Source organism: Bowmanella yangjiangensis, from assembly GCF_017255015.1.
Classification (GTDB): domain Bacteria; phylum Pseudomonadota; class Gammaproteobacteria; order Enterobacterales; family Alteromonadaceae; genus Bowmanella; species Bowmanella yangjiangensis.
In genome coordinates this window covers 374,553-431,869 of the sequence record NZ_JAFKCS010000002.1, presented here as the reverse complement: position 1 = coordinate 431,869, position 57,317 = coordinate 374,553, and the positions used below count along the sequence as shown (strand labels likewise).

Annotated in this window: 54 protein-coding genes and 1 pseudogene (1 of these 55 only partly in view); 27 read left to right on the top strand and 28 right to left on the bottom strand. The window is 50.8% G+C overall.

The window, feature by feature from the left end:
* The 4 genes in view from ruvA to aspS are tightly spaced (at most 42 nt apart) and all read right to left on the bottom strand, a layout consistent with a single transcriptional unit that may run on beyond the window.
* Nucleotides 1-139, bottom strand: partial view of a Holliday junction branch migration protein RuvA gene (ruvA, locus tag J0A65_RS04370; protein WP_206592898.1) — the 5' portion only. 482 nt of this gene lie to the left of the window's left edge; 139 of the gene's 621 nt are visible here — the first part of the coding sequence; its start codon is at nucleotides 137-139; its stop codon lies beyond the left edge, outside the window.
* 42 nt (nucleotides 140-181) lie between these two features.
* Nucleotides 182-706, bottom strand: coding sequence for a crossover junction endodeoxyribonuclease RuvC (ruvC, locus tag J0A65_RS04365; protein ID WP_206592897.1), 525 nt, complete (start codon nucleotides 704-706; stop codon nucleotides 182-184).
* Nucleotides 703-1,152 carry a dihydroneopterin triphosphate diphosphatase gene (nudB, locus tag J0A65_RS04360; RefSeq protein ID WP_206592896.1) on the bottom strand — a complete coding sequence of 150 codons (450 nt, stop codon included), beginning with the start codon at nucleotides 1,150-1,152 and terminating at the stop codon, nucleotides 703-705. Before nudB ends, ruvC begins: the two co-directional genes overlap by 4 nt.
* Entirely contained in the window at nucleotides 1,149-2,909 is a 1,761-nt protein-coding gene (gene aspS, locus J0A65_RS04355; RefSeq protein ID WP_206592895.1) for an aspartate--tRNA ligase, read from the bottom strand. Before aspS ends, nudB begins: the two co-directional genes overlap by 4 nt.
* Before the next feature lie 172 nt (nucleotides 2,910-3,081).
* Here aspS and J0A65_RS04350 point away from each other — a divergent pair, with 172 nt between their 5' ends.
* From J0A65_RS04350 to J0A65_RS04280, 15 genes are all read left to right on the top strand, one after another.
* Nucleotides 3,082-3,942 (top strand): DUF72 domain-containing protein, encoded by an 861-nt coding sequence (locus J0A65_RS04350; protein ID WP_206592894.1) that lies wholly within the window; start codon nucleotides 3,082-3,084, stop codon nucleotides 3,940-3,942.
* 119 nt (nucleotides 3,943-4,061) lie between these two features.
* Nucleotides 4,062-7,337, top strand: coding sequence for a S41 family peptidase (locus J0A65_RS04345; protein WP_206592893.1), 3,276 nt, complete (start codon nucleotides 4,062-4,064; stop codon nucleotides 7,335-7,337).
* A gap of 452 nt (nucleotides 7,338-7,789) precedes the next feature.
* Nucleotides 7,790-8,989 (top strand): tetratricopeptide repeat protein, encoded by a 1,200-nt coding sequence (locus J0A65_RS04340; protein ID WP_206592892.1) that lies wholly within the window; start codon nucleotides 7,790-7,792, stop codon nucleotides 8,987-8,989.
* A 10-nt stretch (nucleotides 8,990-8,999) separates the two neighbouring features.
* Nucleotides 9,000-10,199, top strand: coding sequence for a hypothetical protein (locus J0A65_RS04335; RefSeq protein WP_206592891.1), 1,200 nt, complete (start codon nucleotides 9,000-9,002; stop codon nucleotides 10,197-10,199).
* A gap of 14 nt (nucleotides 10,200-10,213) precedes the next feature.
* Entirely contained in the window at nucleotides 10,214-11,392 is a 1,179-nt protein-coding gene (locus tag J0A65_RS04330; protein ID WP_206592890.1) for a hypothetical protein, read from the top strand.
* Between the two features lie 22 nt (nucleotides 11,393-11,414).
* Entirely contained in the window at nucleotides 11,415-12,902 is a 1,488-nt protein-coding gene (locus J0A65_RS04325; protein WP_206592889.1) for a tetratricopeptide repeat protein, read from the top strand.
* Nucleotides 12,899-14,986, top strand: coding sequence for a PEGA domain-containing protein (locus tag J0A65_RS04320; RefSeq protein ID WP_206592888.1), 2,088 nt, complete (start codon nucleotides 12,899-12,901; stop codon nucleotides 14,984-14,986). Before J0A65_RS04325 ends, J0A65_RS04320 begins: the two co-directional genes overlap by 4 nt.
* The gene (locus J0A65_RS04315) at nucleotides 14,983-15,144 is read left to right on the top strand and encodes a hypothetical protein (RefSeq protein ID WP_206592887.1); all 162 of its coding nucleotides are present in this window, start codon (nucleotides 14,983-14,985) and stop codon (nucleotides 15,142-15,144) included. The genes J0A65_RS04320 and J0A65_RS04315 overlap by 4 nt, the downstream gene beginning before the upstream one ends.
* Before the next feature lie 8 nt (nucleotides 15,145-15,152).
* Nucleotides 15,153-15,953 carry a MotA/TolQ/ExbB proton channel family protein gene (locus J0A65_RS04310; RefSeq protein WP_206592886.1) on the top strand — a complete coding sequence of 267 codons (801 nt, stop codon included), beginning with the start codon at nucleotides 15,153-15,155 and terminating at the stop codon, nucleotides 15,951-15,953.
* 8 nt (nucleotides 15,954-15,961) lie between these two features.
* On the top strand, nucleotides 15,962-17,179 hold the full coding sequence (locus tag J0A65_RS04305; RefSeq protein ID WP_206592885.1) for a hypothetical protein: 1,218 nt from the start codon (nucleotides 15,962-15,964) through the stop codon (nucleotides 17,177-17,179).
* Nucleotides 17,176-18,258: a vWA domain-containing protein gene (locus J0A65_RS04300; protein ID WP_206592884.1), complete on the top strand. Its 1,083-nt coding sequence runs from the start codon at nucleotides 17,176-17,178 to the stop codon at nucleotides 18,256-18,258. Before J0A65_RS04305 ends, J0A65_RS04300 begins: the two co-directional genes overlap by 4 nt.
* Nucleotides 18,255-19,262 (top strand): vWA domain-containing protein, encoded by a 1,008-nt coding sequence (locus J0A65_RS04295; RefSeq protein ID WP_206592883.1) that lies wholly within the window; start codon nucleotides 18,255-18,257, stop codon nucleotides 19,260-19,262. Before J0A65_RS04300 ends, J0A65_RS04295 begins: the two co-directional genes overlap by 4 nt.
* Before the next feature lie 52 nt (nucleotides 19,263-19,314).
* Entirely contained in the window at nucleotides 19,315-19,932 is a 618-nt protein-coding gene (locus J0A65_RS04290; protein ID WP_206592882.1) for a hypothetical protein, read from the top strand.
* The gene (locus tag J0A65_RS04285; protein WP_206592881.1) at nucleotides 19,929-20,591 is read left to right on the top strand and encodes a hypothetical protein; all 663 of its coding nucleotides are present in this window, start codon (nucleotides 19,929-19,931) and stop codon (nucleotides 20,589-20,591) included. Before J0A65_RS04290 ends, J0A65_RS04285 begins: the two co-directional genes overlap by 4 nt.
* Nucleotides 20,575-22,038 (top strand): M48 family metalloprotease, encoded by a 1,464-nt coding sequence (locus J0A65_RS04280; RefSeq protein ID WP_206592880.1) that lies wholly within the window; start codon nucleotides 20,575-20,577, stop codon nucleotides 22,036-22,038. The genes J0A65_RS04285 and J0A65_RS04280 overlap by 17 nt, the downstream gene beginning before the upstream one ends.
* Before the next feature lie 124 nt (nucleotides 22,039-22,162).
* Here the strand turns inward: J0A65_RS04280 and J0A65_RS04275 are convergent, their stop codons facing one another.
* Both J0A65_RS04275 and J0A65_RS04270 read right to left on the bottom strand, forming a co-directional pair.
* A complete protein-coding gene (locus tag J0A65_RS04275; RefSeq protein ID WP_206592879.1) occupies nucleotides 22,163-23,080 on the bottom strand; it encodes a histone deacetylase family protein in 918 nt (305 codons plus the stop codon).
* Nucleotides 23,077-24,918, bottom strand: a complete 1,842-nt coding sequence (locus J0A65_RS04270) for a GNAT family N-acetyltransferase (protein ID WP_206592878.1) — start codon at nucleotides 24,916-24,918, stop codon at nucleotides 23,077-23,079. The genes J0A65_RS04275 and J0A65_RS04270 overlap by 4 nt, the downstream gene beginning before the upstream one ends.
* Nucleotides 24,919-25,120: 202 nt before the next feature.
* Between J0A65_RS04270 and J0A65_RS04265 the strand changes: the two genes are divergently transcribed.
* The gene (locus tag J0A65_RS04265; RefSeq protein ID WP_206592877.1) at nucleotides 25,121-26,923 is read left to right on the top strand and encodes a sensor domain-containing diguanylate cyclase; all 1,803 of its coding nucleotides are present in this window, start codon (nucleotides 25,121-25,123) and stop codon (nucleotides 26,921-26,923) included.
* Complete coding sequence (locus J0A65_RS04260) at nucleotides 26,924-28,183, top strand: MFS transporter (protein WP_206592876.1); 1,260 nt, start codon at nucleotides 26,924-26,926, stop codon at nucleotides 28,181-28,183.
* Between the two features lie 146 nt (nucleotides 28,184-28,329).
* Here the strand turns inward: J0A65_RS04260 and J0A65_RS04255 are convergent, their stop codons facing one another.
* The 8 genes from J0A65_RS04255 to J0A65_RS04220 all read right to left on the bottom strand — a co-directional run bounded on the left by J0A65_RS04255 (nucleotide 28,330) and on the right by J0A65_RS04220 (nucleotide 35,743).
* Nucleotides 28,330-28,770, bottom strand: coding sequence for a tellurite resistance TerB family protein (locus J0A65_RS04255; RefSeq protein ID WP_206592875.1), 441 nt, complete (start codon nucleotides 28,768-28,770; stop codon nucleotides 28,330-28,332).
* Nucleotides 28,760-29,521 (bottom strand): EAL domain-containing protein, encoded by a 762-nt coding sequence (locus J0A65_RS04250; protein ID WP_206592874.1) that lies wholly within the window; start codon nucleotides 29,519-29,521, stop codon nucleotides 28,760-28,762. The genes J0A65_RS04255 and J0A65_RS04250 overlap by 11 nt, the downstream gene beginning before the upstream one ends.
* A 21-nt stretch (nucleotides 29,522-29,542) precedes the next feature.
* Nucleotides 29,543-30,535 (bottom strand): NAD(P)/FAD-dependent oxidoreductase, encoded by a 993-nt coding sequence (locus J0A65_RS04245; protein WP_206592873.1) that lies wholly within the window; start codon nucleotides 30,533-30,535, stop codon nucleotides 29,543-29,545.
* A gap of 60 nt (nucleotides 30,536-30,595) precedes the next feature.
* On the bottom strand, nucleotides 30,596-31,378 hold the full coding sequence (locus J0A65_RS04240; RefSeq protein WP_206592872.1) for a S1/P1 nuclease: 783 nt from the start codon (nucleotides 31,376-31,378) through the stop codon (nucleotides 30,596-30,598).
* Nucleotides 31,375-32,442 carry an ABC transporter ATP-binding protein gene (locus tag J0A65_RS04235; RefSeq protein WP_206592871.1) on the bottom strand — a complete coding sequence of 356 codons (1,068 nt, stop codon included), beginning with the start codon at nucleotides 32,440-32,442 and terminating at the stop codon, nucleotides 31,375-31,377. Before J0A65_RS04235 ends, J0A65_RS04240 begins: the two co-directional genes overlap by 4 nt.
* Entirely contained in the window at nucleotides 32,442-34,034 is a 1,593-nt protein-coding gene (locus tag J0A65_RS04230; RefSeq protein WP_232849719.1) for an ABC transporter permease, read from the bottom strand. The genes J0A65_RS04235 and J0A65_RS04230 overlap by 1 nt, the downstream gene beginning before the upstream one ends.
* A gap of 103 nt (nucleotides 34,035-34,137) precedes the next feature.
* A complete protein-coding gene (locus tag J0A65_RS04225; protein WP_206592870.1) occupies nucleotides 34,138-35,154 on the bottom strand; it encodes a Fe(3+) ABC transporter substrate-binding protein in 1,017 nt (338 codons plus the stop codon).
* A gap of 133 nt (nucleotides 35,155-35,287) precedes the next feature.
* Nucleotides 35,288-35,743, bottom strand: a complete 456-nt coding sequence (locus J0A65_RS04220) for a GNAT family N-acetyltransferase (RefSeq protein ID WP_206592869.1) — start codon at nucleotides 35,741-35,743, stop codon at nucleotides 35,288-35,290.
* Between the two features lie 174 nt (nucleotides 35,744-35,917).
* Here J0A65_RS04220 and yciH point away from each other — a divergent pair, with 174 nt between their 5' ends.
* From yciH to pheA, 4 genes are all read left to right on the top strand, one after another.
* A complete protein-coding gene (yciH, locus tag J0A65_RS04215) occupies nucleotides 35,918-36,238 on the top strand; it encodes a stress response translation initiation inhibitor YciH (RefSeq protein WP_206592868.1) in 321 nt (106 codons plus the stop codon).
* Nucleotides 36,239-36,275: 37 nt separating this feature from the next.
* A complete protein-coding gene (locus J0A65_RS04210) occupies nucleotides 36,276-37,073 on the top strand; it encodes a response regulator (protein WP_206592867.1) in 798 nt (265 codons plus the stop codon).
* A 120-nt stretch (nucleotides 37,074-37,193) separates the two neighbouring features.
* Nucleotides 37,194-39,566, top strand: coding sequence for a penicillin acylase family protein (locus J0A65_RS04205; protein ID WP_206592866.1), 2,373 nt, complete (start codon nucleotides 37,194-37,196; stop codon nucleotides 39,564-39,566).
* Nucleotides 39,567-39,763: 197 nt separating this feature from the next.
* Nucleotides 39,764-40,951 carry a prephenate dehydratase gene (gene pheA / locus J0A65_RS04200; RefSeq protein ID WP_206592865.1) on the top strand — a complete coding sequence of 396 codons (1,188 nt, stop codon included), beginning with the start codon at nucleotides 39,764-39,766 and terminating at the stop codon, nucleotides 40,949-40,951.
* Nucleotides 40,952-41,012: 61 nt separating this feature from the next.
* Here the strand turns inward: pheA and J0A65_RS04195 are convergent, their stop codons facing one another.
* From J0A65_RS04195 to J0A65_RS04185, 3 genes are all read right to left on the bottom strand, one after another.
* Nucleotides 41,013-41,666, bottom strand: coding sequence for a glutathione S-transferase family protein (locus J0A65_RS04195; protein ID WP_206592864.1), 654 nt, complete (start codon nucleotides 41,664-41,666; stop codon nucleotides 41,013-41,015).
* A gap of 262 nt (nucleotides 41,667-41,928) precedes the next feature.
* Nucleotides 41,929-42,306 carry an antibiotic biosynthesis monooxygenase family protein gene (locus J0A65_RS04190; protein ID WP_206592863.1) on the bottom strand — a complete coding sequence of 126 codons (378 nt, stop codon included), beginning with the start codon at nucleotides 42,304-42,306 and terminating at the stop codon, nucleotides 41,929-41,931.
* A gap of 12 nt (nucleotides 42,307-42,318) precedes the next feature.
* Complete coding sequence (locus J0A65_RS04185) at nucleotides 42,319-43,362, bottom strand: MBL fold metallo-hydrolase (RefSeq protein WP_232849718.1); 1,044 nt, start codon at nucleotides 43,360-43,362, stop codon at nucleotides 42,319-42,321.
* Nucleotides 43,363-43,537: 175 nt separating this feature from the next.
* On the opposite strand from J0A65_RS04185, the gene J0A65_RS04180 reads away from it, so the two are divergent.
* Nucleotides 43,538-44,137, top strand: a complete 600-nt coding sequence (locus J0A65_RS04180; RefSeq protein WP_206592861.1) for a TetR/AcrR family transcriptional regulator — start codon at nucleotides 43,538-43,540, stop codon at nucleotides 44,135-44,137.
* 37 nt (nucleotides 44,138-44,174) lie between these two features.
* Here the strand turns inward: J0A65_RS04180 and tyrA are convergent, their stop codons facing one another.
* Both tyrA and J0A65_RS04170 read right to left on the bottom strand, forming a co-directional pair.
* The gene (gene tyrA / locus J0A65_RS04175; protein WP_206592860.1) at nucleotides 44,175-45,302 is read right to left on the bottom strand and encodes a bifunctional chorismate mutase/prephenate dehydrogenase; all 1,128 of its coding nucleotides are present in this window, start codon (nucleotides 45,300-45,302) and stop codon (nucleotides 44,175-44,177) included.
* A 2-nt stretch (nucleotides 45,303-45,304) separates the two neighbouring features.
* Nucleotides 45,305-46,396 carry a 3-deoxy-7-phosphoheptulonate synthase gene (locus J0A65_RS04170; RefSeq protein ID WP_206592859.1) on the bottom strand — a complete coding sequence of 364 codons (1,092 nt, stop codon included), beginning with the start codon at nucleotides 46,394-46,396 and terminating at the stop codon, nucleotides 45,305-45,307.
* Nucleotides 46,397-46,741: 345 nt separating this feature from the next.
* On the opposite strand from J0A65_RS04170, the gene J0A65_RS04165 reads away from it, so the two are divergent.
* Nucleotides 46,742-48,418 carry a methyl-accepting chemotaxis protein gene (locus tag J0A65_RS04165; protein ID WP_206592858.1) on the top strand — a complete coding sequence of 559 codons (1,677 nt, stop codon included), beginning with the start codon at nucleotides 46,742-46,744 and terminating at the stop codon, nucleotides 48,416-48,418.
* On the opposite strand, the gene J0A65_RS04160 is transcribed toward J0A65_RS04165, so the two are convergent.
* Together J0A65_RS04160 and J0A65_RS04155 are read right to left on the bottom strand one after the other, a co-directional pair.
* Entirely contained in the window at nucleotides 48,400-48,975 is a 576-nt protein-coding gene (locus J0A65_RS04160; RefSeq protein ID WP_206592857.1) for a DNA-J related domain-containing protein, read from the bottom strand. The two genes, J0A65_RS04165 and J0A65_RS04160, sit on opposite strands and share 19 nt — an antisense overlap.
* Before the next feature lie 24 nt (nucleotides 48,976-48,999).
* Nucleotides 49,000-50,535, bottom strand: a complete 1,536-nt coding sequence (locus J0A65_RS04155) for an AbgT family transporter (protein WP_206592856.1) — start codon at nucleotides 50,533-50,535, stop codon at nucleotides 49,000-49,002.
* Nucleotides 50,536-50,752: 217 nt separating this feature from the next.
* Between J0A65_RS04155 and J0A65_RS04150 the strand changes: the two genes are divergently transcribed.
* The 3 genes from J0A65_RS04150 (at nucleotide 50,753) to J0A65_RS04140 (ending at nucleotide 53,353) form a co-directional block, all read left to right on the top strand.
* On the top strand, nucleotides 50,753-52,192 hold the full coding sequence (locus J0A65_RS04150) for a diguanylate cyclase (protein ID WP_232849717.1): 1,440 nt from the start codon (nucleotides 50,753-50,755) through the stop codon (nucleotides 52,190-52,192).
* 2 nt (nucleotides 52,193-52,194) lie between these two features.
* Nucleotides 52,195-52,659 carry a YaiI/YqxD family protein gene (locus J0A65_RS04145; RefSeq protein WP_206592855.1) on the top strand — a complete coding sequence of 155 codons (465 nt, stop codon included), beginning with the start codon at nucleotides 52,195-52,197 and terminating at the stop codon, nucleotides 52,657-52,659.
* 121 nt (nucleotides 52,660-52,780) lie between these two features.
* Nucleotides 52,781-53,353: a hypothetical protein gene (locus J0A65_RS04140; RefSeq protein ID WP_416135296.1), complete on the top strand. Its 573-nt coding sequence runs from the start codon at nucleotides 52,781-52,783 to the stop codon at nucleotides 53,351-53,353.
* A 176-nt stretch (nucleotides 53,354-53,529) separates the two neighbouring features.
* Here J0A65_RS04140 and J0A65_RS04135 read toward each other — a convergent pair whose 3' ends face one another.
* The 6 genes from J0A65_RS04135 to rpsP all read right to left on the bottom strand — a co-directional run bounded on the left by J0A65_RS04135 (nucleotide 53,530) and on the right by rpsP (nucleotide 56,357).
* Nucleotides 53,530-53,952 (bottom strand): SRPBCC domain-containing protein, encoded by a 423-nt coding sequence (locus J0A65_RS04135; protein WP_206592853.1) that lies wholly within the window; start codon nucleotides 53,950-53,952, stop codon nucleotides 53,530-53,532.
* Nucleotides 53,939-54,253, bottom strand: coding sequence for an ArsR/SmtB family transcription factor (locus tag J0A65_RS04130; protein ID WP_206592852.1), 315 nt, complete (start codon nucleotides 54,251-54,253; stop codon nucleotides 53,939-53,941). The genes J0A65_RS04135 and J0A65_RS04130 overlap by 14 nt, the downstream gene beginning before the upstream one ends.
* A gap of 144 nt (nucleotides 54,254-54,397) precedes the next feature.
* Nucleotides 54,398-54,757, bottom strand: coding sequence for a 50S ribosomal protein L19 (gene rplS / locus J0A65_RS04125; RefSeq protein ID WP_206592851.1), 360 nt, complete (start codon nucleotides 54,755-54,757; stop codon nucleotides 54,398-54,400).
* Between the two features lie 19 nt (nucleotides 54,758-54,776).
* Nucleotides 54,777-55,553 (bottom strand): tRNA (guanosine(37)-N1)-methyltransferase TrmD, encoded by a 777-nt coding sequence (gene trmD, locus J0A65_RS04120; protein ID WP_206592850.1) that lies wholly within the window; start codon nucleotides 55,551-55,553, stop codon nucleotides 54,777-54,779.
* Nucleotides 55,553-56,083: a ribosome maturation factor RimM gene (gene rimM, locus J0A65_RS04115; protein ID WP_206592849.1), complete on the bottom strand. Its 531-nt coding sequence runs from the start codon at nucleotides 56,081-56,083 to the stop codon at nucleotides 55,553-55,555. Before rimM ends, trmD begins: the two co-directional genes overlap by 1 nt.
* A gap of 22 nt (nucleotides 56,084-56,105) precedes the next feature.
* On the bottom strand, nucleotides 56,106-56,357 hold the full coding sequence (rpsP, locus tag J0A65_RS04110) for a 30S ribosomal protein S16 (protein ID WP_206592848.1): 252 nt from the start codon (nucleotides 56,355-56,357) through the stop codon (nucleotides 56,106-56,108).
* Between the two features lie 106 nt (nucleotides 56,358-56,463).
* Between rpsP and J0A65_RS04105 the strand changes: the two genes are divergently transcribed.
* On the top strand, nucleotides 56,464-56,613 hold the full coding sequence (locus J0A65_RS04105) for a hypothetical protein (RefSeq protein ID WP_206592847.1): 150 nt from the start codon (nucleotides 56,464-56,466) through the stop codon (nucleotides 56,611-56,613).
* Nucleotides 56,614-56,680: 67 nt separating this feature from the next.
* Here J0A65_RS04105 and J0A65_RS27270 read toward each other — a convergent pair.
* Nucleotides 56,681-57,317 (bottom strand): annotated as a pseudogene (locus J0A65_RS27270) (signal recognition particle protein); the annotation flags it as partial.

Here is a 57,317-nt window from a genome sequence, read left to right as displayed (position 1 = left end):
CCACAGCCTCTTTGCCAAGCTCCGGAAGCTGGTAAAAACTGGTCATGGGCATCTGGATTTCATAACCCACACCACCCACTTCAATAAGCACTTCAGGAGGCTGTTTCTCAATTAGTGTGCCGCGAATTCTGCCTATCATTGTTATTTCCTACTATTTATATCTTGCGCCACTCAACCTGGCTTAGCGGCGCAATCGGCCCCTTACCGTTTTACTCGCCTGCCCGGCCAGCTTTATCAAGCTTTGGCTGGTATGACCGTGGCATAACGCCACCGCCAAGGCATCCGCCGCATCTGCCTGAGGTTTACCGGGTAATTTGAGCAAGTAGGTGACCATATGCTGAACCTGCTCTTTGACAGCACTGCCTTTGCCGACCACCGCTTGTTTGATTTGCCGCGCCGAGTATTCAGAGACCAACAATCCCTGGTTGGTCGCCGCCACAATTGCCGCGCCCCGGGCTTGGCCAAGCTTGAGTGCAGAGTCCGGGTTTCGCGCCAGAAACACCTGCTCAACCGCCATCTGGGTGGGTTGATACTGAGTGATTAGCTCGGTGATGCCATTGTAAATAAGCTGCAGGCGCTCGGGTAACGCGCCCTCTGGCAAACGAATACAGCCACTGCCTAAATACTCAAATTTGCCGCCTACCTGGCGTATTACGCCATAGCCGGTGATCCTTGAACCTGGGTCGATACCCAAAATGATACTCACTGGTCTTGCTCCCAAGTGCAGGCCAGTTGTTGAATTGCCTTACGATTGGTTTGCGACCACACCTTATCCACTGCATCCTGCCAGGGTAGCCACAGAAAATCACTGTGCTCGCTAAGTTCAATGGCTTGGTTGGGTTTCACCTTCAGACTAAACACGTATTCAGTGTTAGTGGTCACGCCTGGTGCGTATCTGTGACGCCAGGCTGGACGGATTTCATATTCGTTGGTAATAGCACAATCCACCAGTTGATAACCAAGGCCCGCAACATCAATACCCGTTTCTTCCAGCACTTCGCGCAAAGCGGTCTGGAAAGGCTGCTCATCCGGCTCCATAGAGCCGGTGACTGATTGCCAGAAATTGGCATCATCCAAACGCTGCATCACCAGCACCCGGTGATGCTGGTCGTATATCACCACCAGCACCGAGCGCGGCTGTTTAAAACTCATTGGCTGGTTTTAACAGTCTGGATAGCCAGTTCTTTCAGTGCATCAGGATTGGCTGGGGACGGCGCGTCAGTTAACGGACAAGCCGCGGTGGTGGTTTTGGGGAAGGCCATCACGTCACGAATAGAGCTTGCGCCCACCATCAGCATCACCATACGGTCTAAACCAAAGGCCAAGCCAGCATGTGGCGGCGCACCGTAGCGCAGCGCTTCCAGCAGGAAGCCGAATTTCAGCTCAGCTTCTTCATCGCTGATACCCAAAATACGGAACACTTCGGCTTGCATGGCCTGGTCGTGAATACGCACTGAGCCACCGCCCAGTTCTACACCGTTTAGCACCATATCGTAGGCATTGGAGATGGCATTTTGCGGGTCGGCCGCCAACTGCTCTGGAGTCATATCACGCGGCGCGGTAAACGGATGATGCAGGGCGTATAAATTGCCATCTACTTCCTCGAACATTGGGAAGTCCACCACCCACAACGGGCGCCACTCACCTTGTAGCAGGTTCAAGTCTTCACCCAGCTTAAGACGCAGAGCGCCCAGGGCTTCGGTGACCACACGGGCAGAATCAGCGCCAAACAGCAGGATATCGCCTGTTTCAGCACCTGTGCGCGCCAACAAGGCATTCGCCACCTCTTCACCGAGGAATCTAAGAATGGGAGACTGCAAACCTTCCAAACCGGCGGCTTTGTCGTTCACTTTTAACCAGGCCAGGCCTTTAGCACCGTAGATACCGACAAAATTACCGTAGTCATCCAACTGCTTGCGAGACAAACTAGCTCCACCGGGAACACGGATAACACTCACACGGCCTTTGGCATCATTAGCCGGACCACTGAATACCTTAAACTCGACATCCTTAACCAGGTCTGCCACATCTACCAGCTCCAGTGGGTTACGCAAATCCGGCTTATCACTACCGTAGCGCTGCATGGCGTCGGCATAGGTCATACGCGGGAAGTCACCGAGATCTACATTCAGCAGGTCTTTGAACAGGCCGCGAATCATTCGTTCGGTAATGGCCATCACGCCATCGGCATCGAGGAAAGAAGTCTCGATATCAATCTGGGTAAACTCAGGCTGGCGATCGGCGCGCAAGTCTTCGTCACGGAAGCACTTAACAATCTGGTAGTAGCGATCCATACCCGACATCATCAGCAGCTGTTTAAACAGCTGTGGTGATTGTGGCAGGGCAAAAAACTCACCTTTATGGGTGCGACTGGGTACCAGGTAATCGCGAGCACCTTCCGGCGTCGCTTTGGTCAGGATCGGGGTTTCAATATCCAGGAAACCCTCGTCTTCCAGATAACGACGCACCGCACCTGTTACTTTGGCACGGAACATCAGACGCTGAGTCATCACAGGGCGACGCAGGTCCAGATAACGGTATTTTAAACGCTGCTCTTCAGAGTTTTCCTGATTAAAATCCAGTGGCAAGGGGGCGGCTTTGTTTAGCACTGTCAGCGCTTTGCCCAAGATCTCAATTTCCCCAGTGCTCATGTCTTTATTGATTTGACCTTCCGGACGGGCACGCACCAGGCCTCTGATCTGTACACAAAATTCGTTACGCACTTTATTGGCTTGTTCAAAAACCTCGGCCAAATCAGGATCGTACACCACTTGCACTATGCCCTGACGATCACGCAAATCGAGGAAAATAACGCCACCTAAGTCACGTCGACGATTTACCCAACCCGTCAGAGTCACTTCCTGACCAATAAAGGATGCATTGATATTGCCGCAATAATCTGTGCGCATGAATAAAACCTTGTCCTACAAAAACGGCCCTGAACTGGCCAATCAAAAAAGCCGAAACCAAAGGCCGCATAGTATACCCAAACCAAACGAATATGCGAGGTGTCACGCAGGCTTCTGTCATCACCTGATACTTTGTTAAACTGCCTGGCCGTTGTCGTCAGTCTGGAATGCCATGCCATCTTCTTCATTGCTATTTGCCGGATGCCCCATGTGGCATATGGATGCTTGGTCTGGCAGCATTTTCCCCGCCGCCACGCCATCGGCACAAAGCCTCTACCATTACAGCCGGTTGTTTAATTCTGTTGAAGGTAATACCAGTTTTTATCAGATTCCCGATGAAGCCAATCTGCGGCGCTGGCAGCAAAGTGTGCCCGAGCGCTTTAAATTTTGCTTTAAGTTTCATCAGAGCATTAGTCACCATCAATTACTGCAGGATGTAGAGCAGCAAACTTTAGATTTTCTGGCCCGGTTTCGGCCTATGGCGACACAAATTGGCTGTTTGATGTTGCAACTACCCGCGCATTTTGGTCCCCGCTACCTGCCACGTTTACAGCACTTTTTACAACGACTGCCGGACGACTTTGTTTACGCGGTGGAAGTGCGCCACCCGGCGTTTTTTGCCAAAGGTGACGAAGAGCGCCAATTCAACAGATTACTGCTAGATAACGGAGTCAATCGCGTCATTATGGATACCCGTGGGCTATTCAGCGCCAAGGGTAATAAAGGGCTGCTGGGTGAGGTGAAAATGAAAAAGCCACGGGTGCCGGTCAATGTGATTGCCACCGGAGCGCACCCCGTAGTGCGTTTTGTCGGCCATCCAGATATCCTTGCCAACCGTCGGTTCTATCAAAGCTGGCACAGTAAACTGCAGCAATGGCTGGATGAAGGCAGAACTCCTTTTGTGTTTTTCCACCTGGCAGATAACAGTGATGCCCCTTGGCTGGCCGAACAGTTTTTTCAGGATTGGCCTAACAAGAACTCACCTTTCACAGTCAACTTACCACGTCAAGCTAGCCAGAGTAGTCTGTTTTAGCCAAGTCTTGTTACAGTTTTCATACAGGCCAGTGTTCACAAGCCACCTTGTCTGCCATAGGCTTGGCCAGCAGTTACAAAAATAAATGGCATACGACAAATGCCTTCATGGGAAGCAATATGAAGAAAAGACTCTTAGTAAGCCTGATGTTTGGCGTCAGCACCCTGGCCAATGCTGCCGAGGGTTATTACCGTTTTCCGGCCCTGGCTGGCGATACCTTAGTATTCACCGCCGAAGGCGACCTATGGGTGGCCGGACTCAATCAGCCTCAGGCCAGACGCCTGACCACCCACCCTGCCGAAGAAACCATGGCGGCATTGTCCAAAGATGGTAAATATGTGGCCTTTGTGGCGAATTATGATGGGGCCAACGAGGTGTATATGCTGCCTATTGAAGGCGGACTGGCCAAACGCCTCACGTTTGAACAAGCGCAGGTAAAAGTGCATGGCTGGACAGCCGCAGGCGAGGTACTTTACAGCACAACCGGCCGCACCGGCATGTCATTTAGCTGGAACCTGCTAAAAGTGAACCCTGATACTCTTAAGGTCACCGAGCTGGAAGTGGCCGACGCCGTAGAAGGTGTATTGGATGACACAGGCAAGCATTTGTATTTCAGCCAGTTTGGTCTGCAAGTGTCGACCGACAACAGCCGCCAATACCGCGGTGGAGCGACCGGCGAACTTTGGCATTTTGCGCCGGGCAAAAACCAGGAAGCCAGGGCTCTGACCGCCAGTCATGAAGGCTCTGTGCGCCGTCCTATGCTGCACAACAACAAACTGTATTTTATTTCTGATAGCAGCGGTAACGATAATATCTGGCGCATGAACCTGGATGGTTCCGCTATCGAACAAGTAACTAAGTTCACCAATTTAGCCGTACGTCATGCCAGCCTCAGCGGTGATAACCTGGTGTTCCAGTTGGGTGCCGACTTGCAACTGCTGAATCTCGCCACTGGCACAACACAAAAACTACCATTGGATCTCACCTCGGATTTTCCCAATCTGCGTGAACACTGGGAAAACAAGCCCCTGCGTTACCTGACCTCCACCAGCCTAGCCGGCGAACAAGAAAAAGCCGTACTGACTGCCAGAGGGCGTATTGCCATATCCGGCATTGATAAGTCCCGTCTGGTTGAGATCGCCACGCCGAAAAACTCACGCAGCCGCAATGCCCTGCTTAGTCACGACGGAAAGTGGGTATACGCCTTTAATGATGCCAGCGGCGAAATGGAAATCTGGCGCTACGCCGCCGACGGCTCAAGCGACGCCAAGCAACTAACCCAAGATGGCAACACCTATCGCTGGAATCTAAGCTTGTCTCCAGATGGCAATTCGTTGGTCCACGATGACAAAAAAGGCAATGTCTGGCTGCTGGACTTAGCCAGCGGTAAAAATCGAAAAATACTCAGTGGCTATGCTGGCCTTTCCCCGATTGCCAGCCTTAGTTGGTCGCAGGACAGCAGTCTGCTGGCCATTGCCGGTACCGGCTTGGGTAAGGAGCGTGGACAAATCACCCTGTTTGATATCAAAAATCAGCGTTCGCAAATACTCACCTCAGAAAAATACGAGTCGTATGCACCAGCCTTCAGCCAAGATGGTAATTGGCTGTATTTCCTGTCTAACCGCCATTTTGTTGCTACACCAAACTCGCCCTGGGGCGATCGCAATATGGGCCCAGCCTTCGACCGGCGTAGCCAGATATTTGCTTATGCGCTCGATGCTAAGGCACGTTTCCCTTTCCAGGCCAATGATGAGCTGTTAGCCGGCTTGGAAAAAAACATCGATGAAGGTAAAAAGGACAAAGACAGTAAAGAGGACAAGAAAGCGTCACAACTGGACTGGCAGGGCATTAGCGAGCGGCTTTGGCAGGTCAGCGTTCCCGCCGGTAACTATAAGGGGCTGCAAGCAAATAAAGACTACTTGTATGTCCTTGACCAAATCAGCGAACCCGGCAGCAAGCCGGTGATAAAATCCATTGAGATCAACCCGCAAGCTAAGCTGGAAACCTTTAAAGAGGGTGTAGCAGAGTTTGCCCTGTCCACTGACGGCAAGAAAATGCTGGTGCGGCAAGAAGGTGCAGACAATGCCAATATCTTTATCGTGGATGCCAAACAGAAATTTCCGAGCGATACCAGCCAAAGCAAACTCAATAGCCAAGACTGGCAAATGCTGCTGAATCCCAGTGAGGAATGGCAACAGATATTCCATGATGCCTGGCTGATGCACCGTGACTCGCTGTTTGATAAGCGTATGCGCGGTCTTGATTGGGCTGCAGTGAAAGATAAATACCAGCCTTTGCTGAAACGGGTCACCGATCGCTACGAACTTAACGACGTATTTGCACAAATGATGGGTGAACTTAATACCCTGCATTCACAGGTATACGGCGGAGACGTCCCCAACGCCAGCGAGCGTCCTCGTGCCGCCTCACTGGGGGCCAGGTTCACACAAACAAGCAAAGGACTGGAAATCTCACATATCTTCCAGCATGACCCTGAGCGGCCAGAACGCGCTGCACCGCTGGCGAAACCCGGGGTTGATGCCAAACCGGGCGATATTATCCTGGCCGTCAATGGACAGCCTGTTAAGCAAATCAGTGAACTGGTCAGTGCCCTTAGAAATCAGCACAACAAGCAGGTTTTACTAGAACTTAAGCGCGGCGGAAAATCTCACCAAACCGTGGTAACACCGGTTAGCAACAGAGATGCCAACCAACTGCGCTATCTGGACTGGGTGAGCCAGAATCGCCATAAAGTGGAGCAAGCAAACCCCGATTTTGGCTATCTGCATATTAATGCCATGGGCGGTAATGATATTGCCGAATTTGCCCGCGAGTTCTACGCCAATTACAACAAGAAGGGCTTGGTTATTGATGTTCGGCGTAACCGTGGCGGCAATATTGACAGTTGGCTGATTGAGAAGCTGATGCGTAAGGCCTGGGCATTCTGGGAAAACACCCAAGGAGAAGCGTCAACCAATATGCAGTCTGCATTTAGAGGGCATTTGGTGGTGCTGGCTGACCAGTATACCTATTCGGACGGCGAAACCTTTACCGCCGCCGTTAAAACCCTGAACCTGGCACCTGTTGTGGGTAAGCGCACAGCCGGTGCGGGCGTTTGGCTGACCGGTCGCAATCGTCTGGCCGATAACGGCATGGCACGGGTGGCCGAATTTGCCCAATATGCCATGGACGGACGCTGGATTGTGGAAGGCTACGGCGTTGCACCAAGCATAGAAGTCGATAATCTACCCCATGCCACATTCAAGGGGCAGGATGCCCAGCTTCGCTATGCCATCGACTACCTGGAAAAACAGCTCAAGGCCCAGCCGATTCCTGACCTAAAAGGCAAGCCACTGCCGGATGTTAACACCCCCGCAGAGGATGTGCTGCAGTAACGAACTAAGCCGGTCACTGACCGGCTTCTTTTTGCCTTTTTTCATTCAACCTGCCTTACAAACCGCCGTCTCAGGCCTTATTAATGACGCCTCAGCCAGACCGAACAAAAAATAATCAACTTTTTTTAACCTTTTAATTACATCTTAACTATACTCGCTTTAAGGTCTGCTTCTGTCGACCTAAGCGTATGATTAATAAGCAAGGATGTCACCGCTGTCATGCCTTTAGCAATGCGGTTCAGACCACATTTAAGCGCAAAAATGCTCAGACAACATTTTCGTTTTCGACATTTTTGACAAGAGGATCCAGAACAAAACAACGATATCCGGCAAGCAGCTGCACACAGGACACCGGGAAACACACTATCACTATCTGGTTAAAGGTTTGAGGTTTGAGCTCTGTGCTCAGGCATCAGGTTTCAGGTAAATAACTCGTTCCTTGGGGTTGTATCATGAGTATTGCTGCCCGTTGCGTGATTAGTCCGTCCGTATTGGTATTGTTACTGTTGCCCGGCCCCACCTTGGCTAATGAGCTGGATATGCGACCCATCCAGCCCTATTTGCAGGAAATTGATCGCGTTCAGCAGGATGAAGGAACCTACAGCCCACAGTTAGGGCAACTACTCTCGCAGCTTGGGGTTGCCTACCAACAGCAAAATCAACATCAATTGGCCATTGATAGTTTTTCCCGCGCATTGCAAATCACCAAAATCGGTCAGGGTATTTATGCCTTGGCCCAAGTACCAATCATAGAGAAAATGCATATCAGCATGATGGCGCAGAATCGCTGGAAGGAACTGGATGATCTACATCAGCGAGTATATTGGTTGGTGAACCGTAACTACCAACCTGACGATCCACACCTGCTGCCATACCTGTTCAACTATGCCAGTTGGCTGCTGTTTGTGCACCATCATGAATTTCTCAACGAGACCTATGTCAGACTGCTCCAATCCGAAGCCCTTTACCAGCAAACTCACGACATCATTCTGGCCAATTACGGCGACAAAGATCCACGTATGGTGCAAAGCCTGAAGGGATTAGTCATGGCCAACTTCTTTAAATCTCAGCTTGGACCAGCTCAGTTAGAGTTCAACTTCGACAGCCTGGATATGACGCGTCAGGGTAGTTTTTACATGGGCTTGCCCGCCGTTGACTATCGCACGGAAAACTACCGAGAAGGCAAGCTGGCCTTAGAAAAGATGGTGGAAATTTATGATGCCCAAACCGAATCAGCGGCCATGCAGAATAAGGTACTGGCCAGGGTGGGACTGGCAGACTGGTATTTGATGTTCGGTAAAACCACCGATGCTTTCGACACCTACCGCGAAGCCAGGGAACTAGCTCGGAAGGGACAGGAAAACAATGCCTTTCAACTTTTTGAGCGCCCGACATTACTGCCTGATTCAAAAATATTCCTCGGCGAAGATGGCCAATACCGGGAACCCGATCGCTTTGTCCTAGCCAGTTTTGACGTCAATGCCCACGGCAAGGCCAACAATATTCAATTGCTTGATTCTATCCCTTTGGATGCCACTGCGATGCGTTCCAGAGCATTGAAATTCTTGCGTACCGCCAGTTTTCGCCCACGCTTTGAAGAAGAGGAACCAATAGAAACATTGGGGGTTCGGCTGAAACTCAGCAACCCTTAGGAGCAGCAATATGTCGATTCTACACCCCGTCAGACGATACAGAATTTCGCTAATCGGTGCTGCATTGTGTTTGGCACTCACTGGTTGTGAGTCAACATCACAACCTACGCCGCCAACACCTCAGCCATCTAAACCCAGTCCGCCAAGCCAGCCCAGTAGCTCATCTGGCCAGGGACAAAAGCAAAGCCAACAACAGGGGCAAGGTCAAAATCAGTCTCCACCATCAATGCCTTCCAGTGGCGGTCGAGCCAGCCAGTCCCAGGGACAATCCTCATCAAATGATGGCCAAGCGCAGCGCAGCCAAAGCTCGGCTGGCGCAGAAGCTTCCCAGCAGGGCAATCAGGGCCAGCAGGACGGGCAGCAATCCGGCGCGAACAACGACCCAAGTGGCAGCTCAGGAACCATGGGGCAGCAAAGCGAGGGAAAGAGCAATGAAGGGATGCAACAACCTGAAATCGGCGCAGGTCAGAGCGAACAAGACTTAGGCGGCAATGCAAATGGTAGCGAAGAAACCAGTCAGGAAGCCAATGATGATATACAAGGAGAAGGACAAAGCGAGTCAGATGATATCGACTTTTCAGAGGAAGTAAGTGCAGCTTCTTCTTCGTCTTCTTCGTCTTCTTCGTCTTCTTCGTCTTCTTCGTCTTCTTCGTCTTCTTCGTCTTCTTCGTCTTCTTCGTCTTCAGCTTCACAAACCACTTCCGCGAGTCAAGTGCCAAGCTCCCATCAAAGTACTGCAACAGACGAGCAGCTTATCGCCAGAGCCGATGCCCGCCTGGAGGGAGCCATGGGACAATATGACCAGATGATATTGCGTGAAAATAGTTACATTCGGGACCGCGCAGCCAAACAAGGAGCCCCCATGTCCGAAGCAAGCGAAAGCGAGGAAGAAGGTGTTGAGTCAGCCGAAGATCAAGGTTTTGGCGGTGAACAAGCCAATGAAGCAGGTAGCCAAGGAAATGACTCTTCATCCAATGGCGTCCCTGCATCAGCTGGCTCGCCCTTGCCAGAAGGAGGTACCCCCTTACCAGGTATTGGCGGCGTACCGGCAGATATTCCCAATGCCAACGAGGATGACGTGGTCGCCAGACAAATCCGCGAAGCTGCTATCAAAGAACGTGACCCTGCCCTACGCGAGCAACTTTGGAATGAATATCGAAAATACAAAGGCTTGCCACTTAAAAAAGTCACCAACGAGCAATCAGGATAAATGGGGGAACGCGAATGAAACATTTAGTTCTGTTGTCGTTAGCTTTAGTCGCATTACTGACGGGTGGCTGTGCAACCTACCAAGTGAAATCGACTAACACGACACCGGTAGTCACCCAGCAAACCTTATTGAATGAAAACCAACTGCTGGATGTTGCCATAGTGCGCTTTGACCCGGGTGAAATGCCCGAGGAAGATGACGAAAATACCCTCTACTTTGCGGAAATACGTAAAGCAGAAAGCCAATATTTTCCTTTTCAGTTAATGCAGGCCATGCAAAAAAGTGCCGCGTGGGGGCCGGTTCGCATCGTTCCTCAAAACTCTGTGCCCCTGGATTTGAATGTAACAGGAAAAATACTCTCTTCAGATGGCGAGAAGTTACGTCTGTGGATCCATGCCTTCGACGCCAGTGGCCGAACCTGGCTGGAAAAAGAATATGAAAGCCAGGCCAGTCGCTACGCCTATGACCCCAAATATAAGCAAACCGAAGAACCCTTCCTTGACCTATACAACCGCATCGCCAACGACCTGCTGCAATACCGTCAGCAATTAAACGAGCAGCAGGTTGCCTATCTGCATGAATTGGCCGCCTTGCGCTTCGCCAGTGAGTTTTCTCCTCAGGTATTTGGTGACTACGTAAAGCGGGACAGTAATGGCTACGTCAGTATCAACAGGCTTCCTGCATCCGGAGACAACATGATGCAGCGCCTGCAGGCCATTCGTGAGCGTGACCAAATGTACATAGATACCTTGCAGGAATATTACTCTCAGTACGCCCGTGAAATGACTGTGGCCTATCGGGCCTGGCGTGGCCAGAGTTATCAGGAAGTCATTGCGATGCGGGAACTCCAGGAAGAATCACGTAAACGCATTATGCTCGGTGCGGCAGCCATTCTCGGCGGCGTATTAGGTGCTGGAAGCCCAGACGCTGTGGCGCGCGCGGCCTCTTACGTTGGCGTAGCAGGCGGTGGCTACATGTTGAAAAGCGGTATGGATAAAGCGGATCAGGCACAGATCCACGTTGACGCATTACTCGAATTGGGAGAGTCACTGGAAGCCAGTATCGCGCCGCAGAGCATCGAACTGGAAGATCGTACCGTCACACTGTCAGGCACAGTGGATGACCAATACCAGCAGTGGAAAGCGCTGCTCAGGGAAATCTATCAGTTAGAACGTGGACAATCCGAACCCTAGCCCTCACAAAGAAGAGGTAGTTATGCAGGATGAAAAACCAGACAACGACAAACCGACGTCACCGCCAAGTTTCTCGGTAGAAAGAGTCGGCTCTCCCATTAATCCCGGTGGCAGGCCATCTATTCTGCTACCACTGGTGCTATTCAGTCTGTTGCTGATTGTTGCCATTTTCTATCTGCCGGAATGGCTGCCCAAGGCCAACAATACAGCCCTCCCCGCGCCGGAGCCAGTCACCAGTAAACTTGAAGATAGTCCGTTTCAAGATGCGCAATTAGCGAAAGCCAGGCGTGAAGCACAGGATGTCCTTCAGCAACTGCTAACCGTGCAGCAAGAGCTCGAAAACATAGCGGTGCAGCGCTGGGCCGAGGAGAGCTTTCAGCAAGCCCTGCAATTTGCCGCAGACGGCGATAGTTACTATCAGCAACGCCAGTTCACCCAGGCGCTGGCACAATACCAGACAAGTCTGGAGGCTTTGCAGAGCCTGCAAAGTCAAGGACAGCAAGTGCTGGAAGCCGCCTTAAATGATGGCCAAGCTGCCCTGGCTAATGACGATGTCGACGCTGCCATCCACGCGTTTGAACTGGCCTATGCCATGGCGCCAGAACAAGAGGCTGCCGTATCCGGTTTACAGCGCGCTCAAAATTTACCTGCGCTACTCAAACTGCTCACCGCCAGCCAATATGCTGAAGAAGATGGCAAGCTGGACGACGCCATTGAGTTTGCTAACCAGGCCCATGGCCTTAATTCAATGCATCTGGGTGCCAGCCAAACCCTGGCGCGCTTACAGCAGAACAAATTGGATCGCTTGCATCGCCGTTATATGTCAAGCGGACTGTCGGCCTTAGCCAACAACGACACACAGCAGGCCATCGATGCTTTCACCCAGGCGCTTCATCTTAAGCCCAAAGACCAGGACAGTCTGGACGCCATGCGCCAAGCGAAAAGCAAGCAACTGGCGCAGCGCATTGCTCAGCTGATGCAAGATGGCCAGACACTCGAGGCTAGCGAGCAATGGCCAGAGGCCATAGAGCGTTACAAACAAGCTGATGCATTGCAATCTGGACTGGTGCAGGTAAGGGTCGCCCTGCTTCGCGCTCAGGCCAGAGCCGAGCTGGATGAGCTGCTTAGCGCCAGACTGGCTGCCCCTTTGGCCCTGCGCGATGAACGTCATTATGCCAATGCGGCCGAATTACTGGATCAGGCCAGCCGCATCAAGCAACCCGGCCCCCGCCTCAGCGACCAGATAGATGATCTGCAGCACTTGCTCATCCAGGCCAGACAGTCAGTTACCGTTCAGCTTTTATCCGACAAACAAACTCAAGTACAGCTGTTCAAGGTTGGCGGACTTGGGGTTTTCGACAGCAAGCAAATCCAGCTCTACCCAGGCAAATACATCTTGCAAGGCACTCGTGCCGGATATCGGGATGTGATGCATGAGTTTGTTCTTCAAGCCGGCGAAGCCGCTACCACAATTAGTATTCGTTGTACTGAAAAAATAGGCAGCATATGAGCAATCTGCAGATAAAAAATGCCACCCTGATCACCCCGGCAGTTTTTGAGCCTGGCAGCCGGCAATCGCAGCCTCGACGTCGTATCTGGCGCCCCTGGCTGTGGCTGGTAGCCATATTGCTTTGTGTCTTGCTGGGTGTCGCTGGCTTTTTGCTCAGTGCCACCAGCCTGGATATACAAGTCAGTCCATCTTCCAGCCAGATTCGGCTGGAAGGCCCCTATCAGATGCAAATTGCTGGGCGCAGATTGTTAATGCCAGGCCAGTATAAGCTGTATATCAGCCAGTCGGGATACAACCCTTATGAGCGCCAGCTCGATACCGCCAGCGAAGATCACTTTCGCCTAAATGTTGAGCTGCAGCCTCTGCCGGGCCGACTCCAGATCTCCAGCAATGTCAGTGCACAGGTTTATCTTAATAACCAATTACTGGGCAGCACCGATGAAACCTTGCTTAATGTGCCGCTTGGAGAACAAAGCCTGCGTTTTGAGGCACCACGTTATCAAAGTCAGTCAAAGGTTGTTGAAGTTCAGGGCTATGATCAGCTGCAACAGTTTGACCTGGAACTGTTGCCAAACTGGGGAACCCTGGCACTGGACAGCTACCCCAGTGGTGCCACCTTGAGTGTCGACGAACAACCTTATGGTCAAACCCCTTTGGATATTGAGCTGCTGGCTGGTAGTCATAAACTGCAACTCTCTCACCCAGGCTATCAGAGCTGGCAGCAGCGTATTGATATCAGTGCGGGTGAAAGCCTTGCTATTAGCCAGGCTAGATTATTGCCAGCATCGGCCACCTTGCAGCTCACATCGACACCTACTGGGGCAAGTGTCAGCCTGGACGGCTTATATCAAGGAAAAACCCCCCTTGAACTGTCACTAAGTGCAGGAACAAATCATGAGTTATTACTGCTGCGAGAAGGGTATCAACCCACCAGGCGCGAGATTCAGGCGAACGCGGGTAGCAGCCAGTCATTGGCGCTGAATTTAGCTCCCCTGCTCGGCAAGGTGTCGGTCAGTACTTCGCATCAGGATGCGCTGCTGTATATCAACGACATTCTGCTTGGTCGCGCCAACCAAACGCTGGAGTTAGCCGCCCATCCACAAAAACTACGAGTGAGTCTGGCAGGCCATGCCGACTTTATCCAGACACTGACTCCCAGGGCCGGTCAAACCATCAAGGTCCAGGCCAAGCTGAAGACCCTTGAGCAAGCCCGTTTTGAGGCGCTTCCAAGCCAACTGACATTGTTGGGTGATGTCAGACTGAAACTCTTTCATCCTCAAGTGAGCTTTGAAATGGGCGCATCCAGGCGTGAACAAGGACGTCGCGCCAATGAAACTTTGCACAAGGTCGCGCTGGCCCGCCCCTTTTATCTGGGCACCACCGAAGTCACCAACCGCCAATACCGGCAGTTTGCCTCCTTTCATAGCTCTTCTCATGCTGAAGGAGCCAGTCTGGATGGTGACAATCAACCTGTGGTCAACATCAGTTGGCTGGAAGCAGCCCGCTTCTGCAACTGGCTTTCCGCGCAGGAAGGGTTACAGCCTTTTTACCTTATCGAAGACAATCAATATCAGGGCTTCAATGCCACCGCCAATGGCTATCGTCTGCCGAGTGAAGCTGAATGGGCCTGGGCATCACGCTATCAGCAGGACCATATGCAGCAATTTAATTGGGGTCAGCAACTACCTCCGCCAGCGGGCATTGCCAATCTGGCTGGCATGGAAAGCGCAGCATTAGTTGGCGACGTACTGGCCGGTTATGAAGACAACTTCAAGGTCAGCGCGCCGGTGGCCAGTTTTCACGCCGACAATAAGGGCCTGTATGACCTGATGGGGAATGTCTCTGAATGGGTACATGACGTTTATCAGATCCATTCCGGACTGAATTTCAAGGCCGATACCGACCCTCTTGGTGCTCAGCAAGGTATCCATCATGTCATTCGAGGCGCCAGTTGGGCTCATGGCCGTTTGACCGAAGTCAGACTGTCTTACCGGGATTACGGTAGCGACGCACGCCGCGATGTAGGTTTCCGCCTGGCCCGTTATGCCGAATCCCTGAACACAAACACGGAGATTAGCCCATGAGCAGAAAGCTGAAACTAATGCTGCTGGCGTTGGTACTGAGTTGTCAAACCGGACAAGCATTTGCCCCTGATCAACCCGAGTTAAACCGCGAAGGCATCTTCATCCCCTCCGAGGAAATCTCCGAAGATGCCTCGGTTTCTTTTCCCACGGATATATGAGGTTCGCTATGGAAAATCGTGTCCCCCGTGAGTTTATCTACCAGCTTTTTAGCTTACTACTGGCCATTATCCTGGTGCATGGTACCTATGTATCTTTAATCAGGCCCAAGGCCGATGCGCTGATCCAACAACAAGCCGAACTACAAAGCCAGGGACAGACCATTCAGGTTCAGCGTTCCTGGTACGTAGTGCTAAAAGATTTTGAACAGGAAAGCTGTTTTATTCTGATGCTGTGGGCTTGCGCCATCATGGGCTTTAAAGCCTGGCAGTTACAAGGCGAGAAGCGTATGTTGTCGCGCCATTGGCTAGCTATAGAACAAGGCACTACCATCCTGCCTGCCGATGCGGTCAATCTGTGCAGGCCGCTGCAAGCGCTGCCTGAGCAACAGCAGCAACTGCTGACACCCCGCACTTTGTTGAGTGCCCTGCAACGTTTTGCGGCTACCGGCGATGTCACCGCCGCCGCCGATGCCATCAAGGAACAATGTGATACCGAGTCTGACCGACTGGACAGTGAGTTATCGCTGGTGCGCTACATAGCCTGGGCCATCCCCTCTATCGGCTTTATCGGCACGGTAAGGGGAATAGGCGATGCCCTGGGACAGGCCCATAAAGCCATTGAAGGCGATATTACCGGGGTGACTCAGGCATTGGGGGTGGCATTTAACTCAACCTTTATCGCCTTGCTTATCAGCATATTCATCATGTTTATCAGCCATCAGTTACAGCTACAGCAAGAACGCGTCGTCACCCAAACCAAACGCTACGCGGATGAACACTTGCTGCGCTGGATGAAGCAACTGGATTGAGGTGCAAGATGGACATTCTGGCGATCAACGATATTGCTTTAAGCCTTCATCGGCAAGGGCAACACATTGAACATTTATGCCTGGTTTGTGAGCAAGACAAGCAGTTATTGTTTGACCAACAGGCATTAGCCAAGCAGCGCTTAGTTCCTGGGCAGTGCACCAGCAGCTACTGGCAACAACTCAGCCTTGAGCCGATAAAGTCCGCAGAAGGAGTGCGCCATGCGGCAGACTTGGTTCACCAGCAACTATTAGCCTTAGCTGAAAAAGTCGGCGCTTCCCCCGTGTTGGTCGCAGTACCCGCCAGCCTTACTCAGGCTCAACTCTCGCTATTGCTGGGTATTATGCGAGAAACCCCCTGGCAAGTGACAGGCTTGATAAATACCGCCCTGGCCAGTTTGATAAATGGTGCCGAAACAGGCCCCCACCTGCATATCGCCTTGCACAGCAAGCAGACAGTGCTAACCGAACTCACGGCATCTGACAACCTCAGCCAAGGCAACCATCAGCTACTGAGCGGTGTAGGCTTAGATCCATTATGTGAGCATCTGATGAAACACCTGGCCAGACGTTTTATTCAGGAACAGCGTTTCGACCCCATGCATCAAGGCAGTACCGAGCAGGCTTTGTATTTATGGGTCAGGCAGTATTGCAACAGTCAGCCACCATCACCGCTTCGCATTGCTGACAGATCTCTCACACTTGATAACACAGAGCTGACGGGCGTCATCCGGCAGTTCCTTACGCCCTTGTATCAACTGTTGGACAATAGCCCCCATCAGATTTGGTTGAGTCATCACCTGGCCCGTTTACCCGGTGTGGCGGCATCACTGCCAAACGCCAGGCTTCTCAGCAGCAGCGACGTGCCTGCGATCAGTGAACTGACCTTGCCGCAGGCAACGTCAGGCGGGATAAGTCTGATTGATAGCCTTCCCCGCACAAAGTACAGTCGTCGGCCCCTGCCACGGGCAACGCATTTACTTTATGAAGACCATGCTGTGGCACTACAAGAGGGCCACTATGGCTGGCTGAACAACCAATTAATGCACTCTGCCACCGACATGGCATTTAGCATACATCAGGGTTCAGATGGCTTTGTTCTTAGCCCTTGTGACAACTGGCAAAGCTCACTGGCAGGCCATGACACTACTCTCAGTCCGGGTACAGAGCTGCGCCTGAGTCGAGGCAATACAGTCCATCCAATTCGTTGTATCCGGGTTATGCCATGAGCAGAAGAAGCCGTCGCCAAACTTCTAATTTCAGCCTGGCCTTTCTGGATGTGATGTCCTGCGGCTTTGGCGCTGCGGCGCTGCTTTTTCTGTTACTCAAACACGGCATTGATGAAAATCGCGAACAGTTGCAGCAACAAGATGTGTCCGAGGTAAGGCTGCTCGAAGAGGAAATTCGCATTGGCAAAGAAGATCTGGTCAAAGCCCGCAACATCATTTCGGATGCCGATGATGAACTGGCCCAAGCGCAGGGCCTGGCCAGACAAATCGAGCAAGAACTTAAACAACAACGCAGCATGATGGAGGCCATGGATCCGGAACAATGGGATGAGGCCATCAAAAAACTGCAGGAACAGCTGGCCGCACTGGAAAAAGAAAAACAGCAACTGCTGGCCGAACAACGTGAAGGCGAAAACGTACAAAAGTTTGTTGGCGCCGGCGACCGCCAATACCTTACAGGGCTTCGCCTGGGTGGCCAGCGCATTCTGATCTTGCTGGACGCCAGCACCAGCATGTTGGACGAGCGGTTGGTCAATATCATACGCCGCCGTCATATGCAGGAGGACATTCAGCGCGCGTCCCCAAAATGGCTGCGCGCCCAGGACAGAGTCTCCTGGCTGGTATCCCAGTTTCCCAAAGACAGTCATTACCAAATTTACCTGTTTAACACCGATGCACGAGCGGCAATTAAGAATACTCAGGGTAACTGGCTGAAAGTCAGTGATCGTGACAGCCTGAAACAGGCCATGGACGGCATGCGCGCCGCTCTGCCTGCGGGCGGCACCAGCCTGGAGCGGGCTTTTTTATCTGCCGGCGGCCTGGATCCTCTGCCCGACAATATATTCCTGATCACCGATGGTCTGCCGACTCAGGGATTGCAAGCCAACAGCCAGAATACCATCTCAGGCATTGAACGCTTGGAGCTGTTTAAAAAGGCCGTACAAGGATTACCTCAAGGTGTGCCAGTTAATACTCTGCTCAGCCCCATGGAGGGCGACCCCATGGCCGCTGCCGCATTCTGGCAACTCGCCCAACATACCGGCGGATCCTTTCTTAGCCCTTCGGAGGACTGGCCATGAAAAGCCGTCGCCAGATCACCGATATCTTCAGTATTTCGTTTCTGGATGTCATTTCCTGTGGCTTTGGCGCCATCATCATTCTGATGCTGATTGTGCGTAATGTGCCGCCGGATGTTATTGAGCAGGCCGAACTGGATCAGCAAGGCTTGATACAAGACTTGCAACGCCAGTTATTCGAACTGCGCGGCGAAACCCAGACGTTAAATCGCCAGATGACCGCTAAGCACGAACAATTATCTCTGGAAAAAGCCCGTATAGCCAGATTACGCACCGAAATGGAACTCATGCAAAGCCGCTACGCCAGACTGTCGGATGCCCAGCAGCTCAGTGCCAGGCAGAAGGGCGAACTGGAACTGGCCAGGCAAAGCCTGACAGAGGAAATGCGCCGTCTGCTGGGCGACAACTATAAACGTAAAAACGATCTGATCGGCGGTATTCCCGTGGACAGTGAATACATCATTTTCATCATCGATACCTCCGGCAGCATGGTGAATTACGGCTGGCAACGCATGATAGATGAGATCATCGCCACCCTGGATATCTACCCTAATGTTAAAGGTATTCAGATCATGAATGACATGGGCGATTACATGTTCAGCAACTACAGACGCGAATGGATCCCTGACACCCCTGCCCGTCGCAGTGCCATTATCCAGCGCTTGCGTGGCTGGCATCCTTTCAGTAACTCGTCACCTGTAGAAGGGGTATTGGCTGCTATTCGCTCCTTTTATGCCCCGGACAAGAAAATCAGCATTTATGTGTTTGGTGACGAGTTTACCGGCCGTTCCATCAAACAGGTGGTAGACACAGTGTCGCGCATCAATCAAATGGCAGACGGCAATCAGAAACGCGTGCGTATACATGCGGTCGGGCTACCCGTGCAATTTGCTAATCCGCCGCAGTACCAAATGACCGGCATTCGCTTTGCTGCGCTGATGCGCGAACTAACGCTGCAGAACGGCGGCACTTTTATTGGTTTAAATGACTTTCGTCCCGGTTACTAAGACCTGGTAACTACTGGCAACCTTGTGCCCTGAGGCACCCCAGGAGGAAAACATGACAAGACGGCTCGCAATACTGGCACTGTGTCTGCTGCTTGGCAGTTGCTCCAGCAGCTTTAGGGTTAAAAGTCAGGTTCCTCAGCCTTTGGTTCAGCCAATGCCCCTGACCATGGGAGCTTACTATCCAATGGCGTTACGTAACTACCGTTACGAAGAAAGCAACGAAGCACGTGAAGATTGGAATATCGAGCAAGGTGACGCGCAAATGCAAATGTTCAGCCGGGTACTGAGCGGTATGTTCAAAAACCTGGTGGAACTGCCTGCCCAATCTGGCTCTGCCGACCTGATCCTTACCCCCGTTGTGGAAGAGTTTCAATACACAGTGCCTCGGGAAACCCGCAGCAAAATTTACGAAGTGTGGTTTAAGTATCACCTGCAATTACACGAAGGTAGCGGCCGCCTGGTAGCAGACTGGTTTATGACTTCCTATGGCAAGACCCCCACCGCCTTTTCCACCACAGATGCTGATGGGTTGGAGCTGGCAATTCAAATGGCCCTGCGCGATGCCGGTGCCAAGTTACTTATGGATTTCTCCCGGGTACCGGAGATCCGTCAATGGATGGAGCAAAACCTCAATAAACATACCCTAGCTATCCGAGGAGAAAAACCATGAACCCATTCTATCTACTTCCCTTGCTACTCTTGGCCGGTTGCTCCAGCGTCACCATTGATGAATTTCGCAGCGGTAGCACCAGCTTAAACAGTGGCGAGTCTATTGTGATCCTCGGCAGGCGACATGCCAACAACTATGAAACCGAACCGTCGCTGATTAACTGCTTACAGGAAACCATGGCAAATAAAGGCCTTAACGTTATCCCTGAGCAGGAGTTTCTCGATGAATTTTATCCCTTTTTTGAACCCCGTACCGCACCGCTCAACCTACCGGGCATCAATAAACTCCGTAGCTACGATAAGCTGGCACAGCGTATGGAACAGCGAAATCTTCGCTATCTGATTTGGGTTGACGGTAATACAGAGACCACCTCTAGTGTCGGCTCCATCAGTTGTGCTCTGGTGCCGGGAGGTGGGTGTCTGGGCTTTGGTAGTTGGGATGATGAGGCTGGCTACGAGTCGGTAATTTGGGATCTTAAACGCGAAGTTGTCGCTGGACGCATTCATACCAGTGCCAAAGGCACGTCCTATATGCCAGCAGTGGTAATTCCAATTCCTTTGCTGGCACAGGTTGAAAGCGAGGCCTGCAAAGGACTGGGTAAGCAGTTAAGCGAATTTTTCCAACCACAAGGAGAGCCGAGCCATGGCGTACAGAATTAGTCTGTTGTTTATCCTGGGGGCCATTTGTTTAGTTAACGGTTGCGCCACTAATCCAGCCACGGGTGATGCCGAGTTTGTTACTATGTCGGAGTCCAGTGAGCTGGAAATCGGTCAGGAGATGCATAAGAAGATCCTGGAAACTCAGCCTATCTATGAAGACGAAAAAGTCACCGCCTATGTAAACCGGATCGGCCAGGCACTGGCCAAAGTTGGTGAGCGCCCGGAGCTTACCTATCACTTTACGGTGCTGGACAATCCGCAAATTAATGCCTTTGCTCTGCCCGGTGGTTATATTTATGTCAACCGCGGCCTGCTGGCCTACATGCACAGTGAAGCTCAGCTAGCGGCCGTGCTAGCCCATGAGCTTGGTCATGTCACTGCGCGTCATGCCGTGCGACAGGACACCGCCCGCACCGGCGCCAAAGTACTGACCGTGATGTCGGTACTGACCACAGGTAGCTGGGCTTTGGGGGATGCAGCCAGTTTATGGAGTAGTGCTGCTGTAATGGGCTACGGGCGGGAAATGGAATTGGAAGCCGATGGTCTGGGAGCCCGTTATCTGTCTAAAGCAGGGTATTCCCCTCACGCCATGATTGAAGTGATCTCCACCCTCAAAGACCAGGAAAAATTTACCCGTCATCTGAACGCCAAATCCGGTCGTCAGCAAACCTACCATGGCTTGTTTTCCACCCACCCACGCAACGATACACGCTTAAAAGAAGTGGTAGATAAAGCCGCTGAACTGGAGAAGCACACTCAGGTCATGGCTAAGGACCCTGCGGAATTTCGCAACACCATGGAAGGGTTGGTATATGGCCCAAGTTACCGCCGTCCGGAACAGAATAACCCGTCAGAGGAAAACCGCTTTACTCACAGCCGTTTAGGTTTTTCTCTGGTATTTCCGGATGAATGGCAAGTGACAAATGCCGGGCACACTATAGTGGCCGAAGCGCCGGATAAAAGTGCACAAATCCATATGGAAGTCACCCGCCGTCAGGAAGAGCTGCCACCGGGTAATTACCTCCGTAAATATTACGATGTACCGCTTTTGATGCGTTCTGAAGACTTTAGTCAGGCCGGTATGTTAGGGCACACTGGTATCCGCCCGGCGGATGACAAACTCCCCCAACCCAGCCGGGTTGCCATTTTCTACCGTGGTTCGCTTATCTATATGCTCCAGGGGGAAGTAAATAAGCCTGCGCCAGATACGGATTACGACAAGCTATTTATGCACAGCATCCATAGTTTTGCCCCGGCTCGTGGCACCGCGGCACTGCCCAAAGCCAAAACCATCAGCTATGTGCAGGCGAGCCCCGGCACCACCTTTGCCGACATCGCCAAGCGTATGCGAATAGGTCGCTATGCCGAGGAACAACTGCGCCTGATCAACGGCTACTACCCCAGTGGTGAGCCGCAGGAGGGGGAGTGGTTGAAGATTATTAAATAAACAGTGGTCGGCAGCGTCCGACTATCCAAGTGTTAAGTGGATGCTACGGATGATCCGTAGCATCTAAACGGATACAATCAGAAAAGTACGGTGTTACGGCCTTTTCAAACTAAGGGCTGTCACTTCATTCCATCATCGCCTTAATATGCACTGTCACACTGCGACCCAGGGCACTCATGGCGTAGCCCCCTTCCAGGGTTGAAAGCATCTTGCCGTTACAATGTTTGTTGGCAATTTGCTTTAATTCGCGGGTGATCCAATCGTAGTCGGTCTCAACCAGGCGAAAATGCGCCATATCGTCTTCGTAATGACCGTCAAAACCAGCGGAAATCAAAATAAGCTGTGGAGCAAAGGCATCAATTTTGTCCAGCCACTGGTTAGTCACTGCCTCACGAAAACTGTCGCCGTCTGTGCCGGGAGGCAGCGGCAAATTGAGAATATGCTCATTACCCGGTCCGACATTAAATGGGTAAAAGGGATACTCATAAGAGGAGCAAAACAATACACGTTCGTCGTCAAAAAAGATGTCTTCGGTGCCATTACCGTGGTGAACATCAAAATCCACGATAGCGATGCGTTGCAACTTATACTTATGCATCGCCCAATGTGCCGCGACGGCAATATTGTTAAACAGGCAAAAGCCCATGGCCTTATCCCGCTCTGCATGGTGACCTGGCGGGCGTACGGCACAAAAAGCCTGCCCCACTTTATCCTGCATCAACATGTCCACCGCCATCACATTAGCCCCGGCGGCATAAAGGGCGGCTTCCAGGCTACGTGGCATCATGGTGGTGTCATCGTCCAACTGCACTTTGCCCTCTTTGGGCGTACAGGCAAACAGCTTGTCCACATAAGCCTTATCGTGCGCCAGATACAATTGCTTGCGGTTGGCCTTGTCCGCCTCGGCACGCAAAATGGAATAATCCAGTCCGGATGCTATGAGCCTGTCGTTGATAGCATCCAGACGCTCCGGTGATTCAGGATGTTCATCTCCAACATCATGCAGGGCGCAAGCCGGATGACTGATAAATACCAAGCTCATGAATCAGCCTTTAACGACAGTTTTAACATCACTTCTCCAGGATCTTCAGCGGGCATACGTTTAAAGTTGGCACTTTCAAACACCCTCAACATATTTTTATTGTCCGACCGCACATAGGCTTGCATGGATTCCAGGCCCCGCATACCGGCAATACGGATCATTTCGGCCAGCAGTTGGCGGGCCATGCCTTTACCGTGATATTTTTCACGGGTCACAAAGGCCACTTCACAGCTGCTGCCATCGTCATTCAGATAATACCGCCCTACCGCCTGAATTTCTGACACCGAGCCTTGCTGTCTGACGATACACAGCGCTAAATCGCGGCTCTGATCCACACTGACCAAACTGCAGGACTTTTCCCTCGTCATCTGGGTGGGATAATAGTTGTATCGATAAAACAGGGTTTCCTTGGTGTGCGAGTAGAAAAACTCCTGCAATCGGCGCTCATCCGCCGGGTTTAAAGGGCGCAAGTCAAAGCTCGCTCCATCAATAATCAGGGTTTTAACACTGATTTTGCCAAGCTCAGGTACTTCACGGGGATAGTCCTTCTGATAATGAGGTACCCAATAGTGTTTACGCACCTGCTCCAGTAACAGGGCTCGAAACTTAGGGTGGGCAACCCGAATCAATTCCAGCGCCCGCTCACGAATACTGCGGCCTTTTAACGAGGCAACACCAAACTCGGTCACCACGTAGTGAACATGCCCCCGCGAGGTGACCACCCCGCTGCCTTGGGTAATATGCGGCACAATGCGTGACACCTTACCGTTTTTGGCCGTAGAGGGCAAAGCGATGATGGGCTTACCGCCAGGGCTGATAGCCGCTCCACGGATAAAGTCCACCTGCCCGCCTATACCACTATAAAACTGATAACCGATGGAGTCCGCTACGACCTGACCGGTTAAGTCCACCTCAATGGCGCTATTGATAGCCACCATCTTATTGTTACGGGAGATATTTACCGGTGAATTGACATAGCCGCTTGGGTAGAACTCCACATGCGGATTGCCGTCAACAAAATCGTAAAGCCGCTTACTGCCAAGGCAAAAGCTGGTAACCGTTTTACCCGGGTGGAAGGTCTTCTTGCGGTTATTGATTACACCTTTGGCAATCAAATCGATGATGCCGTCAGTTATCAGCTCGCTGTGTACCCCCAGGTCTTTATGATGTTGCAAATATTGCAACACAGCATTAGGGATCTTACCTATCCCAAGTTGCAAGGTTGCACCGTCTTCCACCAACATCGACACATACTGGCCAATCCGTTCTGTGACAGGATCGGACTCAATATCTGGCATTTCCGGCAATTCCTGCTGGCGCTCAATACTAGCGCTTAATTGCGAGACGTGCACAAAAGAGTCGCCACTGGTGCGCGGCATCAATGGATTGATCTGGGCAATCACGTACTTGGCTTTACGTACCGCCGCTTGCACCACATCCACCGACACACCCAATGAGCAGTAACCAAACTTATCCGGGGGCCCTACCATAATTAACGCGGCATCCAGCGGCAAAATATCCGTTTCAAACAGGCTGGACACTTCGGACAAGAAGCACGGTGTATAGTCAGCTCGCCCTTCGGAAACGGCTGCCCGCATTTTGTCGCCGCCGATAAAAAAGGTATTTACCTTAAAAAGATCATTGTATTTAGGTTCTACCCAGCGGTGATCGGCCAGGGTCAGAATATGCACAACTTCTATATCATGCAGGCCCTGGGCATTGGCTATCAGGTCGTCTATCAGCGCATTAGGCACAGCGGCATGGGAGCCGAGAAAAATACGATTACCGGATTTTAATAAAGTCTGCCAATCAGGCCGGTTCGGCAACGCGGTATACATATGTAACTCCTTTAATACCCGGGCGATGTACAAGCTATTTTGTCACCCAGCAAGCCTTCATGGTTTGATATAAACCAAAGCGCTTCGAGTTATCTGCAACTTGCCGTAACATTAGCAGATAGACTTGGTAGTAAATAGTAATTCCATTAAATAACAAAATCTTAGTTCATGGTATTAGCTGTTGTATGAACGGAAGCAAAAAATGAGTCGAGCAGGTAATCTGCCTCTTAGGATCTTAATCATCATCCCCACAACCTTGCTGTTTCTGGTTGGTGCCATGCTAATCGGTGGCATATTTGTGCATACCAGCCTGGATACAGGCAGAGCATTTGGTCATCAGATGGCAGAAGAGCGCAGCAAGCGACTAGCCAGCCAAATATTGCAACTAACCGAACAACTGCCCGCAGTCTTAACCTTAAATGCCGAAGGTATACTAAGTGGACGCCTGGATATCCAACAACCAGAAAGCCTGGCACCCTGGCTGTATACACAAATCCGGCAGTTTGAGCGTATCTCTTTTATTTCTGTTGCCTTACCGGATGGACGCTATATTACCGGTGCCCGCGATCCAGGCGAAAACATCCAACCGCATATTGCCGCTAATTTCATTGATGGCCGATTAAAGTTAGCGGGTTATCAGGCCAATCCTGACGGTAGCCTTGGAGCCCGTAATTCAGAATTACTGGACTACGATCCCAGACAGCGTCCCTTTATGTTGGCAGCCCTCAAAACACCGGGCGAGTTGGCCTGGGGAAGCATATACCACTATGCCGGGATGCCAGACTTTGGTATCAGTATGTCGCTGGCGGTGCTTGATGCTCAAGGTAAAGTGATTGCCGTTTGTGGTGTGGATATGGCCTTGGAACGGCTCAACGAGTTTATGGCAGATATTCCTTTGGGTAACGCTGGAGTCGCCTATCTGGCCGATGCTGAGGGTAAATTGATTGCCACCTCGTCACCCACACTGCCCTTTGTCGACCCCGACAATCCATCTAACCGCCTGAATTTGGCAACTCACCCTAGCGCACTGCTACGTAAAGTCAGCCAATACCAGGTGGATGACAGGCCATTTGTGGGAGCCCTGGATGCCGGGGATAGCCGCTATCTAACCAATATTCGCCGTATTGACCTTGGCTATGGCAAACATTGGCAACTGGGCGTGCTGCTGCCAGAACAGGAATTTGTCGGCAAAACCGAGCAAACCACCCGTCACGCGCTGGGATTTGTGCTTATGACCTTAGTCTTGCTGGCGCTATGCGGCGCCTTGTTAGGGGGCTTTATTGCCCGACCTATTGAACAAATTTCGCAACTGGCAAACAGCCGGGCCTTAAATGCACTGCGGCAGAATAGCTTCAAAGCCAGTCAGATCCGAGAAGTGCAGCATCTGTCCGCCAGCCTTGCCCATCTAGGCGATGAATTAGCCGACGCCATAGATAAACTGGAAGACCGCGTTATTCATCGCACCCAACAGTTGCAGGAGGCCAACGATAAATTACAGCAACTCTCCATTCAGGACAGCCTGACCGGCATTGCTAACCGCCGGGCCTTTGACGAGCATTTGCGCCAACAATGGCTGAATGCCAAACGGGAAAAGCAGCCCTTGTCTTTGCTGCTTATCGATATTGACCATTTCAAGGCCTTTAATGACAAATATGGCCACCCTGCTGGCGATCAGGCGCTTATCCAGGTTGCTGAACAACTGGCTCAGCAGCTGCACCGCCCAGATGATTTAGTCGCGCGCTATGGCGGCGAGGAATTTGCCGTAATCCTGCCCAACACCACAGTTACAGCCGCCGCAGTGCTGGCGGAGCAGATGCGTCAGGCCATTGCCGGCCGCCCCGCCATGATTGATGACAAACCTTATTTTTTAACTATCAGTATTGGCTTATCCAGTGTTATACCTACTGCAGAACACAATACCAGGGCACTATTGCAACGTGCCGACCAGCATCTCTACCAAGCTAAGGCCGATGGCCGGAATCGGGTATCTATGGATGAACAATAGATGGCAACCAAGCAACCGGCCAGCCACGAGTTAACAGAACAACACGCCTCCAGTACTGCACAAAGGCAGTCTTTCTGGCTGCTGTGCGCCGCATTAGTTCTGACTAAACTAGGTGATTTGCTCGCGTCCCCCAAGATAGTGCTGACCTGGTTACTCGGCAGCGTCGGTGCTTCACCGGCGCTTATTTCTATGTTAGTGCCTATTCGCGAGTCCGGCTCAATGATCCCACAAATCGCCATTGGCGCCTGGGCAAATCGTTTCGTACATCGCAAAGGGCTCTGGCAACTGGGCGCACTGATACAGGGACTGGCCGTACTGGGCATGATGCTGGCATTGTGGCGTCTAACAGGGAATGCCGCTGGCTATACAGTATTAGCGCTGTTGGTGCTATTCAGTCTGGCCCGCGCGCTCTGCTCCGTCACTATTAAGGACATACAGGGAAAAGTCATTATCAAACAACAGCGTGGACGCCTGTCTGGCTATGCCGCCAGCCTCGCAGGTGCGCTGACGTTTATCATTAGCCTGCTGTTTTTCATAGACGCTAGGTCTATAAGTACCGGGGCGTATCTATGGTTATTGCTGACAGCAGGTCTGCTCTGGCTAATAGCTGGACTGTTGTTTTTTACCTTGCGGGAACCAGCCGGGGAATGCAGACCGCCTGGCAACAACAAATTTTCCGCAATTAAAAACGCCTGGCAGTTACTCAATCAAGACCGAAGGTTCCGCCATTTTGTACTTTCCCGCGCTCTGCTGATGGGCTCTGCCCTGTCCGCGCCTTTTATTCTGCTGCTGGCCCAAAACAGGCAAGCCGAGACCAGCACCTTCGCCCTCTTTTTACTGGCCAGCAGTTTGGCCTCCAGTCTATCCGCCAGTATATGGGGGCTGATGGCAGACCAATCCAGCCGCCGGGTGATGCTGCTTGGCGGCGTATTGGCGGCACTAAGTTGCATGGCTGTATGGCTGGCAGAGCTTCAGCTCAATGATGCACCGGTTTGGCTGTATGCGCTGTTCTATCTGAGTTTGTCAATTGCCCACGAAGGGGTTCGTATCGGCAGGCAAACCTATCTGGTCAATATGGCCGGTGGCGTCAAACGTACTGACTATGTGTCGGTCAGCAACACTGTCATCGGCACACTCCTGCTACTGATGGGCGGCATCACGGCCTTTGTGGCGAGTATGTCGGTTCCGGCGGTTGTCTTGTTTTTGGGCTTAATGGGACTGGCGGGTAGTTGGTCTACCTGGCGAATGGCTGAAACTTAGTAGAGCAGATTAACCTTTTGAATTTGCAGCAGTTTGTGGTTCTTTAATACAAGGCAGAGTGAAGCTGGTGTCGTTATTCTGCCTAAGTGAGGGACAAGTCCGTATGGAACGGACTTGAACAGCGCTGCTCAAAAGGTCAACGGGCGCTAATCCTGCGCCTTAAGTTTGGCCTGAATAAACTGGCTATGGGGGATATACAGCAAGTCCGCAATACGGCGAATAATATGCTCTTCATGGCTATCCAGGTGCCCATCAGCATAGGCCAGCTGCCAGAGGTTTTCGAGGATCTGAACTTTCTGTACACCGCTATACTGCTGGTTTAAGAGCCGGGTAAAACTGACTAAGTCAGCCGCCTGCTCCGCATGTTGTCTGGAATCCCGAACTAACGCCTGCGCTTGTGATTCAGACACTGAAAATTCCCTTTTCAACAGTTGCGTAAGAAACTGAATTTCACTCTCTTCAAACTGATTATCGGCACGGGCGACTTCGACATACAACACAGCAGTGGCAAGATCTATTCCTAGATTTTGGTTGGTTGACGCTGGTTCCAACCTCAGCTGCAACCATTTTTTGACCTTAGTGATCATAGTGCCTGTCTAGTTCACCGAACACCTGCTTCTCATCAGCCAGGGTCATAAACAGAGGTTTGCAAATGTAGTAACCTTGCATGTAGCGCACGCCTTTCTCACGTAGGTAAGTAAATTCGCCTTCAGTTTCCACCCCCTCAGCCAGAAGCTTAATACCGAGACGCTCGGTAATTAACGCCATGCCACTGAAGATGGCTTGCTTGGCAGGATCTTTGTCAATACCTCGGATTAACAGCATATCCAGTTTAATTATATCAGGCTGAAACATCGCCAACAGATTAAGACCGGAATAGCCTTCGCCGAAATCATCTATCGCGGTCATAAATCCTTGCTTTTGGTAAGTACGAAAAATATCCAGAATTTTTGCAACATCGACCTTTTCGTGTTCAGTCACCTCAAAAATAATACTCTGATAAGGAAACCCATATTTTTGGGCTGCTTTTAGGGTTTCTCTCAGGCACGCCTCAGGTTCATAAACTGCGTTTGGCAAAAAGTTGATGCTCAACCGGGTATTACATCCCAGTTCTGAAGCAATTCGAATGGCTGTGGTACGGCAGGTTTGATCAAAACTATAGCGGTTTTTTTCTGTTACTTTAGACAACACTTGCCCTGCCCCCTCCCCATTAACGCCTCTCACGAGTGCTTCGTAAGCGAAAAGGGTACAGGTATGTAAATCTACTATTGGCTGAAAAGCCATAGCAATGTCAAATTCAAGCGGAACATCACAATCACATCGGCGGCAATTGTTCATACCATCAGGTTCTTGCGCTGATTATTTTACGTGAGCATAACAAAAGTTTTCGCCAAATTGCTGACAAAATTGTGTTGCAGCCTTGATTGATGCGTCTACAGATCCTCCAACTGCCCAGTCTCCAACAGCAGCCAAGCCCAATTCAGAATCAAACACAGGGGCAATTCGCGGTGCTTCAGATGCCAGTCTGGCATAGCGCCAAAAATGGGCATAACACTGTAATGTGTCTACGGTATCACGTTCGAACATCTGTGCTAACGCTGTTAGAGCCTTAAAACTAACCGCTTCACTACTCTCATCGCTTAATGAAGCAGATGCTTGGTGAGTCAGATACATTACCCAAGTTTGCAGTTGTGACTGACGCTGAGGTTTAGCGCTGTCCAATACCGCAAGTTGTAGCAATGAATCTGAGGAATAGATAATGGGCATAGCATCAGGAAGTGCTGACTGCAGTTGCACTGCTACAGCCCAGCAAGGTTGCCAATGCCTCTCTTCCAAAGGCGCTAACAATACATAAGGAGCAAGCAAAGAGTAAGTTTGTGGCCAGGGCGCTGTGACTATCACCCAGTCAAACAAACCAAACTTGCATTGAGTACTATCCCATAGAATCCACCCTTTGGGAGTCTTCTGCAAATGTGTGATTTGCACCGACGTGGCCAATCTGCAGCCTGTTAGCCAATGATGGCATGCCGCATTCATTCCTGGCACCATCACATAAATTGGCGCGCTCTCTTTTTCAGAAACAAAGGTTTCGCCTCGGTGGTAAGGCGTGACCATCCAGCGCCGGGCAATACCCAGACTTTCCAATTCGCTTATAATGTTTAGCACGGGTAATTGTGTTGGACGAATAAACGGCGCCCCGAGGTCAAACTGCCCCCAATGCGTGCGCTTACAGGTGGTTCTACCTCCCCGGCCGCGAGACTTCTCAAACACACTGACTTTATGCCCTTGTTTTTGCAAAGAAGCGGCGATCAGGCTACCGGTAACACCAGCTCCTACAACTGCGATATCCATGGCAAGGATTACTCAACGTAAAAAAAGTATATACGTGCCAGGCCAACAAAAGATCACGCTTTAACGACTTAGCTGCTGCTCCAGTAATGAAGCCAAACGCGCACCTGCCACTTGCAGGCGCTTAATCGCCAACGCTTGATCCCGCTGTTGCCGGCCCGCATCCACGACGTTGGATTGATTGGCGTACACCTGCCTTGTCAGGTTAAAGGACTCAGCAATCCACTGGCTTAATGGTGCAGATTGCCACTGGCTTCGCTGCACGTCATCACTGCCCTCCATCAAGCTGGCCGCCAGTTGTTCGGAGCGTGGTAAGCCTTTTAATACCAGGCCGTCCCAATAGTAATGCAGACTGACTTCATCACCTTTTACTTTTACCTTAGTGGTATTCCCACCTTTGTCATCGGCAAAACTCACATGCATAGGTTGGTGTATATCCCCGACTAGGTGCACGACAAAGGCCAAGGCTTCAGCTTGCTTATCTTTATCACCATTTTGAAGCTGAGCTTGCATCTCCTTCAATACACTGACAATGCAAGGGCGCGCACAATCCCGCGACATCTCAAAAACCTCTGCATCGCGTGGTAAATTCACATAATGCCAGGGGCCGGTGTGCGCATAGGCAGGTAGTTTCTGTTCACGGATTTTGTCCGCCCATACTGATGCCTCGCCGATATCTTTAAAACCTTTGTGCTTTAGCAAGGCATCAACTTTCTGCTGTGTAGCCTGACTTAACTGTGCATAGGCCAGCAGTGCCACGGTGCGGTGGCCTTTTTCCCCCCAGGCCAACGCTTGGCCACTAAGCAGTGAAAGTACCAGGGAGACTAAAGCAAGGTAGGTTTTCATTGTGACTCCAGCAAAACATTGTGACCATTGGCGGCATCAAAAAGCAGCGCATTGGTCAAATCCAGCGACAATCCCAGGCTTTGCCCAGGACTAAATTCACAATCCAGAGGCATACTGCTTAGCAACAACTCGCCACCGGGCAATTGCAATTCATACAGATAATCCGCGCCTCGAAATATTTGCCGTAGCACCCTGGCCTTAAGCTCAGAGGTAGGATCCGTTTTAACCTGATGCGGTCTGAGCAGCAGGCTCAATGATGTGCCACTGGCAACACTGACATTGCTCACTAATGGCCAATTGCCAACATCACCGGCTATCCGACCATCCCCCAAATACTCTACCTTCACTGTTGCGCCTTTGCCGATAAAATCAGCCACATGTAAGCTGGCTGGGCGACTGAACAAGGTGGCAGGACAACCCCATTGTAATAGTCTGCCCTGATCCATTACCCCCAGCTTGTCCGCCATGCTGAAGGCTTCAGATTTATCATGGGTAACCAACAAAGCGGTAATGCCCTGTTGCTTTAAAATCTGCCTGACCTGAGTGGCCAGACTGCCGCGAAGCTCAGTATCCAGGCTGGAAAAAGGCTCATCCAGCAGCAATAAATCCGGCTTTGGTGCCATCGCCCTGGCCAGGGCGACACGCTGCTGCTGACCGCCCGACAACGCATGACTGTAGCGATCGCCAAGCCCTTGCAATTCCACCAGCGTCAGCAAACTGTCAACCCGCTCACGCTGCTGCGCTTTAGGTAAACTACGAATGCCGAAGGCGATATTTTCTGCCACGGTTAAGTGGGGAAACAGGGCAAAATCCTGAAATACCATGCCTATCTGGCGTTTCTCTGGTGCAACGCTGAAGCCAGGGCGGCTGACATTTTTCTCATGTAAGTCGATACGACCTTCACTGATGGGTTCAAAGCCGGCAATCGCCCGCAAAACAGAGGTCTTGCCACACCCCGACGCGCCGAGTAAACAGCCTATTTCGCCAGCCTGCAAAGTCAGGTCAAAGCCCTGTACCACCTTGTTGGTGCCATAACTGATGGCCACATGTTCGAGTTGCAACATTATGCCGTTTCCTTATTGATGGCTCTGGACAACAAAATAACCGGCAGCAACCCGGCCACTAAGATCAGCAGTGCTGGCGCCGCAGCATCGGCCAGACGCTCATCTGAGGCTAATTCATAGGTACGAATAGCCAGGGTGTCGAAGTTAAAAGGGCGCAAAATCAAGGTAGCCGGTAACTCTTTCAACACATCAACAAACACCAGTAACACTGCGCTAAGCAAACTGGCCCGCAGCATCGGCAGATGCACTTGGCTAAAAACCCCTGTCGGGCTTAAGCCTAAACTTCGGCCAGCCATATCCATGCTGGGTTTAACCCGGGCAAGGCCTGTTTCCACCTGATGCAGACTAACCGCCAAAAAGCGCACCGCATAGGCAAACAACAGCGCAAACACCGTACCTGACAACAGCAGACCTGTACTGATCCCAAAACACGCTTGCAACAGCGCATCCAGAGATTTATCAAACCAGGCGAGCGGCACCATAGTCCCTACCGCAATAACAGTCCCCGGCAGCGCATACCCTAGTTTTGCTACCGTAACGGGCGCATTGATAAGTGGATCGCTTTTCAGTCGCTTGGCATAAGCAAACAGCATCGCCAGTAATAAAATGATCAATGCCGCCGTCAGCGCCAGTGAGAAACTGTTCCAGGCCAGTCGCCAAAACCGCGCGTCGAGTTGCTCCGGGCCAGTCAGCCAGGCCCAGTGCAGCAGCATGGCAAGTGGCAGTAAAAAGCCCAATGCCAGGACCAGGCTGCAAAAGGAAAACAATAACCAGCGCGTCAGCCCGGCCGGCCTGGTTCGGGCCTGCGTCTGACGTTTATGGCCCTGGTAGTAATATTGAATTTTACGACGGGAGTATTGCTCCCAGAGCACCAGTCCCATCACAAATAACATCAAAAGAGCGGATAACTGTGCTGCCGCCAGATGATTGCCCATGCCAAACCAGGTACGGAATATACCTGTGGTAAAGGTGCTAACACCAAAATATTCGACCGTGCCGAAATCGGCAAAGGCCTCCATCATAGCCAGTGCCGTACCACTTAGAATGGCAGGTCTGGCCATAGGCACTGCCACTTTCAGAAAATACTGTTGCGGGCTTTGCCCCATACTGCGACTGGCTTCCAACAAACTTTGCGATTGGTCACGAAAAGCGTTTCTGGCCAGCATAAATACATAGGGGTACAACACCAGGATCAGCATGGTGATGGCACCACCCAAAGAACGGATTTCAGGAAACCAATAGTCGCCGTAGCCCCAGCCAAAGGTTTCCCGCAAGGTGGTTTGCAGCGGACCAGCAAAATCCAGCAGACCGGTATAACAATAGGCAATAATGTAGGCAGGAATTGCCAGTGGCAGCAACAACAGCCATTCAAACCAGCTGCGACCGGGAAATTGATAGTGATGGCAACACCAAGCCAGGGAAGTCCCCAGCAGCATAGCACCCAGCCCCACGCCGAAGGCCAGCATCAGGCTGTTGAGCACATAATCCAACAGCACAGTGTCTGCCAGATGCTGCCAAACCAGCCATTGTGGCTGGCTGAGGCTGAATGTGACTAATAAAATAGGGAGCGCCAGCAGTGTGGCAGCCGTCAAGGTTATGCTTCGCCAGCCACTAAAAGGACCGGGGGATCTCAGTATTGCCAAACCTTGCTCTGCCTCTGAACTGCGTGGGCGCGCATTATCCCTGTTTTATCCGTTACTTCCAACCGGCATGATTCATCAGCATCAGGGCGTCGGTATTACGCGCCCCGACTTTTTCCAGTGGGATAGACTCGGCCTTAAATTCACCAAAACCTTTAAGCAATTCGCTGGACTCCACATCACTGCGCACCGGATATTCACCGTTATGTTCGGCATACCATTGCTGCGCATCTTTACTCAGCATAAATACCAGTAACTTGTTAGCGTTCTCTGCATTCGGCGCATGTTTGGTGACACCGGCACCAGAGATATTGACGTGGGTACCGCGATCAGATTGATTCGGCCAGAACACCTTCACTTTCTTAGCGGCTTCCACCTGCGATTTATCCGCATCAGTTAGCATACCGGCCAAGTAGTAGGTATTGGCAATAGCAATATCACACTGCCCAGCAGCAACGGCCTTGATTTGATCACGATCGCCGCCTTTGGGCGGGCGGGCAAAGTTCTTCACTAAGCCTTTTGCCAGCTCCAGCGTAGCCTGCTCACCAAGCTGCTCAATCAATGCCGACACCATAGACTGGTTATAAATATTGGTGGATGAACGCACACAGATTCGCCCTTTCCACTTGGCGTCGGTCAAGTCTTCCAGACGATTCAGCTCTTCAGGTTTAACTCTGTCGATTGCATACATAATAGGTCTGGCGCGCTTGGTCAGAGCAAACCACTGATTGTCCTGATCACGCAGATTGGCCGGCACCCATCGCATCAACTGTTCATTAGCCTGAGCGCTCTGCAGTAAATTCGATTCTTTGGCCCACTGTAAGCGGCCAACGTCGGTGGTCACCAACAAGTCTGCCGGGCTGAATTGGCCTTCGGTAGCAATGCGGGACAGCAAGGTGTCAGCATTACCAGTGATAAGGTTGACCTGAATACCGGTTTGCTTGGTGAAGTCATCCAGGACCGGCTTAATTAACGCTTCCTTACGGGCAGAATAAACATTCACTTCCTGTGCCGCCTGTACGGTGGTCACAGCAGATAACAAAAGGGCAAGGACAGAAACAGGTTTGAGCATAATTTCCCTCTTACGAAGATCAAGCGGCCAGTTCGGCACAGGATAAGACGGTCACTCTATCCTTTTTGATAACAATTCTCAATAACAACGAACGTCATCCACCGTCTCAGACTCTGCCTTGGCCGCATCAAACTCAGGCTTTACTCTGGTACATAAAATACTGGCATTCCTGCATACCCAGCTTCTGGTATGTCGCCTGAGCAACAAGATTCTCCTTTTCCACATACAAGCGGAAGCCACATACATTACCCTGCGCTTTAGCCATGTCTTGCACCTTATGATAAAGCGCGGAGTAAATTCCCTGTCGTCTGGCAGCAGGCACTACGTATACGCTTTGGATCCACCAGAACAAGCTGTTACGCCAGTCGCTCCACTCATAAGTTACCGCCAGGCTACCGACGATTTCACCTTCACGCTCAGCCACCAAATAAAAGCCGTAATGGGGGTGCTGAAGAATGCCGTTAACCCCCTGACGCAGCGTCTGTGCTTCCAGGGTCTTGTTTTCGGTTTCCAGCGCCATCGCCTGATTAAAGGCGGTTAATGCCTCAAGATCCTGGGCAACGGCCTGACGAAGAATAAAATCGGTCATCTGTATATCCTGACTAAAGGGCGCCAACGGCCCGCTATAAGTGCCGCGCATTCTAGCCGAAGCCCCAATGCAGGCCAAGGTTGGTCACCGCCAACATCAGTGCATCAAGCGTCTGGGCAAAGTGGCCCAGGTTGGTTAAGATCGCCCCATCAAATCAGCAGCAAGAATCTGACTATGAGCGACAATCCTCTGGTGTATTCCACCGCAACCGGGCGCATTGCCGAACCAACACCAGCTAAGCAAGCCCCCAAAGGCGACGGCATTATCCGTATCAAACGCGAAACCAAAGGCCGCAAAGGCAAAGGCGTGACGACGGTTTACGGCATGCAAATGGACGATAACGACATCAAACAGCTATGCAGCGATCTGAAAAAAGTCTGTGGCACAGGTGGTACAGTTAAAGAAGGCGTGATTGAGATTCAGGGTGACAATCGCGACAAGATAAAAGCATTGCTTGAAAAGAAAGGCTTTCAGGTTAAGCTTGCCGGAGGCTAACCGCCTTTCGTCAAGACATCGTCACTGAGGATCCCAAATGGAGCATATTTCCCGCAGCGAGCTGAGTATTTTGCTGGTTGAACCGTCCGATACCCAACGCAAAATCATCAGTGCTATGCTGGCCAAGGAACAAATCGGCCGGATCGAAACCGCAGGTAACGTTCAATCCGCACTGGAACATATTCATAAACACGGCGTTGATCTGGTGGTCAGTGCTATGTATTTCGAAGACGGCACAGGATTGGACCTGCTGAAAACCATCAAGCAGGACGAGAAAACCTCCTCGGTCGCCTTTATGCTGGTATCCAGCGAGTTCAGGCCAGCCAAGCTGGAAGAGTTTAAACAAGCCGGTGTTGTTGCCATACTGCCCAAGCCGTTTGAGCCGATTCACTTATCCAGAGCACTGAATGCCACACTGGATCTCATCAATGCAGAAGAACTTGAGCTTGAGCTGTTTGATATCCACGAAGTACGTGTATTGTTGGTAGATGACAGCCGCATGGCGCGCAACCACATTCGTCGCGTGTTGGAAAATATGGGTCTGAAGAAGATTACCGAAGCGGAAAACGGTGCCATGGCCCTCACCTTTCTGAAAGATAACGCCTTCGATTTATTGGTTACCGACTACAATATGCCGGAAATGGATGGTCGTGAGCTGTCTGAGTTTGTGCGCTACAACCCCGATACCGCGCATATTCCGATTATTATGGTGACCTCAGAAGCAAACAGCGCCCATATGAGTAATATTCAGCAGACTGGCGTGAATGCGCTTTGTGATAAGCCTTTTGAGTCGGCCGAAGTACGCAAAATGCTAAGTTCCCTGCTGGGGCAATAACGATTGAGTAGGAAACCGGCCCAGGCCGGTTTTTTTATACCGAGTAAACCTATTCTTGTCCGACCTCTTCAAATTATTTCGGCATAACCGTAAGATGTTCTAAAAACAAGGAATTACGTCATGCTCTCGACGACATCCCGCATCCTCAAAATCACCTTTTTGGGCCTGCTAAGCCTTATTTTACTGGTTCTGCTCGGCACCTATTTGTTGCTGCGCGCCAGCTTGCCGCAGTTGGATGGCCAGCAAAGCCTGCCAAATTTACAACAGGAGGTTACCGTTACACGGGATGAAGGCGGCATGGCCGTGTTCACCGCGCAGAACAGGCTGGATTTAGCCCGTGCGGTAGGATTTGTGCACGGACAGGAACGCTTCTTCCAGATGGATTTACTAAGACGTAACTCAGCCGGAGAGCTATCTGCCTTATTTGGTGAGGCCGCAATAAACCGCGATAAGGAAATTCGTCTGCACAGATTCCGCGACCGTGCCGAGCGTATCTTAGCGACCATGCCAGAGGAACACCAAAAGATAATCCAGGCCTATACAGAAGGTGTCAACCAAGGGCTGGAGCAACTTGGCGCCCGCTCGTTTGAATATTATCTGCTGAGCCTTGAGCCGACCAAATGGCAACCCGCCGACACCATGCTGACGCTATACAGCATGTATTTGGACTTGCAACACCATGACGGCCGCAGAGACTTCAGCCTGACTCTGATGAAGGCCCATCTTCCTGCCGACTTATATGCATTTTTACACCCCGAGGGGAGTCAATGGGATGCGCCTATCGATGACAGCCTGCGCAGTACCAATCCCCTGCCCTCATCAGGCTGGCCGTCTTCCAATAACCAGCAGTTAGTCATGCTGGACAATCATCCAGAAGACCGCACTATCGGCAGTAATAACTGGGCCGTCGGTGGAGCGCTGAGCCCCTATCAGGCGGGGATCCTGGCCGACGATATGCATTTAGGCCTGCGTGTTCCCAATATCTGGTTCAAGGCGCAGTTTAACTGGCAACAACATGGCCAGACCCGTCAGGTCACCGGCGTTACGCTACCAGGCACCCCTCTGATGGTGGTGGGCAGTAGCGGTAAGCTGGCCTGGGGTTTCACTAACAGCTACGGCGATTGGAGCGATCTTATCCGCCTCAAATTGAATGAAGCCGGAGATCAGTATCTGACCCCTGCAGGTTATCAACCTTTTGACTATGTCAGTCAAACCATAGAAATCAAAGGGGCGCCCACCCAGACCATTCAGGTAAAAGAGACTATCTGGGGGCCGGTGGTATCCGAAGATGAAGATGGCACACCGCTGGCACTGCGCTGGGTGGCTCATGATAATCAAGGGGCCAACCTTAATCTTATCGGCTTGGAACTGGCTGAGAATGTCGAGCAAGGGGCTGATGTAGGGGCAACGGCTGGTATGCCAGCACAAAACCTGATGATGGCCGATAGCCAGGGTAACATCGGCTGGACAATCTCCGGCCCTATGCCGATTCGCTATGGCTTCGATGGACGTTACATCGCCGACTGGAGCGATGGCAGCGCCGGCTGGTCAGGCTATCGCAGCGCCGAGGACTATCCCAAAGTAATTAATCCCACCGAACACAGGCTGTGGACCGCGAATTCTCGCGTGGTGGGCGGCGACATGTATGACAAAATCGGCGATGGCGGCTATGCCCTGGGTGCTCGCAACCAGCAAATTCGCGACGGGCTGCGTAATAAAGACCGCTTTAATGAGCAAGACTTATTGGATATTCAGTTAGACGACCGAGCGGTATTCCTAACCCCCTGGCGAGACTTTATGCTAAGCAGTGTGCTGCCTGGCAGCCATCACCTACAAAAAGATCTGGTCAAAGAAGCCCTGCAAAACTGGACAGCCAGAGCCTCCGAACATGATTTAGGCTACTTGCTGGTGCGCCAGTTCCGCTTAAATCTCAGGGACAAGGTCTATCAGGATTTGAACCGCCTGATGCTGGAGCATTCAGGGCGTTTTAACTTCAATGCGGTACGTAATCAGATGGAAGCCCCATTGTGGCAAATGGTCAGCGAGCAACCTGCCCACCTCATCCCCAGTGATTTTGACAGCTGGCAAGAACTCTTTAATGCCGCACTAACCGACAGCCTGGCCAAGCTTGACGCTGATTTCGGAGACTGGCGTACGCTGACCTGGGGGCAGTTTAACGCGGTGGATATTCGCCATCCTCTCAGTGCCTTTGTACCACTGCTGGGCAACCTCACGGATATGCCTAAGGAGTTGCTGGCTGGGGATAGCTTTATGCCTCGTGTCGCACAAAGCAGCTCAGGTGCTTCCCAACGTTTAGTGGTCGCACCAGGACACGAAGACAAGGCTATCTTCCATATGCCATCCAGCCAGGCTGGCCACCCACTTTCCCCCTATTTTGGTGTGGGCCACGAAGCTTGGCGTAGCGGTCAGCGCACCGGGCTGTTACCGGGTCCTGCGCGTTACAACCTTACCCTGCAACCAATTGGGGGTTGACAAGGGGGCCACTGCCCCCTTACATTCGGGCTCATGAAAACGATTAATTTTTCTTTTGCGCATTTTTTTACCTCACCTGAATCCGGGAGGTAGTTGGCTGCGCAAAAGCCGAATACAGAAAGCCTCCCTCCAGGGAGGTTTTTTTTTGACTTTTTTGGGGCAAATCACACCCCGTTTATCAGCAACAGGAACCACAGATGACAGACTATCAGGCACAACTGGAACAGATACGACAACATATCAGCGCGTTAGATGCGGAGTTACTCAGCTTGTTGGCTAAACGCCAGCAATACACCAATCAGGTGGCGGAAACCAAAATCAAAGCGCATATGCAGGTCAGAGATCCGGTTCGCGAAGAGCAGTTGCTGATCAAACTCATTAAGCAAGGTCAGTCGCTGGGGCTGACACCTCAGTACATCACCGCCCTGTTCCATGTGATTATTGAAGATTCTGTGCTTAATCAGCAGATGCTGTTGGCGCAAAAGGCCAATCCTGACAATGCCCAGCCCTTGAATCGCGTGGCATTTTTGGGCGACAAAGGTTCCTATAGCTATCTGGCAACACAAAAGTATTTTTCCCGCCGCTCCGGTGAACTGATGGAAATTGGCTGCCCCAGTTTCGATGCCATTATCCATAAAGTGGAAACCGGTGAGGCAGACTATGCAGTGCTTCCTATCGAAAACACCTCATCAGGCAGTATTAACGAGGTTTTTGATGTATTGCAGCACACCAGCCTGTCGATCATAGGCGAGCTGACCCATCCGGTTGAGCACGCATTGCTGGTCGCCTGTGATACCGATATCAGTAAACTTAAGACGCTATACGCTCATCCACAGGTATTCTCTCAGTGCAGCCATTTCCTGGCTGAGCTTGGCAATATTGAGGTTAAACCTACCGACAGCACCTCGGCCGCCATGTTGAAAGTCTCCGAGATGCAGGACCCTTGCGTTGCTGCCATCGGCAGTGCACCAGGTGGCGCTCTGTATGGCCTGACCCCGATCAAGTCCAACCTGGCCAACCAAAAGGAAAACCACAGCCGCTTTATCGTGGTAGCCAGAAAACCGGTTACCGTGCCGCTACAGATTCCGGCCAAAACCACCTTGGTAATGAGCACAGTGCAAAAGCCTGGTGCTCTGGTAGAAGCCTTGCTGGTCCTGCGGGACAACCAGATCAATATGACTAAGCTGGAATCACGGCCGATCAACGGTAACCCTTGGGAAGAGATGTTTTATATTGATGTGGAAGCCAATTTGCAGGACGGCCCCATGCAAACCGCCGTCGAGCAATTGCGTGGCATTACCCGCTCATTGAAAGTGCTGGGCTGCTATCCCAGTGAAGAAGTCACGCCAACCCGCGTTGCTGCGGCCAACGCACTCCAGGGCTGATAGCCAATTGAATGTCATGGTCAAAGGATATGACCATGACGCAAACTTTAAAGCTAAACCCTTAGTCTTGTGCAGCCGCTTTGATTGTGTCACCCAAAGCATCATCTATGGCTTTGGCTTTTATAAAGGCCGGGCGGTCCATCAGACGCTTTGCATAGTCTTCAAATTCGGGACGCTTAGGCAAGCTGTTAAACTGCAAGCCCCAAATCACATGAGAGCCAACATACACATCGGCGGCAGAAAATCGGTTCCCGGCCAGATAGCTGGAGGCTGATACCACCTTCGCCAGCACGTCGACGGCTTTATCATAGTTTCCATAGCCCACCATGGCCTGCTGCTCGTCATTCACCTCAACCTTAAGCAAGCGATTCACTATCGCCGCTTCGAGAGGACCCGCGGCAAAAAACAACCAGCGATAATAAGCCGCCCTGTCATAAAAAGGCGGTGCCAATGCTGCTTCAGGAAAGGTATCAGCAAGATAGGCGCAAATGGCAGGACACTCTGTCACTACTTTCCCTTCATGGACCAAGGTGGGTACTTTCCCCATGGGGTTGATAGCCAAATACGCCGGCGTTTTCATTTGCTCGCCATAATTCAAAACGACTTGACGATAAGCCACACCAGTTTCTTCAAGCATCCAACGCACTACTTGCCCGCGCGACCAGGGGTTGGTGTAAAACACCAGGTCGCACTGATTATCTTCAACTAGCGGCATCTGTTGTTCCTTTTCTTGTTTGAATGGCGAATACAAGATAGGCAATAGTCAGTACCTATTCCAGTCAAAAACAGCCTGAGTATCCCATCGCTTTCCCACAATCTTTTAAATCAGCGCCGTTTTACTAACCGCCAGATACATAACCAACAAAACAGAAAGCGGGATAATCATTAAGGCCAGTGCTGCTAACAAGGTAACTTGACGATAACCGGAAACCAGGGGAACACAAGGCTTATCAAAAAAGCACAGGAGGGGAAATACGTCAGTTAAGCCGCCGACCAGATAAACGACGCAGCGGTTCTGATAGCACCAAAACGTGCAACTCCTGAGACTCAAAATACCCTACAGGTTTATGTACAGCACTTTCCAATGAGGCAAATTCCAATGCCGGATTAAAACAGGGTAGCAATGCGTTGCTTTCTTCCCAGCCAGCTAATGCACTCTGCCATTTCGCCAGCAAAGTCACGCTCTGACCATCCAAGCTTTGGTGTAGTGATGCAGAAACAAAACCCGGCATTGCCCTGACTTCATCCTCCGTCGTGCGGGTCAAAAACTCCACCAGCCGTTTCTGATTATCAGGAGTGACCCGGAATACATTAATCTGGGTGAATAGCTGATTAGCAGGAAAAAGAGATGCCATAGTGAACACTCCTCAGCGGGACAGTGGAACCAGCGCTTGCCACCAGCGCTCAGTAGTTAAGGAACTACCATAGCCAAGTACTTCACCAGGCAGTGGGGTAAGCAGGTGGACCTGCTGTTTATCGGCCAGTTGCAGAATACGCTCCAAGGGTTCGTACCAGGCATGGAAAGCCAAATCGAAAGTTCCGTTGTGAATGGGCATCATCACTTTGCCTCTCAGATCAATATGTGCCATGAGACTTTGTTCAGGCGTCATATGCACATCGGGCCAATCAGAGTCGTAAGCGCCAGTCTCCATAAAGGTGATATCGAAAGGACCGTATTTCCGACCTATTTCTTTAAACCCTTGGAAGTAACCAGAGTCACCGCTGAAAAACAAACGCTCGTTGTGTGTCTTTATAACCCAAGAGCCCCAAAGACTATTATTGGCATCACTCAAACCCCGTCCGGAAAAATGCCGGGTCGGTGTGAAAGCAATCATACCTTGCTCAACACTGTACTCCTGCCACCAATCAAAACTGATGATTTTGTCAGCAGCCACGCCCCATTTTTGTAAGTCGGACTCAACTCCTCTGGGCACCATAAAGTGTCTTGTTTTGCTCTGTAACTGACAAATTGCTGCTTTGTCCAAATGATCATAATGGTTGTGTGATATCAGCACCCGGGCAATATCCGGCAGCTCTTCAATACTAATAGGGGTGGGATGAAAACGTTTCGGTCCCATAAAACTAAAAGGCGAGGCACGTTCGGCAAACACCGGGTCAATCAACCAAAATTCCCCGTAAACTTTAAGCAAAATGGAAGAATGTCCAAGCTTAATCATATGCAAAGCATCAGTTGGCAACTCGAGCAGTTGTGCACGGGACAACGGCTTAACTGGCAACACGATGTCAGGTGCAGCATGCACTTTCTTTTCGGTAAAAAAGCGCAGCATAATACCTAAAGTTCTGGCTAGACTGGTTGGTGCTACCGCCTCTTCATTAAAAAATTTGCCATCGCGGTAGTTGGCCTGAGAGACAGGCGACACCACTCCATCGGCAACGAGATGATTATTCAAAGCTCCCCCTCCTAAAACTAACGCAACTAAGAAACCTGCCGCACTGAACCGTTTTTTCATACAAAACCAAATGTAAACTACACGGTGTAGTTTAGGCTAGGTTTAGTAAAAGTAAACTGCTAAGTGCAATTTTTTTTGAAAGAGGTAAACTGTGAAGCATCAGATAAGGTGATGTATGAAACTATCGGATCAGAAACGACAACACATTCTGGAGGCTGCTGAACAATTGTTCTACCAACAGGGCATGGAACAAACCAGTATGGATCAGGTTGCACAGTTGGCGAATGTGTCAAAACGCACGGTGTACAATCATTTTGAAACAAAAGATGCCCTATTTCAGGCCATTCTAGACCGCATGCGCGAACAGATTGGCAGCACCAAAGCTATTACCTTTATTACTGATGAAGATATCCAGCCTCAGCTCCTGCACATTGCCCAGCAAGAAGCCGACATGCTTGGTTCAGAAAAGTTTTTACGCACGGCAAGAGTGGCCTTTTTGCATATGCTCAAGCAACCGGAACTAGCAAAACGCCTGAGTGGAAGTAAGGTTGGATGTATGAACTTTCTGGAAACTTTTCTGGCGCAGGCAGTCGCTGCCAACGTACTTAAAATTGACGATATAGAGTTGGCTGCCAAACAGTTTGTTATGCAACTGAAGTCCTTTCTATTTTACCCTCGCCTGTATGGATTTGATGAGCCAGATAACGCGCAGCGACAGCATATTATCAATGAGACCGTTGCTATGTTTTTAGCACGCTATCGAGCTGACAAGTAATGAAAGTGGTAGGGCGTCAGAGACGCCCTGGTGTAACTTAACTGCGATCATCATCGGCTTTAAGCAACAGCTTTTTACTTTCCACTAAACTTTTCTTAGCAAAATCACCAAACCACTGACCAATATGGAAAAAGTCTTTGATAAAGGCGGCTTTATCACCGGTTTCCAACATCTTCAACGCTTGGTCTAAATGGTCTCGAAAACGTTTGAGTAGCGGCAGGCTCTGTTTGTTACTGAAGATAATGTCCGCGTATAAATTGGGGGACTGCGCAAATAAACGCCCAACCATTGCCAGCTCCAATCGGTAAATAGGCGAACTAAACTGAATCAGCTTTTCCAGATCGGGATTCTCGCCGGCCAGATGTGAGCCATACACATAAGTACAGAAATGTCGCATGACCTGAATAAATGCCATGGCATCGTCATGCTCCCCGGCAGTACTTTCATTCAGAATTGCTCCCCAACTGCGCATTTGCTCAAGCAGCCACTCATAACGCTCTGCATACCGGCCATGACACACCACAATCACTTGCTTTACCAAACTGGGCACATCCGGCCCGAACATTGGGTGCAGACCCAGAACTGGCCCGGTATGCACGTCCAGCATGGCATGCAACGGACCTGACTTGGTACTGGTAATGTCTGCCAACAAACAATGTTCAGGCAGCCCCGATAGTTTGCTAATCACCTCTTCGGTCAGCTTCATTGGCACCGACACCAGTACCAATCCGGCACCGTTAAAGATTGCGTCGGCATTCTGCCAGTCATCCTGCTCCAAAATGGCAACCTCGTAACCACTTAGCTGGAACATATCCACGAACACACTGCCGAGCGCACCTTTCCCCCCAATCACCACCACTTTGCCAAGTTCAGGATTACAACAGCGATAACGTTGATGCTGAGTTTGATAAGACTCACGCATGATCCGCCTGAGCAAATCTTCCACCAGGGCAGGTGACAATCCCAGGGCTTCGGCCTCTGCCCGTCGCTTGGCTAACAACTCAGCCTCGCGGCTGGGTACGTAGATTGGCAAACCTACCTGGCTTTTGATCTCTCCGACTTGGCGAGTAATCGCCAGGCGCTTGACCAGGAGTTCCACCAGCTGACTATCCAGCTCATCAATTTGCTGGCGCAGAGGCGCCAGGGGATCGGCATGCTCGGTCATGCTTAGCTCGCTTGTTTCATTTTCTTCATGCGCATTGGCAATATGGTTATCAACTTTTCTCTGGTCTGTTTAAGCAGCTTATCGGTGCTGGCCCAGTCAATACAGCCATCGGTGATAGACACACCATAATCCAGCTCAGCGGGCTTCTTGCCGTCGCTGCTCTGATTGCCTGCATTCAAATGACTCTCCAGCATAATACCGATAATAGACTGATTGCCTTCCAGGATCTGATTCATAACATTGGCGGCAACCAGAGGCTGACGACGATAATCTTTATTTGAGTTGGCATGGCTGCAGTCCACCACTAATCCAGCGCTCAGCTTGGCCGCCTGCAGTTGCTGCTCGCATTCAGATACACATACAGAGTCATAGTTGGGCTGCTTACCGCCGCGCAAAATAATGTGACCGTCAGGGTTACCCTGAGTTTGAATAATGGCCACCTGCCCTTGTTTGTTAATGCCCATAAAATTGTGGCCAGAAGCCGCCGATTGCAACGCATTAATCGCGATACCCAAGCTGCCGTCCGTGCCATTTTTAAAGCCGACCGGCATAGACAGCCCACTGGCCATTTCGCGGTGAGTTTGGGATTCAGAGGTACGCGCGCCGATGGCCGACCAGGCAAACAGCTCGGCGAGATATTGAGGGCTGATAGGATCTAATGCTTCGGTCGCCACCGGTAACTCCAGCTCGGACAACCAAATTAGTAGCTCTCTGGCTTTTCGCAGGCCCGCTTCAATATCAAAGGTACCATCTAAGTGCGGGTCATTAATCAGACCTTTCCACCCCACTGTGGTGCGTGGCTTTTCAAAATATACGCGCATGACGATATACAGAGTGTCTTTGGTTTCTTCATGAAGTTGCTTGAGCTTAAGCGCATATTCTTTGGCGGCGTCGATATCATGTATAGAGCAAGGTCCGCACACCACCAGTAAACGGTGATCACGGCGATGAATAATATCAGCGATGGTGGCACGTGATTGCGCAATCACCTCAAGAGCACGCTCACTGACCGGCATTTCTTTAGCTAATGCATCGGGCGTAATCAGAACTTGTTCACCGGAAACGTGAACGTTATGAATGGAATCTTTTAACATGGCGGTCATTACCTGTATGAGTGTCTTTACAAATGATAGAGGAATTTTGGCACCAAAAAAGGTGCAAAACTGAAAAAATCAGCGGTATCGAGAGGTTTTAAACAAGGAGTGTAATAAAATGTTTACTTTCATGATTATTTTTCAAATAACAGACGATTGACTTTTTATCATTTCAAGCATCCTGTTGCAAGGTGAGATTGAAAGACATTCTCTGTACGGTGTCTCTGCCCATGTGAGTTTGTAACTTTATTGGCAGAAAAATCTGCCAAACGATCATCAATTTGTCACATGGCAAAGATAGCCTTGCCGCCAACCCCTTCGCTTTAGCCTTACGAGATAACCAACTTGAAAAAGCTTAGCCTAATTATTTCCCTGCCTGTTCTATTTGGCCTACTGGTGTTGTTTGCGCTGAATATGACATCGCTTTATCAAACCCAACGTATCATTCAGCGTTTTGAAGATATGGAGCAGAACACTTTGTCTGCTGAGCGGCAGACTTCAGCGATTCTGGCCAGCTTTAAGACTCAGGTGCAGGAATGGAAAAACGTGCTTTTACGCGGTTATGAACAAAAGAATCTGGATAAGTACTGGCAGAGCTTTGTAAAACACGAAACACAGATTCAGCGGGAGCTGGATGATCTGGAACGCCACTATCGGCTGCCGCCTGAAATACTCTCTGAGATACAGGCATTCAGACTAGCCCATCAAACGATGGCAGAGCAGTACCGCCAAGGCTTAGCGCAATTTATTCAGGCCAACCACGATCCTAAATTTGGCGACAAGGTGGTAAAAGGCATGGACCGTGAACCTGCTGCGCGATTAGCCAGCCTGGAGGATAAAATTGCCGGGTTGGCCAGAAGCGAGTTATCGGCCATGAAAAGTACCACCGATGCCGCGATTAATTCCATTTTGTTACTCAGCCTGCTGCTGACATTCTCTACTGTCGCCTTAGTCCTCTATGTACTTCGCCAGCAGGTTATCCGTCCCACTAAGTCAATTACTCAAGGGGTCAAAGACCTCATGAACTGTCACTATGAGTCTCCAATCCGCTATCAAAGTCAGCATGAACTCGGAGCTTTAGCGGACGCCACACGGCACATGCAGGGCAAAATGCAAACCACTGTCAACCTGCTTAGCCTGGCACAACAAGAGGTAAATCACTCGTTTGACGCCCTTCAAGATGTTAGCAAGATCATCAGCCAAGGCGCCCATGATCAGCAGTCCGTCTCGCATCAGTTGCAGTTGGGTATGGAAAACCTTAATCAAATAGTCACCAAATTACAGACAGTAACGGATATGGTGTCCAGCTCCAGCAATCAGGCCAAACACAACGCCGATCAGTGCTTCCACATTTTTGATAATGCCAACAAAGGGTTTGAGCGTCTGGTGGTAGATACCGAGCAAACCAGTAAACTTATCGAAGCGCTGCAGAGCAAGAGTGCCGACATCACCCGGGTTGTCAGGGTGATTAATGAAATTGCCGACCAAACCAATCTGCTGGCATTAAATGCCGCGATTGAAGCCGCGCGGGCCGGTGACCATGGTCGCGGCTTTGCAGTAGTCGCGGATGAGGTACGCTCACTGGCGCTTAAAACCCAGAATTCCACCGCAGACATCCAAAGCATGCTGAGTGGCTTTCAACAGGACTCAGCCAACGCGGTGAGCGCCATGCTAAAAGGACGCGACCAATGTATTACCAATGCTGATGAAGCTAAGTCGGCTTTGCAGCGCCTCAATGAGCTGGTCAGTGATGTTAGTGGTATCGAATCTGTCGTCAGCGATCTTAACCAGGCTGCGGAAGCCCAATCTGCGGTGTTGGTGCAGATGAATGCCTGTGCATCTCAGGTGGTTGAGTCGTCAGAAGCCTATATTGCGCTATCTGAACGTACTGATGTGTCAAACGCGGTCAAGCATGCATCCAACAACTTACATCAAGTGGTGGAGGCCCTGACAACCCCGCTAAAAGCGCCACAGGAATCGTCCCGGATAGTCAGCAGGGCGCTTCAGGTTAGCTTACGATAGGCATCACTAAGTTGCTGGCAATAGGCTTGGTTACCCCCTTTATCTGGATGGTGCAGGTGCATTAGTCGCCGATACTGACGCCGGATGGCTGCCTGATCAGCGTCGTCATCCAGTTCCAGTATGGCTAATGCAGCACGTCGTTCATCGGGGGATAACACCCCGCTCATACGCCGCCAAAAATCATCCAGCAAACTCGTTACATCCGCTTCGCTGGTCTGCCTGAAATTATCCCAGTTAAGATAGTAAGCGGCCAGTCCATCATGGGCAGTAATGTCTGCATTACCGGGCTGATAAGGCTGCAACTGGATGCGCATCGCGCTGATATGAAGCTCATTTTGCTGACGAAGACGCAGATGATTACGCAGCTGATATAGCTGATGAAACAACACAAAGTGGGTCTGGAACATGACCAGTGGATCTGACAATGTCAATTGGCTGGAAAATATACAATGGGGGGCGGATTTGAGCAGACTGATTAAATCATATTCACTTAGCCCCTCAGGTGCCTGTTGCAACAACTGGTGCAACAGGCCGGCGAAATCGACGGGCGGGCTCATACCAGGTACCGCCTGGTCAAATGCTTATAGTGCTGGGTAGACATAGCTGGATTGCAGGCCCAACGGCAGTCCTAGTCCCCAATAAATCAGCAGGAAAGCCGTCCACAGCAACATAATACAGATAGAGAATGGCAACATCAGCGACAGCACCGTTCCTATACCTGTATCTTTTACATAGCGTTGGCAATAAACCACTACCAGCGGGAAGTAAGGCATTAGCGGCGTGATAATGTTGGAGGACGAGTCCCCCACCCGGTAAGCCGCCTGGGTCAGATCCGGTGAAATACCCAACTGCATCAACATCGGCACAAAAATGGGACCAAGTAATGCCCATTTGGCCGACGATGAACCGACAAATAAGTTAACAAACGCAGTCAGGAAGATAAGACCTACAATGGTTACCATGGACGGTAACTGCAAGGCTTGCAGAACTTGTGCCCCTTCAATTGCAAGCAGGGCGCCAAGGTTTGATTTACCGAAAGCATCAATAAACAAGGCACAGAAGAACGCCATCACAATGTAATAGCTCATGCTGCCCATGGACTTACTCATGGCGCCAATAATGTCACGGCTGGATTTAAAGGTACCTGCCATCAGGCCATACACCACACCAGGAATAATAAACAGTAAGAAGATCAGCGGTACGATACTGCGCATCACAGGTGCTGAGAAGGACGCCAAGTCGCCGTCAGGCGCACGCAGTGGCGAGTCAACCGGCCACAATACCGCCACAAGTAGACCAATACCGGCGAGCATCACCAGGGTTGCCGCGCGCAACGCTTTACGATCTTTATCACTCAGCTCATCAAACTTTGGAATTTCCTTAGGATCGCCGTCCACCGGCGTGGCTTGCAGGCGAGGTTCAATCACTCTGTCGGTCAAATACCAGCCAATGCAAATAATCAGCAAACTGGAGGCACTGGTAAAAAACCAGTTATTCAGGGGGTTAACTTGCAGACTAGGATCAATAATATGGGCAGCACTTTGGGTGAAGCTTTGCAACAAAGGATCAATAGCTGATGGCACAAAATTAGCTGCAAAACCACCACTGACACCAGCGAAGGCGGCGGCAATACCCGCTAAAGGATGACGGCCCATGGCATAGAAAATTACACCTGCCAATGGAATAACCAGCACATAGCCGGCATCAGTAGCGGTATGACTAACAATCGCAACCAGGATAATAGAAGGGGTAAGCAGGAATTTCGGCGTGGAATCTAACATCCGCTTCAAACCGGCGTTGATAAAGCCTGAATGCTCGGCGACCCCAATCCCCAACATAGATACCAGTACTACCCCCAAAGGAGCGAAGCTGGTAAAGATAGTTACCATACGCGACATAAAGTCAGCCAGGCTGGCGCCGGTTAGCAGATTTTGTACTTCGATGTTTTTACCGGTACGCGGATCCAGTGCATCGAAACTCATGTTAGACAGTAAGGCTGATAACACCCAGACAATAACCAGGCTGAGTAAAAATATTACTGCGGGGTCTGGCAGCTTATTACCAACTTTCTCTATCTTATCCAGCGCCCGGCTGGTCCAATTCGCTTGAGCTGTCATTAAGTCACTCCGTTATTGTTGTTATGGGTACGAGTCCGTATTCCAAATTATCAGGCGAAGTTTGCCACAGTAGGTCGTTCAGGCAAATCAGACAAGGCAGAATCGGGGGTATTCGCGGTATTTTTACCCAGGTAGGTGTAAAAACCTTATGACATCACGTTGGCAAACAAAGCTGTAAGCCCTTACACTGAAAAAAACAACAATATAGAGTCCAAGATTGACTGGAGCTGACCCAATTAAGATTATCAGCGTCGTTTTTGCGATTCTGTTTGTTTGCCCTACTGCCGTCGTTAAAGTACAGGCAAAACCAGACGCAGAAGAACTCCCCAAGAAACTCAGGTATTGCGTTGATCCCAAATGGATGCCCTATGAAGCCATAGAAAATGGCCAGCATGTGGGGATGTCATCGGAGTATCTGGCACTGATTGCACAGCAGTTGGGAATAGCGCTGGAGCTTGAACCCACATCCAGTTGGCGTGAAACGCTGAAAAAACTGGAACGGGGTGACTGTCAACTGTCGCCTATGCTGAATCGTACCGAAGAACGTAATCAGTATCTGACTTTCAGCCAAGTATATTTCTATGCCCCCAATGTCATGGTGGCCAGAAAAGATCAGCCTTTTCTGCAGAACTTTGAACATGTCGGTCCCAGAGTGATGGCTGTCGCCGCGGGTTACCGACTGCATGAGTATTTGCGCAATCATTATCCCCAAATAAAAACTCTGGCGGTCAGTACAGAACGCGACGGTTTGCAGGCAGTAGCGGATGGCAGAGCTGATTTATTTGTTGGCTCGCTCTACTCTATCAATGCCTATATTCAGCAAGATTCACTGCATGACCTGAAAATATCTGGCTGGGGAGGCCCGCAAGATGAACTGCGTATTGGTCTTACCCATGATGTTGCAAATTTACTTCCTGCGGTCAACCAGGCACTTTTGGCTATCAGCGAAGAGCAACACCTGCAGATTCAAAACCATTGGAACAACCTGCGTATAGTTGAAAACAGCAACCGTCGTCTGGCATGGCAAATTGGTCTTGTCACCCTAACGGCGATTCTAATACTTACCCTGTGGAACTTATGGATCCGCCGGTACAGTCTCAAGTTGGCCGAACAGAATCAGCAACTAGAGACACTGCGTCATGAACTTGAAGAAAAAAATGCTGAACTGACCTACCTGTCTAGCCACGATCCGCTTACCAAACTGCACAATCGCCATTATTTTGATCACCGCGTATTACAGGACAATCGTAACCCCGAACAATTAAGTCGTAGTTTGATCCTGCTGGATATCGACCACTTCAAAAACGTCAACGATACCTACGGCCACCATATTGGTGACAGTATCTTGCAGGAACTGGCTGACGTATTGCGCCGCTGTGTACGGGAAAATGATCTGGTGGCTCGCTGGGGTGGTGAAGAATTTATCATCCTCTGTCACAATGCCGCCCTTCAGGATGCTGTCGCACTCGCCAGGCGTATAACCGACACCTTGGAAGAGACCCGATTCAGTCTGGACTTAGCTATTAGCTGCAGCTACGGGATTGCCGACTTGAAGGCCATGGAGCCCATGCAGCAGTGTTTCGATCGCGCAGACAAAGCGCTGTACAACGCCAAAGCCCTGGGCCGTAATCGCATTTGTATTAGTGAGGAAAGTTGACCATGACGATTTGGGTTGATGCCGACGCCTGCCCGGTGGTGATCAAGGAAATAATCTTTCGTGCTGCTGAGCGCACCGCAACGCCAACCTGGTTGGTCGCCAATCAGCCCATCCGTACGCCACCTTCTAAGGTCATTCGTGCCATTCAAGTGGCCAGCGGCTTTGATGTGGCAGATAACGAGATTGTCCAGCGGGTTGAAGCCGGTGATTTAGTCATAACCGGCGATATACCACTGGCCGCCGAAGTCATGGCCAAAGGTGCGGAGGCCATCAATCCCCGTGGTGAGGTATACAGCCGGGATACCATACGCCAACGTCTGAATATACGGGATTTTATGGACACCATGCGCAGTAGTGGCGTCCAAACTGGTGGCCCCCCCCCTTTAGGTGCCAGGGAAAAACAAGCCTTCGCTAACGGGTTAGACAGCTATCTGGCCAGACAGGTATCGCAAAAACGCCCCCAGTGAACCGTTGAGGCCAGGCGCGTTGTTGTAAAGCACACGGCGCTTGCCTATAGTCATCGCCAGGAAAGCTAACCATATGGAAAATAATATGCGGTTATTCGCCCCTTCCACGCTGTTTTTAAGCATGCTGAGTCCATTCGTCGCTGCCAGCCAGGTAATAGTAGAGGCTCCCAAGGTTTCCATTACCAGTCAGGATGCATTTTTTAGTCATCTGAAAGCGCTGTGCGGCAAAGCTTTTGCCGGCAAAATTGCGGTGGACAACCAAGGGCCGGGCAGCATGGCAGGAAAGGCCCTGACTATGCATGTGCGCAAGTGCAGTGATACTGAATTGCAGATCCCTTTTCACGTTGGTGAAGATGCTTCTCGCACCTGGATAATCACCAAAACCGGCGCAGGGCTGTCGCTCAAGCACGACCATCGCCATAAAGACGGCACTTATGATGAATCCACCATGTATGGTGGACACACAGTCGATGCAGGCTGGCCACAGGTACAGTCTTTCCCTGCCGATCAATATTCCAAGGAATTGTTCGTTAGTCAGGGCATACCACAGTCCATTGGCAATACCTGGCAGATGTATATTTACCCCGAATTTTTCACCTACCGCTTAGTGCGGGAAGGTCGTGAATTCCGCGTCGACTTTGACTTAACTCAGGAAGTTCCTGTTCCGGAAGCCCCTTGGGGATACCAGGACTAGCAGTTGGATTTTTCAAACCGTTAGCCTCTGAAGTATTTCACCGCAATAAGAGGTAAGGACGCAGAGAAAATTCCACTCAGGCAACTTCTGGAATTTTCCTTGCGTTTTAGGACTCCCGCGAGGACGCACCAAATAGGCTTTGTGTTTCTCTCGGTAAGCAATGGAGAATAGCAGATTCAGTTGAGCAGAAAACTTTCCAGTTCATCAAGTTCCTGCTGCCATCCTTGCACATTCATTTGCTGTTGTTTGTGGGATAAGAAACCGGATTCTTTAAGCTTTAGCTGTGTTCCCTGCTCTGCTTCCTCGAGCCACCATTCAACCAGCGTAGATATTGCTTCATTAAAGGGTAGGTCCGGGTCAGCCATCCAGCGCCAGGCCAAATAATGCGGGGCATCAACCTGCTCAATACGCATGGCATAACGGCCTGCACAGATCTCTGGCGGCCACTCAAACCAACCTTCACAACCTGCTTCTAGTTGATATTCGGCTTTTGAACCGAACCAGCAGGATACTTGTGTTGGATCACTGATCGCCGCCCAGACTCTCTCAATAGGCGCTTTAAATTTCAGCGCCCGGTTAATACTGTCAATCTTGCTCATGCTGTTCTCCCAAATAGACGTTGAGGCGGGACAGTCTGTCATCCCACTGTTTTGCAAAAGGTTGTAACCACAGCGCCACTTTTTCCAAGGGCCTGGGGTTAAGTTCATGGATACGTTCTTTACCTGCATACCGGGCACTCACCAGCTTGGCCTTAATCAGCATGTCCAGATGTTTAGTCACCGCTTGACGGCTGATTTGTAAGCCTTCGCCTAGTTGCTTGATAGACAAGGGGCCACGCTGCCACAACGCTTCAATCAGTTGGCGACGTACGGGATCGGAAAGGGCAGTAAAAATATCCATAGCACAACCTTATGCAACCAATTGGTTGCATGTCAAACACATTCAGAAGTTAATTTTGATGAAAACTCAATTGGTCTGTTAAAAAGTAAAAAGCCCGGCGAGTGCCGGGCTTTTTCAGTAAGGTATGTCAACGGAAGATTAATCTTAATTAAGCTTTTCTTTGATACGTGCAGACTTGCCGCTACGCTCGCGCAGATAGTACAGCTTGGCGCGACGTACCGCACCGCGGCGCTTAACTTCGATAGAAGCTACAGCCGGGCTGTGAGTCTGGAATACACGCTCAACGCCTTCACCGCTGGAGATCTTACGTACGGTAAATGCAGAGTGCAGACCACGGTTACGCTTGGCGATAACTACACCTTCGTAAGCCTGAAGACGCTCTTTGTCGCCTTCCTTAACGCGTACCTGAACGACTACAGTGTCACCTGGGCCGAAAGCAGGAACGTCTTTTTTCAACTGTTCTTCTTCAATACGCTTGATGATATCTTGATTGACTTTGCTCATCATAACCTCTCATCCTGGATTAACTGTCGTCATGCTGCAAAGGCGCTTGCTGCTGGGCAATTTCATCTTGAAACTGCCTCAATAGACGCTTTTGCTCCTCAGTCAGAGCCAGGTCGTTTAACAATTCAGGGCGTCGTTGCCAGGTTCTCCCCAGCGACTGTTTTAACCGCCACTGCCTGATTTTTTCGTGGTTGCCAGACAATAAAATCTCTGGCACCAGGCGACCGTCGAGGTTTTCCGGACGGGTATAGTGCGGGCAATCCAACAGGCCATCATTAAAAGAGTCCTGCTCAGCGGATTGCTCATGTCCCAGCACACCGGGAACAAATCGCGCTATCGCATCCATCAACACCATGGCCGGGAGTTCCCCGCCACTGAGTACGTAGTCACCGATTGACCATTCTTCGTCAATTTCGGCTTCTATAACTCGCTCGTCGATGCCTTCGTAGCGGCCAGCGACCAGAATCAGGTTTTCCGTTTTGGAAAGCCGTCTGACTCCTTGCTGGTCCAGCTTTCTACCTTGGGGCGATAAATAAATCACCTTGGGTTTATCCCCTGCCGCCTGTTTGGCTGCATGGATAGCGTCTGTCAGCGGCTGCACCATCATCAGCATACCGGGCCCCCCGCCATAAGGCCGGTCGTCCACAGTACGATGCTTATCAAAAGTAAAGTCTCTCGGATTGAAACACTCTACCTGCAGCAAGCCGGATTTGACCGCTCGACCAAACACACCCTGCTGGGTGAAATTGTCGAACATGTCAGGGAACAGGCTGACCACACAAAACTTGCGGGTCATCAGAAATCTGGTTCCCAATCCACCGTGATGGTTTTCACCGCGGGATCCACCTTCTTAACGACTTGGTCGATAAGATAAGGGATCATGCGTTCTTTTTGTCCAAAGGCGTCATTGATATTGGCTTTAACCACGAGCACGTCGTTAGAGCCGGTTTCGAACAATTCTCTGACGGTACCCAGGTTGTAACCTTTTTCGGTCACGACCTGCATGCCCACCAGATCACGCCAGTAAAAATCACCGTCTTCCAGTTCAGGAAGCAATTCAGCCGAAATTACGATTTCCAGATTTTTCAGTCTATCGACTGCATCACGGTCATCAACACCGGCCAACTTGGCAATTAAACCTTTGTTATGTTCACGCCATTGGTCAACCTTGAGTTCTTTCAATCCGCTTTCTGACTTTAAAAGCCAGGGCGCATAATCAAAAATCCCTTCAGGTTGCTCGGTATAAGAGGTGATCTTGACCCAACCTTTCACACCATAAGGTGCACCGATTTTGCCTACCACCAGAGTTTCAGACGCGTCACTCATTCCTATACCTCAGCAGTCTGGCTTAAGCCGCTGCTTTTTTTGCATCTTTAACCAAGCGAGCAACGCGGTCAGACAGGCTTGCACCTACACCAACCCAATGCTCAACACGGTTCAGATCGATACGCAGTTTTTCTTCCTGACCTTGAGCAGTCGGGTTGAAAAAGCCGATGTTTTCGATGAAACGACCATCGCGCGCACGGCGGCTGTCAGCCACCACGACCTGATAAAATGGAGCTTTTTTAGCGCCACCACGCTGTAAACGAATAGTAACCATAGTTGCCTCTAAACTCGTTAAGCGTTGACATTACCTTACTTACCTTTCATCTCTGACATAAATGCCAGGTTGAAGGGCCGCGGTATTGTACGGATTTTGCTTATAAATGCAAGGAGAAATAAGGCGTGGCAGTTGGCAGTTGGCAGTTGGCAGTTGGCAGTTGGCAGTTGGCAGTTGGCAGTTGGCAGTTGGCAGTTGGCAGTTGGCAGTTGGCAGTTGGCAGTTGGCAGTTGGCAGTTGGCAGTTGGCAGTTTAGTTTGACGCACTCTTACGTTGTGCCAAACAGAGACTGCCTTCTGCGCATTATTAACTGGCCATTCTTGTTAGCGGCGGGGGAACATACCGCCGGGGCCACCAGGCGGCATCATGCCTTTCATACGTTGCATCATTTTTTGCATACCGCCGCCGGACATCTTCTTCATCATCTTCTGCATCTGGGTAAATTGCTTGAGCAGGCGATTGACATCCTGAATCTGCGTACCTGAACCCGCTGCGATTCGACGCTTACGGGAACCTTTAATAATATCCGGGTTAGCCCGCTCGCCTGGCGTCATGGAATTGATGATGGCTTCCAGTTGATTAAAGTTCTTCTCGTTGGCTTTTTCCTTGATCTGCTCGGTCATGTTGCCCATCCCCGGCAACTTATCCAGCATAGACATCATGCCGCCCATATTGCGCATCTGTTCCAACTGCTCTTTGAAGTCCTGCAGGTCAAAGCCTTTGCCCTTTTGGATCTTCTTGGCCATCTTCTGGGCTTTGTCTTTATCAACCTTACGTTCAACTTCTTCGATAAGGCTCAGTACGTCACCCATGCCCAGAATGCGTGAAGCCACACGGTCTGGGTGGAAAGGCTCCAATGCATCGGATTTTTCACCCATCCCCAGGAATTTAATTGGCTTACCTGTGATATGGCGAACTGACAGCGCCGCACCACCACGGGCATCACCGTCAGCCTTGGTC

What these genes read in the sequence shown, in the direction of transcription:
- nudB (WP_206592896.1), bottom strand. Translation starts at nt 1,152, where the DNA reads ATGAGTTTTAAACAGCCGCGCTCGGTGCTGGTGGTGATATACGACCAG.
- aspS (WP_206592895.1), bottom strand. Translation starts at nt 2,909, where the DNA reads ATGCGCACAGATTATTGCGGCAATATCAATGCATCCTTTATTGGTCAG.
- J0A65_RS04350 (WP_206592894.1), top strand. Translation starts at nt 3,082, where the DNA reads ATGCCATCTTCTTCATTGCTATTTGCCGGATGCCCCATGTGGCATATG.
- J0A65_RS04345 (WP_206592893.1), top strand. Translation starts at nt 4,062, where the DNA reads ATGAAGAAAAGACTCTTAGTAAGCCTGATGTTTGGCGTCAGCACCCTG.
- J0A65_RS04340 (WP_206592892.1), top strand. Translation starts at nt 7,790, where the DNA reads ATGAGTATTGCTGCCCGTTGCGTGATTAGTCCGTCCGTATTGGTATTG.
- J0A65_RS04335 (WP_206592891.1), top strand. Translation starts at nt 9,000, where the DNA reads ATGTCGATTCTACACCCCGTCAGACGATACAGAATTTCGCTAATCGGT.
- J0A65_RS04330 (WP_206592890.1), top strand. Translation starts at nt 10,214, where the DNA reads ATGAAACATTTAGTTCTGTTGTCGTTAGCTTTAGTCGCATTACTGACG.
- J0A65_RS04325 (WP_206592889.1), top strand. Translation starts at nt 11,415, where the DNA reads ATGCAGGATGAAAAACCAGACAACGACAAACCGACGTCACCGCCAAGT.
- J0A65_RS04320 (WP_206592888.1), top strand. Translation starts at nt 12,899, where the DNA reads ATGAGCAATCTGCAGATAAAAAATGCCACCCTGATCACCCCGGCAGTT.
- J0A65_RS04315 (WP_206592887.1), top strand. Translation starts at nt 14,983, where the DNA reads ATGAGCAGAAAGCTGAAACTAATGCTGCTGGCGTTGGTACTGAGTTGT.
- J0A65_RS04310 (WP_206592886.1), top strand. Translation starts at nt 15,153, where the DNA reads ATGGAAAATCGTGTCCCCCGTGAGTTTATCTACCAGCTTTTTAGCTTA.
- J0A65_RS04305 (WP_206592885.1), top strand. Translation starts at nt 15,962, where the DNA reads ATGGACATTCTGGCGATCAACGATATTGCTTTAAGCCTTCATCGGCAA.
- J0A65_RS04300 (WP_206592884.1), top strand. Translation starts at nt 17,176, where the DNA reads ATGAGCAGAAGAAGCCGTCGCCAAACTTCTAATTTCAGCCTGGCCTTT.
- J0A65_RS04295 (WP_206592883.1), top strand. Translation starts at nt 18,255, where the DNA reads ATGAAAAGCCGTCGCCAGATCACCGATATCTTCAGTATTTCGTTTCTG.
- J0A65_RS04290 (WP_206592882.1), top strand. Translation starts at nt 19,315, where the DNA reads ATGACAAGACGGCTCGCAATACTGGCACTGTGTCTGCTGCTTGGCAGT.
- J0A65_RS04285 (WP_206592881.1), top strand. Translation starts at nt 19,929, where the DNA reads ATGAACCCATTCTATCTACTTCCCTTGCTACTCTTGGCCGGTTGCTCC.
- J0A65_RS04280 (WP_206592880.1), top strand. Translation starts at nt 20,575, where the DNA reads ATGGCGTACAGAATTAGTCTGTTGTTTATCCTGGGGGCCATTTGTTTA.
- J0A65_RS04275 (WP_206592879.1), bottom strand. Translation starts at nt 23,080, where the DNA reads ATGAGCTTGGTATTTATCAGTCATCCGGCTTGCGCCCTGCATGATGTT.
- J0A65_RS04270 (WP_206592878.1), bottom strand. Translation starts at nt 24,918, where the DNA reads ATGTATACCGCGTTGCCGAACCGGCCTGATTGGCAGACTTTATTAAAA.
- J0A65_RS04265 (WP_206592877.1), top strand. Translation starts at nt 25,121, where the DNA reads ATGAGTCGAGCAGGTAATCTGCCTCTTAGGATCTTAATCATCATCCCC.
- J0A65_RS04260 (WP_206592876.1), top strand. Translation starts at nt 26,924, where the DNA reads ATGGCAACCAAGCAACCGGCCAGCCACGAGTTAACAGAACAACACGCC.
- J0A65_RS04255 (WP_206592875.1), bottom strand. Translation starts at nt 28,770, where the DNA reads ATGATCACTAAGGTCAAAAAATGGTTGCAGCTGAGGTTGGAACCAGCG.
- J0A65_RS04250 (WP_206592874.1), bottom strand. Translation starts at nt 29,521, where the DNA reads ATGAACAATTGCCGCCGATGTGATTGTGATGTTCCGCTTGAATTTGAC.
- J0A65_RS04245 (WP_206592873.1), bottom strand. Translation starts at nt 30,535, where the DNA reads ATGGATATCGCAGTTGTAGGAGCTGGTGTTACCGGTAGCCTGATCGCC.
- J0A65_RS04240 (WP_206592872.1), bottom strand. Translation starts at nt 31,378, where the DNA reads ATGAAAACCTACCTTGCTTTAGTCTCCCTGGTACTTTCACTGCTTAGT.
- J0A65_RS04235 (WP_206592871.1), bottom strand. Translation starts at nt 32,442, where the DNA reads ATGTTGCAACTCGAACATGTGGCCATCAGTTATGGCACCAACAAGGTG.
- J0A65_RS04225 (WP_206592870.1), bottom strand. Translation starts at nt 35,154, where the DNA reads ATGCTCAAACCTGTTTCTGTCCTTGCCCTTTTGTTATCTGCTGTGACC.
- J0A65_RS04220 (WP_206592869.1), bottom strand. Translation starts at nt 35,743, where the DNA reads ATGACCGATTTTATTCTTCGTCAGGCCGTTGCCCAGGATCTTGAGGCA.
- yciH (WP_206592868.1), top strand. Translation starts at nt 35,918, where the DNA reads ATGAGCGACAATCCTCTGGTGTATTCCACCGCAACCGGGCGCATTGCC.
- J0A65_RS04210 (WP_206592867.1), top strand. Translation starts at nt 36,276, where the DNA reads ATGGAGCATATTTCCCGCAGCGAGCTGAGTATTTTGCTGGTTGAACCG.
- J0A65_RS04205 (WP_206592866.1), top strand. Translation starts at nt 37,194, where the DNA reads ATGCTCTCGACGACATCCCGCATCCTCAAAATCACCTTTTTGGGCCTG.
- pheA (WP_206592865.1), top strand. Translation starts at nt 39,764, where the DNA reads ATGACAGACTATCAGGCACAACTGGAACAGATACGACAACATATCAGC.
- J0A65_RS04195 (WP_206592864.1), bottom strand. Translation starts at nt 41,666, where the DNA reads ATGCCGCTAGTTGAAGATAATCAGTGCGACCTGGTGTTTTACACCAAC.
- J0A65_RS04190 (WP_206592863.1), bottom strand. Translation starts at nt 42,306, where the DNA reads ATGGCATCTCTTTTTCCTGCTAATCAGCTATTCACCCAGATTAATGTA.
- J0A65_RS04180 (WP_206592861.1), top strand. Translation starts at nt 43,538, where the DNA reads ATGAAACTATCGGATCAGAAACGACAACACATTCTGGAGGCTGCTGAA.
- tyrA (WP_206592860.1), bottom strand. Translation starts at nt 45,302, where the DNA reads ATGACCGAGCATGCCGATCCCCTGGCGCCTCTGCGCCAGCAAATTGAT.
- J0A65_RS04170 (WP_206592859.1), bottom strand. Translation starts at nt 46,396, where the DNA reads ATGTTAAAAGATTCCATTCATAACGTTCACGTTTCCGGTGAACAAGTT.
- J0A65_RS04160 (WP_206592857.1), bottom strand. Translation starts at nt 48,975, where the DNA reads ATGAGCCCGCCCGTCGATTTCGCCGGCCTGTTGCACCAGTTGTTGCAA.
- J0A65_RS04155 (WP_206592856.1), bottom strand. Translation starts at nt 50,535, where the DNA reads ATGACAGCTCAAGCGAATTGGACCAGCCGGGCGCTGGATAAGATAGAG.
- J0A65_RS04145 (WP_206592855.1), top strand. Translation starts at nt 52,195, where the DNA reads ATGACGATTTGGGTTGATGCCGACGCCTGCCCGGTGGTGATCAAGGAA.
- J0A65_RS04140 (WP_416135296.1), top strand. Translation starts at nt 52,781, where the DNA reads ATGCTGAGTCCATTCGTCGCTGCCAGCCAGGTAATAGTAGAGGCTCCC.
- J0A65_RS04135 (WP_206592853.1), bottom strand. Translation starts at nt 53,952, where the DNA reads ATGAGCAAGATTGACAGTATTAACCGGGCGCTGAAATTTAAAGCGCCT.
- J0A65_RS04130 (WP_206592852.1), bottom strand. Translation starts at nt 54,253, where the DNA reads ATGGATATTTTTACTGCCCTTTCCGATCCCGTACGTCGCCAACTGATT.
- rplS (WP_206592851.1), bottom strand. Translation starts at nt 54,757, where the DNA reads ATGAGCAAAGTCAATCAAGATATCATCAAGCGTATTGAAGAAGAACAG.
- trmD (WP_206592850.1), bottom strand. Translation starts at nt 55,553, where the DNA reads ATGACCCGCAAGTTTTGTGTGGTCAGCCTGTTCCCTGACATGTTCGAC.
- rimM (WP_206592849.1), bottom strand. Translation starts at nt 56,083, where the DNA reads ATGAGTGACGCGTCTGAAACTCTGGTGGTAGGCAAAATCGGTGCACCT.
- rpsP (WP_206592848.1), bottom strand. Translation starts at nt 56,357, where the DNA reads ATGGTTACTATTCGTTTACAGCGTGGTGGCGCTAAAAAAGCTCCATTT.
- J0A65_RS04105 (WP_206592847.1), top strand. Translation starts at nt 56,464, where the DNA reads ATGCAAGGAGAAATAAGGCGTGGCAGTTGGCAGTTGGCAGTTGGCAGT.